This window comes from Rhodococcus sp. P4_C10 (assembly GCF_056402135.1).
The window spans coordinates 1-55057 of record NZ_JBFUHZ010000054.1 but is presented as its reverse complement, the minus strand read 5'-3'; the positions used below and the strand labels follow the sequence as shown (position 1 = coordinate 55057).

Below are 55057 nucleotides of genomic sequence, written 5' to 3'. Positions count from 1 at the left end.
CGCGACCACCAGCCGTGGATGCTGGACGAGATCGGCGAGCTGGGCGGCAAGGTGCTGCGGGCGGTCAAGGACGCACTCGACCCCACCGGCATCCTCAACCCTGGCAAGCTGCTGCCATGACACGATCGGTCACCGTCCTCACCAACCCTGCCGCGGGCAACGGACATGCCCCGGAGGCCGCGGCCACCGCCGTGGCCCGCCTGCGCGAACTCGGCGTCACCGTGACCGAGATCGAGGGCCGCGACGCCGCCGAGGCGCTCACCCTGGCCCGCAAGGCGGTCGCCGCCGGCACCGACGCACTGGTCGCCGCCGGCGGCGACGGACTGATCAGCATCGCGTGGCAGGCGCTGGCCGAAACCGGTGTGCCGCTGGGCATCATCCCGGGCGGCACCGGCAACGACCACGCGCGTCAGCTGCACATCCCCGTCGACGACCCGGTCGCGGCCGCCGACGTGATCGCGCACGGCGAGGTGGCTACCCTCGACCTCGGCCGGGCCGGCGACCGCTGGTTCGGCACGGTGCTCTCGAGCGGCTTCGACTCGCTGGTCACCGACCGGGCGAACCGGATGCGGTGGCCCCGCGGGCCGATGCGCTACAACGCCGCGATGCTCGTCGAGCTGGCGCAGCTGCGGCCGATCCCCTACCGGATCGTGCTCGACGACCAGACGATCGAACTGGACGCGGCGATGGTGACGGTCGGCAACGGCACCTCCTACGGCGGCGGCATGCAGATCACCCCGAACGCCCGTTTCGACGACGGGCTGCTCGACGTGACCGTGGTGGCCGCCGGCAGCCGGCTCAAGCTGATCCGGTTGTTCCCGACCGTCTACAAGGGCACCCATGTCGACCTCGACGAGGTGCAGACGTTCCGTTCCCGCAAGGTCCGGCTGGAGGCGCCGCGCGACGGCATCGGCGGGTCCGTCATCACGCCCTACGCGGACGGCGAGCGGCTGGACCCGCTGCCGCTCGACATCGAGGCGGTGCCGAACGCCGGCCGGGCGATCGTCGGGGCGCCGCTCCACGGCGGACCGGGCGGTCAGTAGCAGTACAGCTCGAAGGCCACCGCCCGTTGCGCCGGGAAACCGTCCTTCGGCGCGGTGGCCATCTCGATCTGGTTCGCGGCCTGCTCCGCCACCGGGGTCGCGCTCAGCGCTTCGAGGTACCGCCGGTGTTCGGTCAGCGAGGCGACCGCCGACGCCACGGTCTCGGTGACGTCGACGGCGTGGGTGGCCCCGACCAGGACGTTCACCGCGACCCAGCGCACCCCCGCCCACGGCGACTCGGTCAGCTCGGGGAAGATCCACGCGTTGGCGGCGTCGGACACCGCGTCCAGCACCGAGATCCCGAGCGCGCGGTGGTCGGCGCTGTTGAGGTGGCCGGGCGCCCACGTCTCACGAAAGTTCATGGTGGCCACGAACTCCGGGCGGTGCCGCCGGACGGCCGCGGCGAGCGAGGCCCGCAGCGCCAGGTCCGCCTGCAGTCGGCCGTCGGGGTGGCCGAGGAACTCGACCTCGCTGACCCCGACGACCGCGGCCGAGCGCCGCTCCTCGTCCTCGCGCAGCCGGCGGCACTCGTCCGGCGCGAGCCCCTCGATGCCGGCCTCGCCGCTGGTCGCGAGGACGTACCGGACCTCCTTGCCCTGCGCGGTCCACCGGGCCACCGCCGCGGCGCACCCGTACTCGATGTCGTCGGGGTGGGCGACGATCACGACGCCGCGCTGCCAGTCCTCGGGAATCGGCTCCATCCGTTCAGGATGCCCGTAGTCGCGGGCACCCGCAGCGGTCACCGAGCCTCTCGCGGGCCCGGCGGGTCAGATCCGGTCGATGTCGTGGGCGTCGCTGCCCGACATCGCCTTGAACAGCAGGTACAGCCCGAACACCACGGCGCCGACGACCAGCACCCAGAACAGCCCCTTCACCAGCGCGCCGACAACCGCCAACGCGATCCAGACCAGGGCGACGATTCCTACGATCTTCCAGAACACCAGGGTTCTCCGTTCACTCGCTCCGGCCGCCGCACCGACGGCCCGATGCGTTCAGCCTCGCAGGCCTCGACGAGAAAAGCACCAGCTCAGACGCAAGATCAGGGAAAGATCAGGGTGATCCCCCAGGCCGGTCGGGGGCGCCTGCGGCGGGTGCCCCCGAATACGACGTGACCTGGGCAACCGGCCGGTGAACTAAGCTCGCCGGGTTACCCCACCCTTTCCTGAGGAGCATTTCGCCGTGTCCACCAGCACCCCTGGCGCCCCGACCTTCACCGCGCGTGACCTCGCACAGGTGGCGGTGTTCGCCGCGCTGATCATCGCGCTGGGCCTGCCCGGCACCATCACCGTCGGCGGTTCCGGCGTCCCGATCACCCTGCAGACGCTCGGCGTCATGCTCGCCGGCGCGCTGCTTGGACCCCGCAAGGGTGTGCTGGCGGTGCTCACCGTGATCGTGCTGGGCCTGGCACTGCCCGTGCTGGCCGGTGGCCGCACCTCGCTGACCTCCCTGGCCGGGCCGACCGCCGGCTTCCTGATCGGCTGGATCCCCACGGTCGCGGTGATCGGCTGGCTCACCGTCAAGATGCTGCCGCGCTACAACGTCGTGGTCGGGACCGCGATCAACCTCCTCGGCGGCATCGTCGTGCTCTACGGGTTCGGCATCGCCGGCCTGATGCTGCGCACCGACCTGACCCTCTGGCAGGCGCTGAGCACCAACGTCACGTTCCTGCCGGGCGACGCGGTCAAGGCCGTCGTGGCGGCGCTGGTCGCGGTGCAGGTGCACCGCGCCTACCCGGCGCTGTTGGCGCCGCGGTCGACGACGTACGCCCCCGTCGCCGACCCCGCCTGACCCACCTCGCATGACCGAGATCCGCTTCGAGTCCGTCTCGCACCGTTACGGCGATCGTGCGGTGCTCGCGGACGTCAGCCTCAACCTCACCGAGCGCCGGATCGGGATCGTCGGCGCCAACGGCAGCGGCAAGTCCACGCTCGCCCGGATGATCAACGGCCTGGTGCTGCCCAGCGGCGGCCGGGTCACCGTGGACGGACTCGACACCGCGCGCGAGGGCCGCAAGGTCCGGCGCAAGGTCGGGTTCGTCTTCACCGACCCCGATCACCAGATCATCATGCCGACGGTCGCCGAGGACATCGCGTTCTCGTTGCGCCGGACGTCGGTGCCGCAGGCCGAGCGGGCCGCGCGGGTGAACGCGGTGCTCGAGAACTTCGGTCTGGCCGGACACGCCGAGCATCCGACGCACCTGCTCTCCGGCGGCCAGAAGCAGATGCTCGCGCTCGCGGCGATCATGGTCACCGAACCGGAGGTGATCGTCGCCGACGAACCGACCACGCTGCTGGACCTGCGCAACACCCGGGTGGTGGCACAGACGTTGGCGGCGCTGCCGCAGCAGGTGGTCGCGGTGACCCATCAACTCGACCTGCTCGCCGACTTCGACCGGGTGCTGGTCGTCGACGCAGGCGGAGTGGTCGCGGACGGCCTGCCGGGCGAGTCGATCGCCTTCTACCGCCGCCTCATCGGATGACCACGCTCGGCCTCTACCACCCGGCCGGGTCGGTGCTGCACCGGTTGCCCGCGGGCGCGAAGCTCGCGGGACTGCTGGTGGCGCTGGTCGCGGTGACGGCCGCGGTCCGCGAGCCCTGGCACCTGGCCCCCGCCGCGGCACTGCTCGTCGCCGCGTACGCGGTGGCCCGGATCCCGGTCCGGGTGGCGCTGAGCCAACTGCGCCCGGTGCTGTGGATGCTGCTGTTCGTCGGCGCCTTCCAGGTGGTCTTCACGGGCTGGCGCCGCGCGCTGGTGGTGTGCGGGGTGCTGCTGCTGTCCGTGGCGGCCGCGGCGCTCGTCACGCTGACGACGCGGGTGATCGACATGCTCGACGCCGTGCAGCGCCTCCTGGCGCCGTTGCGGCGCTTCGGCGTCAACCCGGACCGGGTGGGCCTGGTGCTGGCGATGACCCTGCGCTGCATCCCGCTGCTCGCCGGCCTGGTCTCCGACGTGACCGAGGCCCGCAAGGCCCGCGGACTCGGGTTCTCACTGCGGGCGCTGGCCGTCCCGGTGGTGATCGGGGCGCTGCGGACGGCCGACGCGATGGGCGAGGCCCTGGCGGCGCGCGGGGTCGACGACTAGGCCCGGCGACCAGCCCGACGCGACTGGGCCCGATGTGCGGCCTGTCGGTGCATCCTCCACACGTCCGGCCCGCCGTCGAGCGTGATGTGACCGGTGACCACGAACCCGTGGCGTTCGTAGAGGGGCAGGTTCCGGTCGGTCGAGGTGTCGAGACTGCAGTCGCGCTCGTGCCGGTCCAGTTCCGCCAGGCCGGCTTTCAACAACGCTCCGCCCAGCCCGGCGCCCTGACCTGCACGGGCGACTCCGACGGTCGCCAGGGTCCAGGCGTCGGGTTCGGCCGGGAGCCTCGACAGCTGATTCTCGGCCTCGACCAGTCGCCCGACCCGGTCACCGTGCAGCTCGACGATCTTCGAGACGACGCTCTCGGCCGGTTCCGGCATGTCCGGCGGAACGAACGCGGCCACGCCGCTGCCCAACGCGTCGATGTAGGCCGCGCCGTACGGCAGCGCCATGTGTTCGAGGTAGATGCGCTGTAGCCCCGCGAGCCGTTCGGTGTGGGAATCGGCCGCCACGCACCAGTCGGTCCACGGGTAGCCGGTGAATGCGTCCGCCAGGACGCCCGCTGCGCGGTCGAGTTCTGGCGCCCGCATCGGTCGAACGTGATTCTCCATGCCCGACAACACCACGGACGGACCGAACGACGCCAGTCGATATCCGAGGGCCTCGACATCCGACGCGCTGGGCGCGGCCTCGTCTGCCCTTGGCAGACAAATCGATTCGCATCCACATCCGCCCGATACAACGGGATGCATGATCGAGAAATCGCCCCTGGACTACCGCGACCAACTCACCGACCGACTCTTCCGCCAGCGCACCCTGCTGCTCACCGGGGAGGTGAACGACGAGATGGCCGAGCGGGTGTGCGCCGAACTGGTGCTGCTCGCCACGGCCGACGCCGACCGCGACGTCGTCCTCTACATCAACTCACCCGGCGGGTCCGTGCTGGCCGGTCTGGCCATCTACGACACCATGAAGCTGATCCCCAACGACGTGGTGACCGTGGCCCTCGGCTTCGCCGCGAGCATGGGCCAGGTGCTGCTCGCCTCGGGCACGCACGGCAAACGGATCAGCCTGGCGCACAGCCGAATCATGATGCACCAGCCGTCCGCCGGGATCGGCGGCACCGCGATGGACATTGCCATTCAGGCGGACAACTGGGAGTACATGAAGCGGCAGTCGGAGGAGATCCTCGCGGCGGAGACCGGCCGCCCGGTCGAGGAGATCGCCGCCGACAGCGATCGCGACCGCTGGTTCACCCCGGAGCAGGCCCGCGACTACGGGATCGTCGACGCGGTCGTCGGTTCCTTCGCTCAGATCGCGCCCTTCGCGACCGCCGGACGGATGGGGTTGCAGTGATGTCCCAGTACACGATTCCCAACGTCATCGAGCGGACACCGGCGGGCGAACGGTCCTTCGACGTGTTCAGCCGCCTGCTCAACGAGCGAATCATCTTCCTGGGTACCGAGATCGACGACGGCGTCGCGAACGTCGTGATGGCGCAGCTGCTGCACCTCGAGGCGGAGGCACCGGACCGGGAGATCGGGCTGTACATCAACTCCCCGGGGGGATCGACCACCGCGATGCTGGCGGTCTACGACACCATGCAGTTCCTGCGCCCGCAGGTCGCGACCTACTGCATGGGTCAGGCCGCGTCGGCGGCGGCTGTCCTGCTCGCCGCGGGCGCGCCCGGCAGGCGGTATGTGCTCGCACACTCCCGCGTCCTACTGCATCAGCCCTCGACCCAGGGGCAGGGCTCCATCTCGGACCTCGCGCTCCAGGCCGCGGAGGTGCTGCGGATCCGGTCGCAGACCGAGGAGATCCTCAGCGCACACACCGGCCAGGACGCGGCGCGGCTGCGCAAGGACACCGACCGGGACCGGATCTTCACCGCACAGGAGGCGCTCGACTACGGCCTGGCCGACCAGGTGATCGTCACCCGCGACGCCGGGTGAGAGCGTCTACGCGGCCAGCAGTTCCACCTGCGGGCTCCGCTCCTGCGGCGGGCCGGACAATGCGCCCGTTCCGGCCCGTCGCGTGACGGCCAGTCGCCGCACGCCACGGGCCAGCAGGTGCTCGAGCGGCAGGCCGAGCGCGCCGCACACCGAGTCCAGCATCTCCGACGACGGCTCCTTGCGCCCGCGTTCGACCTCGGACAGGTACTGCTTGGACATTCCGACCGCGCGCGCGACCTCGGCGAGGGTGCGGTCCTGGTCGCGGCGCTCGTCGCGCAGGATCTCGCCGTAGACCGTGCGCAACAGCGGGACAGTGTCCGGTCGGCCCTCGTCGTTACGGTGTCCGCGTTGCTGCGTGGTCCGAGCTACTGGGCGTTCGGTCCCGCTGCCTCCGGCTTGGTGACGGGGGTGGCCGGCGCGGCGGGGGTGGCCGGCGCGGCGGTCGGTGCGACGGCGCCACCGGAGGGCAGCGCGTCGCCCTTCATGGACGCACGGATCTGCTCGAGGCGGCTGTGCCCGGCCATCTGGATGCTGGCCTGCTCGACCTCCATCATCCGACCCTGCACCGAGTTGCCGGCGAGCTCCGCGGAGCCCAGCGCGTTGGCGTAGCGACGTTCGATCTTGTCGCGCACGGCGTCGAGGCTGGGGGTGTTGCCGGGCGCGGACAGGGTGCTGTCCATCGAGCGCAGCGACTCGCTGACCTTCTCCTGCATCTTGGCCTGCTCGAGCTGGCTGAGCAGCTTGGTGCGCTCGGCGACCTTGGCCTGCAGGGCCATCGCGTTCTGCTCGACGGCCTTCTTCGCCTGCGCGGCAGCCTGCAGCGACTGGTCGTGCAGCACCTTGAGGTCCTCGACACCCTGCTCGGCGGTCACGAGCTGGGCGGCGAACGCCTCGGCGGCGTTGGTGTACTGGGTTGCCTTCTCCACGTCGCCGGCGGTGGCGGCCTGGTCGGCGAGCGTGACGGCCTGCCGGGCGTTGGCGTTGAGCTTCTCCACCTCGTCGAGCTGGCGGCTGAGCTTCATCTCCAGCTGACGCTGGTTACCGATCACCGACGCAGCCTGCTGGGACAGGGCCTGGTGCTGGCGCTGGGCGTCCTCGATGGCCTGTTGAATCTGCACCTTCGGGTCGGCCTTCTCCTCGATCTTCGAGTTGAAGAGCGCCATCAGGTACTTCCACCCCTTGACGAACGGATTAGCCATGGATTGATCCCGCCTCCATCTGATGCGCCGCGCGGTGCGCGACCCGATGCGCGACCGTCACGCACCGGTTCTAGGGCTGTGCCCTACCTGCTCGTCGTCCCTGCCGGTTCGAAAGCTGGTGGTCGGTAACGAATCTACAATGCCAGGGCCCGCAGCGGAGCTTCGCCGGGCCGAACCACCGCCCCGGTTCACGATGCGGCGACAGCCGAGCAAACGGCTAGGCCGCCGCGAGGGCCCGTGCCTTCGGCGCGGGGATCACCATGCGGGTGTCCTCCGCGATCCGGGCCGGACCGTCCAGCACCGTGGGGCTCACGCCGACACGCGGGGCGCCGGCATCGGCGCGCTGGTGCACCCGTGCGGCACGGTCGGTGCCGCCGTCCGACAGCGACTCGCTGACGTCGTAGAGCACCTCCGACAGCGGAACCTCGAGGGCCGAGCAGATGGCGGCCAGCAACTCGCTGGACGCCTCCTTACGACCCCGTTCCACCTCGGAGAGGTACCCGAGGCTGACCCTGGCGGAGCTCGAGACTTCACGCAGGGTACGGCTCTGCGACACCCGCGTGCGCCGCAGACTGTCGCCGATTGCTTCACGCAACAGGACCGTCATCTGGCTCCTCCTTCTTCCGACCCGACTGTTGGGTAAACGTCCAACTGTCCCGAATTGGTTCCCGACCCTATCGCGGGGCGGTGACACTCATGCGATCGAGGAGCCCGGACACCGCCGACGCGACCGCAGCGGTGCGGATCGCCCATCGGTCACCGGGCAACGTCAACCGGGTCACGTCGACCCCGTCGGGTCCGGCAATCCCCAGGTAGACCGTACCCACCGGCTGCCCGTCCTGTTCGTCCGGTCCGGCAACGCCGGTCAATCCGACGCCCCAGTCGGCACCGCAACGCGCCCGCGCGCCCTGCGCCAGCCCCTCGGCGGTGCGCTCCGCGACCGGGCCGTCCGCGTCGAGGACGGCGGGGTCGACGCCCGCGAGCGTCGACTTCAGGTCGGTCGCGTAGACCACCAGTCCCCCGCGCAGGACCAGACTGGCCCCCGGCACGCCCGCGACCGCGGCGGCCAGCAAGCCCGCAGTCAACGACTCCGCGGTGGCCAAAGTCTGTCCGCGAGCGGTCAGGGTCGACACCAGTTCCGCCGCGCGGGTGCCGGACAGCAGCGGATCGGCCGGCGGGAAGCTCACCGCGTCGGGTGGTGGGCGTGGACGCCGGCCCGCAGCCGGACGGACTGGATCACGTAGTCGAGGCCGGTGACGACGGTGAGCAGCACCGCCAGCCCCATCAGCACCGCGCTGGCGGTCGCCCAGCCGTCGGGCAGCGGCAGCAGGTACATGCCGATCGCGAACGACTGCACCAGCGTCTTCGCCTTGCCGCCGCGGCTGGCCGGGATGACTCCGTGCCGCAGCACCGCGAAGCGCAGCAGCGTGACACCCAGCTCACGGGCCGCGATCACGCCGGTCACCCACCAGCTCAGTTCGCCCAGCATGGACAGGCCCACCAGCGCGGCGCCGATCAGCGCCTTGTCCGCGATCGGGTCGGCGAGCTTTCCGAAATCGGTGACCAGCCCGTACTTCCGGGCCAGCTGGCCGTCGATCCGATCGGTGATGGCGGCGACCGCGAAGATGACGGTGGCGATGATCCGCCAGGTCGTCGACTGGCCGTCGTCGACGAACAGGGCCGCCAGGAAGACCGGGACCAGCAGGATCCGCAGCACGGTCAGGATGTTGGCGATGTTGACCAACGGCACCGGCTGCTCGTGCGCCTGAACCTCAGATCCGGACGCCACGACGCCGTCGGTGGCGTCGTGGGGCTTCGCGGTCACCCGAACACCCGTCCGGTGTCGGGAAACTCCCCCGCGCCCACGGGGACGTCGAGGCGGGCGAAAGCAGGTCGGAGCGGCACACGGCCCAGAATATCGTTTACCGCGCCGACTAATGTGCAGCACATGACTTCAGGCCCCCTCGTTTCCGATCCGGACAAACCTATCGTCCGCCGCGCCCGCACCTCCGACGTCCCGGAGATCAAGCGCCTGATCGACATCTACGCGGGCCGAATCCTGCTCGAGAAGAACCTCGTCACCCTCTACGAGGCGGTCCAGGAGTTCTGGGTCGTGGAGGTCGACGGCGAGGTGATCGGTTGCGGCGCACTGCATGTGCTCTGGTCCGACCTCGGCGAGATCCGCACCGTCGCGGTCGACCCGAAGGCCAAGGGCCGCGGCGCCGGGCACCTGGTGGTGGCGCAGTTGATCGAGGTGGCGCGCCAGCTCGAACTCGAGCGGGTGTTTGTGCTCACCTTCGAGGTCGACTTCTTCGGCAGGCACGGATTCCTGGAGATCGAGGGCACGCCGGTCACCGCCGAGGTGTTCGCCGAGATGTGCCGGTCCTACGACACCGGTGTCGCCGAGTTCCTGGACCTGAGCTACGTCAAGCCGAACACGCTCGGCAACACCCGCCTGCTGCTCACCCTCTGACCGGACCGACCCCACCCCGAAAGCGAGACTTCGATGCCCCTGTTCGCCGTCGAGTACACCTATAGCGCCGCCACGTCCGACCGCCGCGACGAGGTGCGACCGGACCACCGCGGTTGGCTCGCCGAACTCGTCGCCGCCGGCGCGGTGGTCAGCACCGGCCCGTACGCGGACGGCAGCGGCGCGCTGATCATCGCGGACGCCGCCGACGAGGCCGCCGTCCGGGAACTGTTCACCCAGGACCCGTTCGCGCGGGCCGGACTCGTCGACGCCGCCCGCTTCACCGAGTGGACCCCGGTGATGGGCCTGCTCAGCGACCGCTGAACCCAAGCACTCCAGAAACACAGCACTCCAGAAACACAGCACTCGAGAAGCACGACGGCCGGGCCGGACCCTTCCAGGGACCGGCCCGGCCGTGCATCGGTGCGGAGCCGGGAGCACCGGCGCGGCGGTCAGGCCTTCGCGGCGGCGTTGGTGCTGCGGGTCTTGAGCAGGCTCGCCACGGTCGTGACGATCAGGACGCCGAGGATCACCAGCAGCGACGTCCCGGTGCTGATCTCCGGCACCGCGACGTGCTCGCCGCCGTTGATGAACGGCAGCGTGTTCTCGTGCAGCGCGTGCAGCACCAGCTTCGCACCGATGAACGCCAGGATGATGGACAGGCCGTAGGACAGGTAGACCAGCCGCTCGAGCAGCCCACCGATCAGGAAGTACAGCTGACGCAGGCCCATCAGGGCGAAGGCGTTGGCGGTGAACACGATGTAGGCCTCGCTGGTGAGGCCGTAGATCGCGGGGATCGAGTCCAGCGCGAAGAGCACGTCGGTGAAGCCGATCGCGACCAGCGCCAGCAGCAGCGGGGTGACCACTCGCTTGCCGTCGATCTTGGTGATCAGCTTGTCGCCGTCGTACTCGTCGGTGGTCGGCAGGATCTTCTTGGCCATCCGGATGATCCGGCTCTCGCGTTCCTCCTCGATCTCCGCCTCGTGGCCGGAGTCCTTGACCAGCTTGATCGCGGTGTAGACCAGGAAGAAGCCGAACAGGTAGAAGACCCAGCTGTAGGCGTTGATCGCGGCGGCGCCGACGGCGATGAAGGCACCGCGCATCACCAGTGCCATCACGATGCCGATGAGCAGCACCTTCTGCTGGTACTCCCGCGGGACCGCGAAGGTCGACATGATGATCACGAAGACGAAGAGGTTGTCGACCGACAGGGCCTTCTCGGTCACGTAGCCGGCGAAGTACTCACCGCCGTAGGTCCCGCCCCAGATCCAGATCACCACGACACCGAACAGCAGTGCGATGCTGATGTAGACCGCGGACCAGAATGCGGACTCGCGGAAGGTCGGAGCGTGCGGGGTGCGCACGTGCGCAAAGAAGTCGAAGACGAACAGGCCCAGGATCACCGCACAGGTGATGACCCAGACCAGGGGTGAGATGTGCATCTCTTACCATCCTCCGGTAGTCATGCTCAAGACACCGGAGGTCTCTCCCGCCGACACAGGTCGACCGGCAACCCCGGACCGGCATCGGAGCCGATCGTGTTGACGGGATTGCCACAGGGGTGGGGATACTCCCCTCCAAGGCGTTTCATTCAACCACAAAACGGACACCGGACTTCACACCCGAGGCGGCCGTCACTCGTCCTCGGCGGAGGCCTCCGGGTCGCCGCCGCGGATCGACCACATCAGCCCCTCCAGTTCGTCGGGCTTGATCAGCACGTCACGGGCCTTGGACCCCTCGGACGGGCCGACCACCCCGCGGGTCTCCATCAAGTCCATCAGGCGCCCCGCCTTGGCGAAACCCACCCGCAGCTTGCGCTGCAACATCGAGGTGGACCCGAACTGGCTGGTGACCACCAACTCCACCGCCTGCAGCAGCACGTCCATGTCGCCGCCGATGTCGGGGTCGACGTCCTTCTTGTCCGCCGCCTTCGACGCGGTGACGCCGTCGGTGTACTCGGGATCCGCCTGGGTCTTGGCGAAGTCGACGATCGCGGAGATCTCCTCGTCGGTGATGAACGCGCCCTGCAGCCGGGTCGGCTTGCCGGCGCCCATCGGCAGGAACAGCGCGTCGCCCATGCCGATCAGCTTCTCCGCGCCCGGCTGGTCCAGGATGACCCGCGAGTCGGTCAGCGACGACGTCGCGAAGGCCAGCCGCGACGGCACGTTGGTCTTGATCAGGCCGGTCACCACGTCCACCGAGGGGCGCTGGGTGGCCAGCACCAGGTGGATGCCCGCGGCCCGGGCCTTCTGGGTGATCCGCACGATCGCCTCTTCGACGTCGCGCGGGGCGGTCATCATGAGATCGGCGAGCTCGTCCACGATCGCGAGGATGTACGGGTACGGCCGGTAGACACGCTCGCTGCCCAGCGGCGCCGTGATCTCCCCGGACCGGACCTTCTTGTTGAAGTCGTCGACGTGCCGAACCTTGTTGGCCTGCATGTCCTGGTAGCGCTGCTCCATCTCCTCGACCAACCACGCCAACGCCGCCGCGGCCTTCTTCGGCTGGGTGATGATCGGCGTGATCAGGTGCGGGATGCCCTCGTACGGGGTCAGTTCCACCATCTTCGGGTCGATCAGGATCATCCGGACCTCGTCCGGGGTGGCGCGGGCCAGCAGCGAGACCAGCATCGAGTTCACGAAGCTCGACTTACCGGAACCGGTGGAGCCGGCCACCAGCAGGTGCGGCATCTTCGCCAGGTTGGCGCTGACGAAGTTGCCCTCGATGTCCTTGCCCAGGCCGATCACCAGCGGATGGTGGTCCTTGCGGGTGGACGGCGCGGCGAGCACGTCGGCGAGCCGGACCATCTCGCGGTCCGTGTTGGGCACCTCGATGCCGACCGCGGACTTGCCGGGGATCGGGGCGAGCAGGCGCACGTTGTCGGTGGCGACGGCGTACGCGATGTTGCGGGCCAGCGCGGTGATCTTCTCGACCTTGACACCGGGGCCGAGCTCCACCTCGTAGCGGGTGACCGTCGGGCCGCGGGTGAAACCGGTGACGGCCGCGTCGATCTTGAACTGGTCGAGCACCTCGGTGATGGCCTCGATCATCGCGTCGTTCGCGGCGCTGCCGGTCTTCGGCGGGTCGCCCTCGATCAGCAGGTCGGTCGGCGGCAGCGTGTAGTCGCCCTCGATGACGCGGTCGGCGACCGTCATCTCCGGCTCGTCGTCCTCCGGTTCCGGCGCGGGCCGCGGCTTCGGGGGCGTCGGTGCCACCTTCGGCGCCGGACGCGGGCGCACCGCGGCCGGGGCAGGCGCGATCGGCGCCGCCGCGATGACCTCGGTGAGGGCGTCGTCGGCGGTCTCCTCGACCGGGTAGTTGCCGGCCGGCCGGGCGGCGGCCGCGTCGTCGACGGGGTAGCCGTCGGCGTCGAACAGCTCCGGGTCGTAGTCCTCGGGGTCCTTACGGGAGCGCGGGTGCCGGCGCGTCGGCCGCAGGGTGCGCAGGTCGTCGAGGTCGTCGTGCCCGTAGTCGACGTCCTCCCCGTCGGCGTCGTAGGTCTCCTCGTCGTACGGTTCGTATTCGTCGCCGTGGTGCTGGCCCGTGCCCAGCATGGTGCGCAGCCGTTCCGGGACCTCCCGGACGGTGGTCCCGGTGATCAGCAGGACACCGAAGCCCAGCGCGAGCAGCAGCAACGGGACGGACAACCACATGGTCAGGCCGTCGGTCAGCGGCCCGCCGACGACGTACCCGACGAAGCCGGCGCCCTCCGCGCGACCCGACGCGTCGGTCGGGGTACCTCTGATGACGTGGTAGATCCCGAGCAGGGGCAGCCCGATCAGCAGCGACCCGAGCACCAGTCGCGGCCGCACCTCGGGCTTGGGCTCGGTGCGCATCAACGCCACCGCAACCCCGACGCCGACGAGCGGCAGCACCGCGCCGGCGCCGCCGAACAGTGCCCGGACCCCCGTCTCGATCCAGCCGCCGACCGGTCCCCCGGCCGCGAACCACATGGCGGCGGCGATGACGACGCTGACCGCGATCAGGCCGAGCGCGATGCCGTCGCGGCGGTGGCCGTGCTCGATGTCGGCGGCTTTGCCGACGGTGCGGGTGGTGGCGCCGACACCGCGGGCGACCATGGTCCAGCCGCTGCTCAGGCCGCTCCCGACCACCTGAAGCGGTCCGCGGGCGGACTTCGACGAGGGCTTGCGAGCGGTGGCGTTGCTGCGCGTGGTGCGCGGCGCGGTCGGCTTGCGCGGGGTGGTGACGGTCTTGGTGGTGCGACCGCCGGACCGGGGCTTCGCTCCCCCGCCCCTCGTCGAGCCGGCCCTCGACGACGAAGACCCCGACGATCCTCGCGGCGCTGTGGCGCGCCCTGAGGTCGTCGGGGTCTGCGTGGATCGGGTGCCGGTCTTACCTGCCATGCCTGTCAGGTTAGTCGCTCCGGCCCCATCGGGACCATTCCGCAACACGAGTAACAGGCGTGCCGCGCTCCGACCAGCGGTTCGAACGTCTGTGTCAGACGCCGATCACCGTCGGGATGATCATCGGGCGGCGACGGTACTTGTCCGCCACCCAGCGGCCGACGACGCGACGGACGGCCTGCGCGATCCGATGGGTGTCGGTGATGCCCTCCTGCGCGAGCCGGGCCAGTTCGGACTCCACCAGCACGGCGGCCTCCTTGAGGGCGGCCGGGTCGTCGGAGAAACCGCGGCCCGACACCTCGGGGGTGCTGACGGGCTTGCCGGTGTGGATGTCGACGGCCAGCGAGATCGCGATGAAGCCGCCCTCGCCGAGCACCAGGCGGTCCGAGAGGGTCGAGTCGCCGACGTCGCCGACGGAGTTCCCGTCCACGTAGACCATGCCGACCGGGACCCGGCCCACGATCTCCGCGAGACCGTCGACCATGTCCACCACGACGCCGTCCTCGGCGAGCACGATGCGCTCCTCCGGGACACCCGTGGCCTTGGCCAGCGCCGCGTTGGCCCGCAGGTGCCGCCACTCGCCGTGCACGGGCATGGCGTTGGTGGGGCGCACCGCGTTGTAGAGGTAGAGCAGCTCACCCGCCGAGGCGTGGCCGGACACGTGCACCTTGGCGCTCTGCTGGGTGACGACGGTGGCACCGCGCTTGGCGAGGCCGTTGACCACCGCGAACACCGAGTTCTCGTTGCCGGGGATCAGCGACGACGCGAGGACCACGAGGTCGTTCGCGCGGACGTTGATCTGCCGGTGCTCGCCGCGGGCCATCCGGGACAGCGCGGAGAGCGGTTCGCCCTGCGAGCCGGTGGAGATGAGCACCAACCGGTCGTCGGGCAGGTTCGCCGCGGTGTCGACGTCGACGACGACGCCGTCCGGGACGCGGAGGTAGCCGAGGTCCTGGGCGATCTGCATGTTGCGGACCATGGACCGGCCGACGAACGCGATCCGGCGGTTGTACCGCACCGCGACGTCCACCACCTGCTGGATGCGGTGCACGTGGCTGGCGAACGACGCGACGATGACGCGCTGCTTGGCCTTGCCGATGACGTTGTCCAGGACGCCGCCGATCTCCCGCTCGGGAGTGACGAAGCCGGGCACCTCGGCGTTGGTCGAGTCCACCAGGAACAGGTCGACGCCCTCGTCGCCGAGCCGCGAGAAGCCGGCGAGGTCGGTCAGGCGGCCGTCGAGCGGCAGCTGGTCGAGCTTGATGTCGCCGGTGTGCAGCACGATGCCGGCGTCGGTGCGGATCGCGATGGCGATGGCGTCCGGAATCGAGTGGTTGACGGCGAAGTACTCGCACTCGAACGGGCCGTGCGTGGTGCGCTGACCCTCTGTGACCTCGATCAGGTTCGGCCGCTGCCGGTGCTCGCGGCACTTCGCGGCGACCAGCGCCAGGGTGAACTTCGAGCCGATGACCGGCAGGTCCGGGCGCAGGCGCAGCAGGAACGGGATCGCGCCGATGTGGTCCTCGTGGCCGTGCGTGAGCACCACGGCCTCGACGTCCGCCATCCGGTCCTCGATGTGCGCGAAGTCCGGGAGGATCAGGTCGACACCGGGCTGCTGGTCCTCGGGGAAGAGGACACCGCAGTCGACGATGAGGATCTTGCCCTTGTGCTCGAAGACCGTCATGTTGCGGCCGATCTCGCCGATGCCGCCCAGCGCGACGACCCGCAGGCCGTTGTGCGGCGCCTTCGGCGGCAGTCCGAGCCGCTCGGTGGGATCGACTCCCGCCCGGCCGTCGGGCCGCTGGCCGCCGGAGCTCCGCTGACGCTGCGGCCGGTTGCCGCCGCCGCCTCCGCCGCCGCCGCGCGAGCGGGACGAGTCGGACTTGCGTTGGCGCGAGCCGGACTTCGGGGCGTCGCCCTTCGGCGCCTCGGCCTTGGCGGCCTGAGACTTCGGGGCTTCGGCCTTGGGAGCCTGAGACTTCGGGGCTTCGGCCTTCGGAGCCTCGGCCTTCGGAGCCTCGGCCTTGGGAGCCTGGGTCTTCGGCGCCTCGGCCTTGGGAGCCTCGGGCGCTGCTTGAGACGGCGGGCCGGCCTGACGGCTGGCGCTACGTCGACGAGTAGGACGGGTCATGAAAGAACCTCCGCTGCACGCAGGTCGGCCGTGAGGCCCTCGAGTTGTTCAGGAGTGGGTGGGACCTGCGGCAGGCGCGGGTCCCCGACGTCGATGCCCTGCAGGCGCAGGCCGGCCTTGCTCGCCGACACACCACCCAGACGGCTCGCCGCACGGTAGAGCGGCATCAGTCCAACGTTGATCTCGCGGGCCTTCGCGATGTCACCGGACTCGAAGGCGTCGAGCATCGCACGCAGTCGGCCGGGCGCGAGGTGCCCGATGACACTGACGAATCCGACCGCGCCGACCGAGAGCCACGGCAGGTTCAGCTGGTCGTCGCCGGAGTAGAACAGCAGGTCGGTCTGGGCGATCAGCTCGGCACCCGCGTTGAGGTCGCCCTTGGCGTCCTTGACCGCGAGGATCCGGGGATGCTCGGCCAGCCGGTAGATGGTCTCGGTCTCGATCGGCACGACGGAGCGGCCCGGAATGTCGTAGAGCATCACCGGCAGGTCGGTCGCGTCGGCGACGGCGGTGAAGTGCGCCAGCAGGCCGGACTGCGGCGGCTTGGAGTAGTACGGGGTCACCACGAGCAGACCCTGGGCACCGGCCCGGGCGGCGTCGCGGGCGAGCTCGACGCTGTGCGCCGTGTCGTTGCTGCCGGCGCCGGCGACGATCTTGGCGCGGTCGCCGACCGCGGCGATCACCGCGCGCATCAGCTCGAGCTTCTCGTTCTCGGTGGTGGTGGGCGATTCGCCGGTGGTACCCGCGAGCACGAGGCCGTCGCAGCCGCCGTCGACGAGGTGCGTCGCCAACCGGACACCGGCATCCACGTCGAGCTTGCCGTCCGCGGCAAAGGGGGTCGCCATAGCGGTCAGGATCGTGCCGAACGGACGCTCGACTGGGGCGGAATCACCGTTGATCATGGTCAGAAGGTTACCCGGTGGCCCGGCCTGGATTGCACACCGCGGCGGCGCGACGCGTGCCGCCGGGTCAGGACTGCTGGTCGAACTCGCTGACCGCCACCTCGGTACCGTCCGGAAGTTCGGCAATCGTGAAGTCCCCGAACACGTTTGGAGCCGCAACCGAAAGCTGCCGCAGGCACTCGACGGCCACCTCACGGATCTCCACGTCGGCATGCTCGGTGGCACGCATCGACACGAAGTGCCGCCACGCCCGGTAGTTTCCGGTGACCACGATGCGGGTCTCGGTGGCGTTCGGGAGCACCGAGCGCGCCGCCTGCCGGGCCTGGCGAGCGCGCACCGACCCGTTCGGCACGTGCGCAAGCTTGGCATCGAGCGCGTCGAGCAGGTCCGCGTAGGCGGCCCGGCTGGCATCCGTGGCGGCCTCGAACAACGCCTCGAGTTCGGGGTCACCGACGATCGCGGGCGGCGGCACCACCTTCGCGTCCCGTTCGGGGACCGAGCGCTGGGACAGCTGCGAGTAGGACAGGTGCCGGTGCCGGATCAACTCGTGCGTGCAGGAGCGGGAGATACCGGTGATGTAGAAGCTGACGGTGCCGTGTTCGAGCACGGAGAAGTTCCCCACCTCGAGCAGGTGCCGCAGGTAGCCCTCGTTGGTCGCCGTGCGCGGGTTCGGCTTGGACCAACTCTGGTAGCAGGCCCGACCGGCGAACTCGACCAGCGCCTCGCCGCCGGCCGCGTCGGTGTCCCAGGGCACGTCCGGCGGCGGGACGAACTCCGTCTTCGCAATGAGCTGCACCTTCAGGGACACCGCTTGCCGCACCGCACACCTTCCTCGGTCCATGCCCACCGGGCTCCGTCGACCCACCCGCACCATAGCCCCCACCAGCCTCAACGGGCGAGCAAGTCTACTCATTCGCCATCCACCCTTCACCTTGACGGTGTATCAACTGGGTGTACATAGCGTCAGCCGAAGCCGCAGTCGCGGATCGGTATCCGTTCTCGCGAGATGGAGCGCCCATATGACCCACACCCCTACCCGCTTGCGCGTCATACGCGCGGCAGCCGCGCTCACCGCCGGCGCCGCACTCTTCGTCGGCGGACCCGCCGGCGTCGCCCTGGCCGCCCCGCCCGCGGTCGTTGCGGCGGCCACCGACCACTCACTGCACCTCGAGGGCGCCCCGAACGCCCGCGACGTGGGTGGCTACGAAACCGTCGACGGCAAGACCGTCAGGACCGACATGGTCTTCCGCACGGACGCGCTCAACAAGCTGACCCCGGCCGACCTCGCCAAGCTGGAGGGCCTGAACGTCAAGGTCGTCGACGACCTGCGCACGGTCTACGAGCGGGCCCTGCAGCCGGACAAGCTGCCCGCCGGGGCGACGTCGAACTGGTACGACGTGCTCGGCAAGGCGTCGCCCAGCACGGCGGCGGACCTCAGCTTGGCCTACGTCGCCTTCATCGAGGCCCCCGGCGCCAGCGAGGCGTTCGCCGCGGTGCTGCGCGACATCCGCGAGACCGACGGCGCCGTGCTCTACCACTGCAGCCAGGGCAAGGACCGGACCGGCTGGACCACCGCCGTGCTGCTGACCATCCTCGGTGTGGACCGGGCCACCGTGAATGCGGACTACATGCTGACCAACGAGTACGTCGACGAGAGCGGTTCGTCCATCACCGGCTCGCTCGGCGCCGCCGGCGTGAAGCAGGAGTGGCTGGACACCTCGTTTGCCACCGCCGAGAAGAAGTACGGCAGCTTCGACAACTACGTGCACCAGGGTCTCGGGTTGACCGACAACGACATCGCGGCCCTGAAGGCCAAGCTGCTCGTCTGACATCACCCTCGTCGGTGTGACGTCACAAGATGGTTGACTGACGCCATCTGTGACGTCACACTGACGGCATGAACCTCTCGGGCTACACCCAGACGCTGCGTACCGATTTGATCGCCGCGGCGGCGCTCGGTGACGAGAACACCCGCCGGATCGCCGAGGCCCTCGCCGGCGCCGCCGAGAACTCGGCCCGGCTGATGCTGCTGGCCGCCCTGTCCGACCTCGCGACCGAGGTGTCGGCCGAACTCGGCGACCGCACCGTGCATGTGAAGTTCGACGGCACCGACGCCGCCGTCGAGATCACCCGCCCCGCCACCGCCGACACCGGCGCACCCGACGACGCGGGCCCGGAGGGCGGCAGCGGGGCCGGACCGACCTTCGACGACGTGACCGGGGACATCTCCCGGGTGACCCTGCGACTGGTCGAGCAGATGAAGGCCCGCGCCGAGGACGCCGCCGCCCAGAACGGGATGTCGCTGAACTCCTGGGTCGGGCAGGCCGTACAGGGCGCGCTGCGCGACCAGACCCGCAAGGGCCGGCACAGCGACCGGTGATTCCCGGGGGCCGTCGGTCCCCCGACCGCGAACGGTGGAGTGGTCTAATGACGCCACGCTCGAGCACCATTCGACCCGTTCGCAATCACAGATATGGGGTAGACCCGATGGCCGTGTCCGGAAGCAAGGAATTCGACATCAAGGCCGATCCGGCCACCGTCATGGCCGCGATCGTGGCGGTCGACCGACTCGGCGAGTGGTCCTCCGCCCACAAGTCGGTCACGATCGAGAGCACCTACCCCGACGGTCGTCCGCACCGCGTCCGGATGGTCGTCTCCGTCGTGGGCATCAGCGACGAGCAGGTCGTGGACTACGCCTGGGACGGCGAGAACCACATGTCCTGGACCCTCGTCGAGAGCGGCCAGCAGAACAAGCAGGACGGCTCCTACACTCTGACGCCGATCGACGGCGGCACCCGGGTCAAGTTCGAGCTGACCATCGACCCGAAGATCCCGCTGCCCGGCTTCATCGTCAAGAAGGCGCAGAAGACGGCGATCGACACCGCCTCCAAGGGCCTGACGAAGTTCGCCGAGACCCGCCGTCGCGTCGGCCGTCGCGGCCGGCGGCGCGCGGGACTAGCCTGGTCACATGCGGGTGGAACCCAGCGACAGGTGGGTACGCGGACTGACGGGCGACACCGTCGTCGTCAGCAGCTTTGCGCCGCTGCTCTTCTGGGAAGACTCCTTCCCGGTGCCTTCGTATGCCTACCCCCGCGAAGACGTCCGGACGGACCTGCTGCGACCAGGCTCGGAACCCTCCTCCCCGCACGCGTTCTTCGGGCCGCACGGTCCGGTCAGCGAGTGGTTCGACCTCGAGACCGGGGACGGCCGGACGCTCCGCGCCGTCGCCTGGGTTCGTGACGACCCCGCCCTCGCGGACCACATCGTGTGCTCCTGGGAACCGGGCCTGCTCGACCGCTGGCTCGAGGAGGACGAGGAAGTCTCCGGCCACCCCCGCGATCCTCATGCGCGGGTCGACGCACTGCCGAGTTCAAGGCACGTCACCGTCGCGCTCGATGGCGTCATGCTGGCCGAAACTTCCAGTCCGGTAGTGCTTTTCGAGACCGGACTGCCCACCCGCTACTACCTGCCCCGCGAGGACGTCGACCTCGGCAAGCTCACCGCCAGGTCTCGCCGCACCCACTGCCCCTACAAGGGGGATGCCGAGGAGTACTGGGACGCGCCGGGAGCGGAGGGCGTCGCCTGGTCCTACGCGCGCCCGTACCCGGCGGTCGCCGCGATCGCCGGCCGCATCGCGTTCTACAACGAACTCGTCGACATCACCGTGGACGGCCACGACCGGGCCTGAGCCGGGCGCCGGGCCTTGCCTCTCCCCCGCCCGTGGACGACGTCCTACGCCGTCACGATCGTGAGCATCCCCGCCGCCGTCACCAGCACGACCACGGCCCACCGGAAGCTCCCGACGGACAGCCTCTTCGCGATCCCGATGCCGAGCGCGTTGCCGGCGAGTCCCACGGCCGAACAGCCGAGGAGCATCGGCCAGTTGGTGGTCGGGTCCGTGTCGGAGTAGAGCCACAGCAACGCCAGCGACAGGGTGTTGGTGATGACGAAGAACCCGGCCAGGTCCGCGATGAAACTCATCGGGGGCAGCCTGGCGCGGCTGAGCAGCAGCACCACGGGCGGCCCGTTCAGCGAGGTCGTGGCGCCGAAGTAGCCGCTGACGAACCCGGCGACCGACAGGGCCGGCCGCGACGGCGGCCGGGTGCCGCCGGACGGCTGGATCGCCAGCGCCAGCCCACAGAGCACCGTCAGCACGCCCACCGCCGGTTTGAGGTAGGCGACGGGCAGCAGCGCCACCGTCAGCACACCCAGCCAGGACCCCGGCAGACTGGCGCCCCCCATCCACCCGACGCGCCGCCATTCGATGTGGGCCCGCAACTGGATGACGACCGCGATCCTCGTCACCAGTCCGACGACCAGGTTGACCACCACGACCTCGGTCACCCCGACGCCGGCCAGCAACATGAGCGGGGCGGCGATCAGCGCGGTCCCAAAACCCGTGGCGCCACCGATGATCGACGCGAAACCGACGCACAGCATTGCCAGCGCGAGTACGGACACGGGACCGGCGCCTCCTTCGTCGTGGCAGCTGCGGGATTCGCCGCCGACCCTATCGGTCGCCCGCCGGGCCCATCCCGATCGGAATAGCGATTCGGACGATTCGGTTGTGCAGTCTGAGCAGCGGCAGCCCAACCGCGGCGAACGAAAGGGGAACTCCATGGAGGCATCCAGCGATCGCGGACAGGTCTTCCGGCTCGGCCAGCCCTGGCAGGGCGCGCCGCCCTTCCTGTTCGCCAACTGGCACGTGGACCACTACCCGGCCGGCACCGAGGACATGACCCCGGCGACGGGACTGGACGGTCGCCCCTTGGGCAGCGACTTCGGCCACCCGTCCGGCTGGAACATGTACCACGGCCAGTCCGTGCCCGGATTTCCCGCGCATCCGCACCGGGGCTTCGAGACCATCACCATCCTGTCGGGCGGGTACGTCGATCACGCCGACTCCACCGGTGCCGCCGCCCGTTTCGGGCCCGGCGACGTGCAGTGGCTGACCGCAGGCCGCGGCATCTCCCACTCCGAGATGTTCCCGCTGCTCGAGACGGACGCGGACAACCCGTTCGAGCTCTTCCAGATCTGGCTGAACCTGCCCGCCGCGTCGAAGATGGTGGAGCCCGAGTTCCGGATGCTCTGGAACGAGGACATCCCCGTCGTCCGGGTCGCGGGTCCCGGTGGCGGCGAGGCCCGCGTCAAGGTGATCGCCGGGCGCTACCTCACCGAACAGGGCGACGCCGTCGACCCCCTCGCGCCGCCCGTCGGGTCCTGGGCCGCCGACCCGGCCTCCGACGTCGCCGTCTGGCTGCTGGAACTCGACCCGCACGCGCGTGTCGAGCTGCCCGCCCAGTCGGCCGAGCAGGCCCAGCGGGTGCTGTACGTCTACGGCGACGGGTCTCACGCCACGGTCGCGGGGATCGACGTCGGGGCCGGGTTCGGCTTCGCCCAGGCCGGACCCGGCACGACGCCGGTCGAGACCGGGGCCTCCGGCGCAAAGCTCCTGCTACTGCAGGGCGTGCCCATCGACGAGCCGGTCGCACAGCACGGGCCTTTTGTGATGAACACCCGGGACGAGCTCATCGAGGCCTACGACGAGTACCAGCGCACCCGCTTCGGCGGCTGGCCTTGGGAGCGCGACGACGTGGTGCACCCCCGCACCGAGGGACGCTTCCCCCCCCCCCCCCCCCCCCGCGACCGTCGCACCCAGCTCGTAGCACCGCTCCCGAGCCGCGGCGTCGACCCCGCCGGTGATCTCGACCGTCTGCGCAACCTGGGTCAGTGCCAGCCCGGCGACGATCTTGTCGACCGAGCGGACCGCCCCCGCGGTGTCGTTGTTGCCGTGCACCCACAGTCCGAACGGCCGGCCCGCCACCGCGTCCAGGCACGGGTAGTAGACCGTGTCGAAGAAGTGCTTGAGCGCACCGGACATGTAGCCGAAGTTGGCGCTGGTGCCGAACAGGTAGCCGTCCGCCGCCAGCACGTCGGGCACGGTGGCTCCGAGTGCCGGCACCGAGCGGACCGTCACGCCCTCGATGTCGGGGTCGTGCGCGCCCGCGAGCACCGCCTCGAGCAGTTCCCGGGTGGGCGGCGAGGGGGTGTGGTGCACGACGAGCAGGGTGCGCTCACCGACGACGGGGACTTCGGTCACCCCAGCAGACTACTCACGTCACGGCCGAGACCTGTTGGATCCGAACGACCCTCGACGCGACAGGTCCGGCCACGGCGGCCGCCGCAGCACCGCCAACGTGGCGATCACCGTCGCCGCCAGTCCGATGGACACGGCGAGCAGCCCGACCCGGGTCTCGTCGACGGCCGCCTCCCAGGAGACCTTTCCGTCGTGGACGACGAACGCGCCGACCGGCGTCGCGGTGAATCCGCGGCCACCACCCCGAATCCTCGCGACGGTGACGATCGTCGCCCCGTCGACCGTCTCGTACGGCTCCCCGAAGACGCGTGATGCGGAAGGATCGGTCCGCACCCCGTTCACCAAATCCGGAGTCTCCATTGCGGCACCTCTCGTCGGTATTCGCGCGTCGCATCGCCACCAGGCCATCGACGCCTGCCGACCGATGCCGGGTGCCGCGTCGCTAGCTGTCCCGCTCCAGCGCTTCGAGCGCGACTGCCCGCTTCATGGTGTCCCGGGCCCGGCCGCGGTCGCCCGCGTAATCATAGGCGCGGGCCAGCCGGTACGAGTTCCGCCAGTTGTCGGGGTCGGCCTCCCACTCGGTCTTGACCTGCGCGAACAGCGCATCCGCGGCGTCGCGGTCGACCCGGCCGGAGGGCCGCTTCGGCAGCTCCGAGATGTCCAGTTCGAGACCCTCCTCGCGGATCCGGGTGGCGAGGTGCTGGTGCTGCAGTCCGGACCGGACGGTGGCGAAGACCATCCACACGCCGAGCACCGGAAGGATCAGCACCGCGATGCCCAGCACGACCGGGACCGCCCGCCCGTCCTGGACCAGCGCGAGGCCACGCTGGCCGAGCAGTACGAAGTAGAACGAGAGCGCGACGACGATCGCCGCGATTGTGACGACGACCTTGGTTGAGCCGGCCTTCACAGGTCGAGCAGCGGGTCGAGTCCGACGGTGAGGCCTGGCCGGGAGCCGATCTCCCGCACGCCGAGCAGCACGCCGGGCGCAAACGAGTTCCGGTCGATCGAGTCGTGCCGGATCGTCAGGGTCTCGCCCTGGGTGCCCAGCAGGATCTCCTGGTGCGCGACGAGGCCGGCCAGGCGCACAGAGTGCACGCGCACCCCGTCCACGTCGGCGCCGCGGGCGCCCTCGAGTTCGGTGCTGGTGGCGTCCGGGCTGAGTCCGACGCCGGCCTTCGCCCGTGCCGCCGCGATCAGCGCGGCCGTGCGGTAGGCGGTGCCCGACGGCGCGTCCGCCTTGTGCGGGTGGTGCAGCTCGATGACCTCGACGGAGTCGAAGAAGCGGGCCGCCTGCTCGGCGAACCGCATCGACAGCACGGCGCCGATCGCGAAGTTCGGCGCGATCAGCACGCCCGTCGTCGGGTTCTCGTCGAGCCAGCCGCGCACCTGCGCCAGGCGTGCGTCGTCGAAGCCAGTGGTGCCGACCACGGCGTGAATCCGGTTGGCCACCAGGAACTTCAGGTTGTCCATCACCACGTCGGGGTGGGTGAAGTCGACGACGACCTGGGTGCGAGTGTCGACGAACTTCTCGATCGGGTCTCCCTGGTCCACCGTCGCGACCAACTCGAGGTCCGCTGCCTGTTCGACCGCCTCGCAGATCGCGCGGCCCACCTTGCCCTTTGCACCCAGGACACCGACCCGAAGTACCGTCACTTGACCCTCATTCCGTTCGATCGTTTTGCGTCCCGACCAGCCTACGCAATCGGCCCGGTGTCGCGACGCCCGGCAATCGGCTGGCAGCGCCCACACCGCGGCACGCAGTTCTGCCCATGCTCGACCGCCGAAGCCAAACTCAGATTCCGGTTTCACGAAGCTGCGCGATTGCTGCGGTTACGCTGCGCAACCAGGGTGGGACAAGACAGGGAGCAGAGATGGCTGGATTCGTGAGAGTTGCCTCATCGCTGGCCGTTGCGGCAGGTTCGGTACTGGCGCTGTCGAGCGCACCTGTCGGTGCGACCACACCCCCCGATCCGGGACAACGCACCGGACCGGTGCAGTTCTGGGCGACAGACCTGGGCGGCTGCAAGGCGGAGTTCAACATCGAGAACCGAACGAATGTCACCACATACACACTCGACTGGCGCATCGACGACGAGCTGCCGGACGGGCGTGACATCGGCGTCGGCTTCCCGGTATGGCGCACAGGAGACCCGAACATGGCCTCGAAGGCCGCCTCTCCGACCTGGCCCGACGAGGTCCCACCGAACACCGTCGAGAACCGCACGATGGTCTCCGATCGCGATCCGGTCACCGCCACCTACGTGCAGGACCTGAAGGACCTCAACGGCTGGGATCCGGGGCTGCCGAACCCGGACGCGGACACACACACGGTGGCGTACCGGATGGTCCTCGGCCCGCCCGGCAACAACGGACAGACGCCGACCGAGACGCCCGAATGGATCGGTGACCGTCAGTGGCACACCGTCACGGTCACCGGGTGCAACCCGTCGGCCGGCGGTTCGCTCGACTTCGGGTCACTCGACCTGTTCGGATCCTCCTGACCGGTACCGCAGTGGCTGTCGAAGGCTCGGCTACCCGCTGACACGGGTGTCCGGGCCTTCGATGCTCACCGACCTCGCGGTCACGACGCCCCGGCGGATCCCCGGTCCTCGGCCCCTGCCGCATCGACCCGCCCGCGGTAGGTCTGCCACGCCCAGAAGATCAGCAGGCCCACTGTCACGCCGAGCAGGTCGGCCGCCGCATCCCACACCGAGGCGCTGCGACGGATCGGCAGCAGGCCCTGCAGCACCTCGCTCACCACGGCGTACGCCCCCGCCCACAACGCGACGGCGAGCACCCGGTGGCGGGCGTACCGGGCCGCGAAGGCCAGCACCGCGAACATCAGGAAGTGCGTGAGCTTGTCGGAGTTCGGCGGCCCACTCGGCACGGTGGACCCCGGCGAGAACAGCATCACCAGGGTGACCGCGAAGGCCGCCAGCAGCGGCCACGACCGCCGGCCCGGCACGCTCACCGACACTCAGACGATCCCGCGCACGACCGCCGGCAGGTCCCGCTTGCGCCGGTAGGGGCCCACCACGGAGGCCGCGAACGGCCGGGACAGCAGTTCCGCGGCCACGGCCCGCACCTCCTCGGTGGTCACCGCGTCGATCCGGGCGAGGGTCTCGCTGATGGTGCGGTGGGTGCCGTAGTTCAGTTCGCTGCGGCCGATCCGGTGCATCCGCGACCCGGAGTCCTCCAGGCCCAGCACCATGCCGCCGCGGATCGAGCCCTTGGCCCGCGCGCACTCGGCGTCGGTGATGCCGTTCGCGGCGACGTCCGCCAGCACCCCGCGGATCAGCGTGGTCACCTCGGCCAGGTTGTCGGGCTGGCAGCCCGCGTACACCGAGAACGCACCGGTGTCCGCGAAGGTGTCGACGCTCGAGTACACCGAGTACGCCAGCCCGCGCGATTCCCGAACCTCTTGGAACAGACGGGAACTCAGGCCGCCGCCGACCGCGGTGTTCAGGACCGACAGCGCCCAGCGGTGCCCCTGGTGCCGGCCGTAGCCACGCACGCCGAGGCACAGGTGGGCCTGCTCGCTGTCCCGGTTGAGCACGGTCAGCTCCGGCGCGGTGCGCAGCCGCAGGGTGCCCTCGCGTCGCGGGGCGGGCACGGCGCTGTCGTTCAGGTGCCCGGCGAAGCTGCGCCGCACCAGTTCCACGGTCTCGTCGTGGTCGACGTTGCCCGCGACGGCCACCACCATCCGCTCCGGGGTGTACCGGCGGACGTGGAACGAGTGCACCTGGGCGCGGGTCATCGACTCGATCGACTCGGTGCTGCCGATCACCGGCCGGCCCACCGGGTGGTCGCCGAACAGCGCGGTGAGGAACTCGTCGCCGAGCAGGTCCTCGGGGTCGTCGTCGCGCATCGAGATCTCCTCGAGCACCACCTGGCGTTCGACGTCGACGTCGTCGGACAGGCACCGCCCCCGCAGCACCACGTCGCTGACCAGGTCCACCGCCAGCGCCAGGTCCTCGTCGAGGACGTGCGCGTAGAAGCAGGTGTGTTCGCGGGAGGTGAAGGCGTTGAGTTCGCCGCCGATGCCGTCGACCACCTGGGCGATCTCGAGCGCGCTGCGGGTGGGTGTCGACTTGAACAGCAGGTGTTCGAGGAAGTGCGCGGCGCCGGCCACGGTGGGCTTCTCGTCGCGGGAGCCGACCCCCACCCAGACGCCGACCGATGCGGAGCGCACCCCGGGCATGTACTCGGTGACGACGCGGAGGCCACCGGGGAGAACGGTGCGGCGGACGCCGGAGTCCTCGGTGCGAGCTCCCACTTTCCGGGTCGACGCGGTGGTGCGGTGGTGTTCGATGTCGGCCATGTATGTGGTCAGCGGTTCCTCTGAGCTGTGTGGGCGTAGAGCATCACAGAGTACACAGCGCGGCCGTCACGACCGGCGCCGGTGCAGTGCGCTCCGTCCGGCTGCGGGTGCACCCGGACGCACCGGCGCCCCCGCACGAAGTGTGCGGGGGCGCCGGGTCTGACATGTGTTGACGCGGGGCGCGACTACTCCGAGTCGGTGCCCTCTGCGGCCGGGGCGTCCGCCGCCGCGGCGGCGTCGTCCTCGACCGGGACGAGCGAGATCTTGCCGCGGTTGTCGATGTCCGCGATCTCGACCCGGATCTTGGAGCCGACGTTCACGACGTCCTCGACCTTGGCAATCCGCTTGCCGTTGCCCAGCTTCGAGATGTGCACCAGCCCGTCACGGCCCGGGAGCAGGGAGACGAACGCGCCGAAGGCGGTGGTCTTGACGACCGTGCCGAGGAAACGCTCGCCGACCTTGGGCAGCTGCGGGTTGGCGATGGCGTTGATCATGTCGATCGCGGCCTGCGCAGACGGACCATCGGTGGCGCCGACGAACACGGTGCCGTCGTCCTCGATGGAGATGTTGGCACCGGTCTGCTCGGTGATCGAGTTGATCATCTTGCCCTTGGGGCCGATGACCTCGCCGATCTTGTCGACGGGCACCTTGATGGCCGTGACGCGCGGGGCGAACGGGCTCATCTCGTCCGGGGTGTCGATGGCCTCGGCCATGACCTCCAGGATGGTGGTGCGGGCGTCGTGCGCCTGCGAGAGCGCGCCGGCCAGGACCTTGGACGGGATGCCGTCGAGCTTGGTGTCCAGCTGCAGGGCCGTCACGAAGTCCTTGGTACCCGCGACCTTGAAGTCCATGTCGCCGAAGGCATCCTCGGCGCCGAGGATGTCGGTCAGCGCCACGTACCGGGTCTCGCCGTCGACCTGGTCGGAGACCAGGCCCATCGCGATGCCGGCGACCGGGGCCTTCAGCGGCACACCGGCGTTGAGCAGCGACAGCGTCGAGGCGCAGACGGAGCCCATCGAGGTGGAACCGTTGGAGCTGAGCGCCTCGGAGACCTGACGGATCGCGTACGGGAACTCGTCCTGGCTCGGCAGCACCGGCATCAGGGCGCGCTCGGCGAGGGCGCCGTGGCCGATCTCGCGACGCTTCGGCGAACCGACGCGGCCCGTCTCACCGGTGGAGTACGGCGGGAAGTTGTAGTGGTGCATGTAACGCTTGCTGGTCTCGGGGCCCAGCGAGTCGATCTGCTGCGCCATCTTGACCATGTCCAGGGTGGTGACGCCCATGATCTGGGTCTCGCCACGCTCGAACAGCGCCGAGCCGTGCGCCCGCGGGATCACGGCGACCTCGGCCGAGAGCGACCGGATGTCGGTGATGCCACGGCCGTCGATGCGGAAGTGGTCCTTGAGGATCCGCTGGCGGACCAGCTTCTTGGTCAGCGAGCGGAACGCCGCGCCGATCTCCTTCTCGCGACCCTCGAAGTTCGGGGCGACCAGCTCGAGGACCTCGACCTTGACCTCGTCGGTCTTGTCGTCGCGCTCCTGCTTGCCGGCGATGGACAGCGCGGCGGTCAGCTTTGCGGACGCGGCGGCCTCGACGGCGGCGAAGACGTCGTCCTGGTACGCCGGGAAGACCGGGTACTCGCCGGTCGGCTTGGCGGCCTTGGCGGCCAGCGCCTGCTGTGCGGCGCACAGGCGGGCGATGAACGGCTTGGCGGCCTCGAGGCCCTGCGCGACGATCGCCTCGGTCGGCGCCTGCGCGCCGCCCTCGATCAGGCTGATCACGTGCGCGGGGGCCTCGGCCTCGACCATCATGATCGCGACGTCGGCGTTGTCACCGGAACCGGAGACGACGCGGCCGGCGACGACCATGTCGAAGACGGCGTTCTCGAGCTGCTCGACGGTCGGGAAGGCGACCCACTGGCCGGCCTTGTTCTCGTCCGAGGTGAGCAGCGCGACACGCACGCCGCCGACCGGACCGGAGAACGGCAGGCCCGCGATCTGCGTCGACGCCGAGGCGGCGTTGATCGCGACCACGTCGTAGAGGTCCTTCGGGTCCAGGCTCAGGACCGTGACGACGACCTGGATCTCGTTGCGCAGACCGTCGACGAAGGACGGGCGCAGCGGCCGGTCGATCAGGCGGCAGGTCAGGATCGCGTCGGTGGAGGGGCGACCCTCACGACGGAAGAACGAGCCGGGGATGCGGCCCGCGGCGTACATGCGCTCCTCGACGTCCACCGTGAGGGGGAAGAAGTCGAAGTGCTCCTTGGGGTGCTTGCTGGCCGTGGTGGCCGACAGCAGCATGGTCTCGTCGTCCAGGTAGGCGACGACGGCGCCGGCGGCCTGCTGCGCGAGGCGGCCGGTCTCGAAACGGATGGTGCGGGTGCCGTAGCTCCCGTTGTCGATGACGGCGGTGGATTCGAACACGCCTTCGTCGACCTCTACTGCGGTGTTTTCTGACATCTTTTCTCTTCTCGTCCTCTCGTCTTTGCCGTATCCGCGTGATCGTCGCTGCCATCGACGGCGGCGACGACGCACCTTGGGCGAGGGCGTTCCCTCTGCGCGGAGGCGGTCATCGATCGAAGCCCTCCGGCGGTCGTCACGTTTGACGACCTGCCGAGTGGCCACTACCGAGGACCGACGCCACGACTGGCGGGTGCGTACGGCTGGATCTCGTGGATCCGGGTCCTACTGCAACTCGGTGCTGCGGTGAAACCTGGTTGCTCTGAAACTCTGTGCTGCTGAAACTCTGTCCTGCTGGCAATTCTTGGTGGAACCGGTGGGGCGGCGCAACCGGTGGAACCGGAAACCGCGGGCCCCTCATACGCAGGTAGCCAGCGAGGCTCATTCTATGCGTGGCCTCGCTGGCTACCGGTCAAGCCGCACTGGTCGGCAGGGCGCGTCGGAAAACTAGCGACGCAGACCCAGACGCTCGATCAGCGAGCGGTAACGCGCGATGTCCACCTTCTGGATGTACTTGAGCAGACGACGACGGCGTCCGACCAGCAGCAGGAGGCCGCGGCGGGAGTGGTGGTCGTGCTTGTGCATCTTCAGGTGCTCGGTGAGGTCGACGATGCGCTTGGTGAGCATGGCCACCTGCGCCTCCGGCGAACCGGTGTCGGTCTCGTGCAGGCCGTACTCTGCGAGAACGGTCTTCTTCTCTTCGGTGGTCAAAGCCACTGTGAATCTCCTGATCACTGACGTCCGCGCAACTGGAACGAGGACCGCCACCCCGGAAAGCGGGCGGCGCACCACGCCGGCGCGGCCACCGCGGACCGCAGCGCACACCAGGAAGCATCCTACCAGGGGCTACGGGCCGGACCGTCAGCCGTGCTGCTGCAGGTCCGCCCGGGTGAGGATTTCACGAACCTTCTCGGCGTCCCGGCCCATCTCCTCGACCAGCGCGTCGACGGAGTCGAACTTCTCCATGCCGCGCACCCGGTCGACGAAGTCGACCGCCACGTGCTGGCCGTACAGGTCCGCCTCGGCGTCGAGGACGAAGGCCTCGACGGTGCGGGTGCGACCGGAGAAGGTCGGGTTGGTGCCGACCGACACGGCGGCCAGGTAGCGCTCCCCCGACTCGACGGTGCCGGCCACCGGACCGGGACCCAGCAGGGTGAACCACGCCGCGTACACCCCGTCGGCGGGGATCGCCGAGTGCGTCGGCGGCGCGATGTTCGCGGTCGGGAAGCCGAGCAGGCGGCCGCGGCCGTCGCCGTGCACCACCACGCCCTCGACGCGGTGCGGCCGGCCCAGTGCCTCCGCCGCGGCCGCGACGTCGCCGGCGTCCACGCAGGAGCGGATGTAGGTCGACGAGAAGGTCACCGCGTGCTCGGCCAGCAGGTTGACGCCGTCGACGGCGAAGCCGAACCGGGAACCGATCTGCCGCAGCAGGTCCACGGTGCCCGCGGCCTTCTTCCCGAAGGTGAAGTTCTCGCCGACCACGACCTCCGCCACGTGCAGCCGCTCCACCAGGATCTCGTGGGCGTACCGCTCGGGGCTCAGCTTCATGAACTCGGGGGTGAAGGGGATGACGCAGAACACGTCGACGCCCAGCTCCTCCGCGAGCTCCGCGCGGCGCGCCAAAGTCGTCAGTTGCGCCGGGTGACTACCCGGCCGCACGACCTCCATCGGGTGGGGGTCGAAAGTCATGACCACACTGGGGACTCCGCGCTCGCTGGCGGCCTTCACGGCACGACTGATCAGCTGCGCGTGACCTCGGTGCACGCCATCGAAAACGCCGATAGTGAGAACGCAACGGCCCCAATCGGCAGGTACCTCGTCGAGACCTCGCCATCTCTGCACGAGTGGCAGCCTACGGCCCGCCTCCGACGCCGTCACGCGCGGATTCCCGTACACGGGTGCGAAGTGGGCGACCCGCGGCCGATTGCCTAAGCTCATGATCGTGGGCGAGCGCAGTGGTGGACCGGACCCGACGACCGGAAACGATCGAACCGAGACCCTGACGACGGTCGCACAGGACTACCTGAAGGTGATCTGGACGGCCGCGGAATGGTCGGGTGAGCAGGTCACGACCAAGATGCTGGCCGAGCGGATCGGGGTGTCCGCCTCGACGGTGTCCGAGGCGATCCGCAAGCTGGCGGGCCAGGGTCTGGTGGACCATGCCCGCTACGGCTCGATCTCGCTGACCGACTCCGGCCGGGCCGCCGCCGTCGCGATGGTGCGCCGGCACCGGCTGATCGAGACCTTCCTCGTCAACGAACTCGGCTACGGCTGGGACGAGGTGCACGACGAGGCGGAGGTCCTCGAGCACGCAGTCTCCGAGCTGATGGTCGACCGGATCGACGCGAAACTCGGTCACCCGGAACGAGATCCGCACGGCGACCCCATCCCGAGCCGTGACGGCTCCATCCCCACCCCGCCGGCCCGCCAGCTCAGCGACTTCGCAGACGGCGAGCACGGCACGGTGGCGCGGATCTCCGACTCCGATCCGGCGATGCTGCGTTACTTCGACTCCGTCGGCATCGCGCTGGACGTGACGATCACCGTCGTCGAACGTCGCGACTACGCCGGCACCGTCTCCGTGCGACTCGGCGACGGGGCGACGATCAGCACGGTCGACCTCGGCAACCCTGCCGCCGAGGCGATCTGGCTGGTCGAGCAGTGAGCGCTCGCCCCTCCCTCGGCGCGTCACTCTTCCGCGGTGTGTTCCTGGCCGCGCTCGCGTTCCTGCTGGTGTCGGGGATCACCGAGGGCAGCTGGTGGACCGTCGTCTACGCGGTGGTGCTGGTGTGGTTCCTGCTCGACTGGCGGTCCGACCGCCGCAACCTCGCATCGGTACCCCAGAACCGCGGGTAGGCGCCCGCCGCACACGGCACACACCCGTTGCCGCGATCACACACCTGTTCCACGTACAACGCGGGTGCGACGCGGCGAATGGGTGTGTGCCGGCGCGGCGGAGGCCTCAGAGACCGCGCAGGGTCGCCGGCCGCACCACCATCACCGAACTGGCCCGACGGCCGCGTTCCTGCAGCAGCGCGATGGTGTGGCCGGTGGGGTCGATCGCCGCGTACACGCCGGGGATGCCGACCGGCTCGAGCCAGCGGCCCTGGCTGATCGCCTCGGCCTCCTCAGTGCTGATCTGCCGGTGCGCGAACGCCGTCTGCGCGGCGTGGTCGATGTCCAGGCTGACGGCCGGGTCCTCGGCGAGCTGCTCGAGGGTCCGGGCGTGCTCGAGGGTGAACGGACCGACGCGGGTGCGCCGCAGCGCGGTCAGGTGACCGCCCACGCCGAGCGTCGCGCCGAGGTCGCGGGCGAGGGCCCGGACGTAGGTCCCGGAGGAGCACTCGACCTCCACGTCCAGGTCGATCGAGTCGACGCCGCGGCGGGTCGCGGTCAGCTCGAAACGGTCGACGGTCACCGGACGCGCCTTGAGCTCGAACTCCTCCCCCGCCCGGATCAGCTTGTGCGCGCGCTGGCCGTCGACCTTGATGGCGCTGACGCTCGACGGCACCTGCTCGATGGCGCCGGTCAGGGTCGCCATCACCGCGGCGATCTCCGCGTCGGTCACCCCGGACGCGTCGGCCCGCGAGATCTCCTCGCCCTCCGCGTCGTCGGTGGTCATCGCCTGACCCAGCCGGATCGTCGCGGTGTACGCCTTGGTGGTCAGCGCCAGCAGTCCGAGCAGCTTGGTGGCGCGCTCGACGCCGAGCACGAGCACGCCCGTGGCCATCGGGTCCAGGGTCCCCGCGTGGCCCACCTTGCGGGTGTTGAGGATCTTGCGGCAGCGTGCGACGACGTCGTGGCTGGTGACGCCGGCGTCCTTGTCGATGACCAACAGCCCGGCGCCATCGAGGCCGGAGGACGGTTTGCGGTGAGAAGACACGATTTTCGAGCCTACTGGACGGTGATCGCGGTGATGACCAGGCCGTCGGAGACCAGCCAGCGCCCGTCGAGCGACGCCAGCGGCGGCCCGTCGAGGGTCTGGCCAGGTACCAGCAGCTCGGAGTGGAACGTGCCGTGGGCGCCGCCGTCGCTCGTCGGTTCGGTGGTCGCGAAGGTGATCCGCGCGTCCTCGAAGCCCAGCCACCGCTCGGTCAGCGGGAACCAGGCCTTGTAGGTCGCCTCCTTGGCGCAGAACAGCAGCCGGTCCCAGTGCACCGAGCCGTCGGCCCGGGCGGCGAGGACCGCGCGCTCCTCGGGCAGGCTCACCGCGTCGAGCACGCCGTCGGGCAGCGGCCCGTGCGGTTCCGCGTCGATGCCGACGGAGCGCACCTGCATCGCGAAGCCGAGCACCGCGGCGCGGTAGCCGTCGCAGTGGGTGAGGCTGCCGACCACCCCGCGCGGGAACCGGGGCACGCCCCGTTCGCCGCGCAGGATCGGTGCCGGCTCCACGCCGAGCTTGCCGAGCGCGACGCGGGCGCAGTGCCGCGCGCTGGTGAACTCGCGGCGGCGCTTGTCCACCGCGCGCGCGATCAGCGCCTCCTCCTGCGGGTGCACCGTCAGGCCGGGCGGGTCCTCGAACAACTCGGCCGCGACGACCCCCGTGGGCAGAATCTGCTCGATCACTTCCGGGCCGCCTTCATCGCCTCGAACTCCGCTTCCTGCTGTGGGGTGATGTGGAAGTGCCCACCCCACTTGTTCAGGGTTCCCGGCGGGTACTCCGGGACGGGCAGGATCTGCCGCAGGAGCCGCTCCGGGAGCCCGCGCTTCTGCCACTCGCGGGGATACCCGAGCGAGACCTCCTCGAAGCGGACGCCGTCGTAGTAGGTGGTGCGCGGGATGTGCAGGTGCCCGTAGACACTGCAGATCGCGTTGTAGCGGGTGTGCCAGTCCGCGGTCAGTTCGGTGCCGCACCACAGCGAGAACTCGGGGTAGAACAGCACCCGAGTGGGCTCGCGGACCAGCGGGAAGTGGTTGATCAGCACGGTCGGGATGCTCAGGTCGAGCTCGTCGAGTCGGGCCCTGGTCGACTCCACCCGGGCGTGGCACCACGCCTCGCGGGTGGCGTACGGCTCGCTGGAGAGCAGGAACTCGTCGCTGGCGACCACGTTCTTGTCGCGCGCGAAGGCCAGGGCGTCGGCCTTGTTCGTGGTGCCCTCGGGCCGGAACGAGTAGTCGTAGAGCAGGAACATCGGCACCAGCGTCGCCGGGCCGCCCTCCCCCTCCCACACCGGGTACGGGTCCTCGGGGGTCACCACGTCGAGTTCCCGGCACATGTTGACCAGGTACTCGTAGCGGGCGGCGCCGTGGATCTGCACGGGGTCCTTGGCGGTGGTCCACAGTTCGTGGTTGCCCGGCACCCAGATGACCTTCTCGAACCGGCTGCGCGCCAGCTTCAGTGCCCACGCGATGTCGTCGGTCTTCTCGGAGACGTCGCCGGCCAGGATCAGCCAGTCCTGCGGGGACTCCGGGTACAGGTCCTCGGTGATCGGGCGGTTCCCGCGATGCCCCACGTGGGTGTCGCTCACCGCCCACAACTTGCGCGTCACTCGTTCCGCCTTCCCGCCGGTATGTCGGCGCCGGTCACAGTCCAGTGCCCGGACGCGGTCCGCCACACGACGGCCAGCATCCTCAGCACCATGAACACCGTAAGCCCCGCCCAGATTCCGGTGAGACCCCAGTCGTACTCGAGCGACAGCCAGATCGGCGGCAGGAACCCCACCAGAGCACAGCCCAGCGTCGCGTTCCGCAGGAAAGCCGCGTCGCCCGCGCCCAGCAGCACCCCGTCGAGGGCGAAGACCACACCGGCGACCGGGATCATCGCCGCGAAGATCCACCAGATGGTGCCGATCTGGTCGAGCACCGCCGGGTCGTCGGTGAACAGGCCCGGCACCACCGAGCGGGCCAGCACGAACACCCCGGCCAGGGCCAGGGCGAACACCGTGGACCACCGCGTCAGCCGCCCGGCCAGTTCCCGGGCGGTCGCGGCGTTGCCGGCCCCCAGCGCCGCCCCGACCAGGGTCTGCGCGGCGATCGCCAGCGAGTCGAGCGTGAGCGCCACCAGGTTCCACAGCTGCAGCACCACCTGGTGCGCCGCGACGGCGGCGGCGCCGAACCGGGCCGCGACGGCCGCCGCGGAGAGGAAGCAGGCCTGGAAGGCCAGGCTGCGCAGGATCAGGTCCCGGCCCAGCACCACCTGCGCGCGCATCACCGACGCGTGCGGGCGCACAGGCACCCGCTCGCGCAGCAGCGCCACCACGAAGCAGGCCGCGGTCACGGTCTGGCCGGCCACGTTGGCCACCGCGGACCCGGCCAGTTCCCAGCGCGGCGCGCCGAGCAGGCCGTGCACCAGGACCGGGCACAGAATCGCCGAGAGCCCCAGCCCGGCCAGCACGAACCGCAACGGCCGCAGCGTGTTCTGCACCCCGCGCATCCATCCGTTGCCCGCCATCGCGACCAGGATGAGCGGCGCGCCGAAGACGGCGATCCGCAGCCACGACAGCGCCTCGGCGGCGATGTCGCCGCCGCCGGCGATCGCCGAGGCGACCGGGCCCCCGACGGCATACACGGCGGCCACCACCGCCAGGCCGATGCCGACCGCCAGGTAGGTGGCCTGCACCCCCTCGGCGACCGCGCCGCGCTCGTCGCCCGCGCCGTGCCGACGGGAGGCCCGCGCGGTGGTGCCGTAGGAGAGAAAGGTGAGCTGGGTGCTGAGCATCGCCAGGATCAGCCCGCCGACGGCGAGGCCGGCCAGCGGGAGTGCGCCGAGCCGGCCCACCACCGCGATGTCGAAGAGCAGGTACAGCGGTTCGGCGGCCAGTACCCCCAACGCGGGGACGGCCAGCCCGAGGATGCGCCGCGACGACGGTTCAGCCAACGCGACGGTTCACCCGAACGCGGCAAGCAGCCCGGCGACGACCTCGTCGGCGTCGCCGAACGCGGTGTAGCCCGACGCGAAGCGGTGCCCGCCCCCGCCGAGCCCCCCGGCGACCTCGGACACGTCGACCGCGGACTTCGAGCGCAGCGAGACCGACCACTCGCCGGGCCGGATCTCCTTGAGGACCGACGCCACCTCCGCCTGCGCGGTGGTGCGGACGATGTCGATGACGCTCTCGATCTCCTCGGCGCCCATGCCCGCCGTGTCGGCGTTCCGCACCAACGCGTAGACCAGGCCACGGCCGCCGACGGCGTCGGGCACCAGCCGGGCCGTGCCGAGCACCGCCGAGAGCATCGGCAGCCAGCCGAACGGGTGGGTGTCGAGCAGCCGACGCGCGATGGCGGTGGAGTCGATGCCGGTGTCGATCAGCCGCTCGGCCAGCTGGTGGGTGCCCGGCTGCACCCAGCGGAACGAACCGGTGTCGGTGACCAGTCCGGCGTACAGGCAGTGCGCCAGGTCCGCGTCGATCTCCACACCCCAGGCGTCGAACAGACGCGCCAGGATCGCCGTCGTCGACTCCGCGGAGTCGTCCACGAGGTTGAACTGGGCGTAACGGGTGTTGGACCGGTGGTGGTCGAGGACCAGGCTGGTGCGGGCACCGTCGAGACGGTTGCCGAGCACGCCGAGCCGACCGCGGCTGCCGCAGTCGACGGTGACCACCAGATCCACCTCGGCCGCGACCTGGTCCGGCCGGACCAGCAGGTCGACCCCGGGCAGGTCACGCATCGACTCCGGCAGCTCGTCGGGCTGCGCGAAGGAGACCTGGACGGGTGTTCCCCGGCGGCTGAACACCTGGGCCAGTGCGAGTCCGCTGCCGATGGTGTCCGCGTCCGGGTGGACGTGGCACAGCACGGTCACAGACGTCGCCTCGGACAGCAGCGCGAGCGCGCCTTCGAGGTCCGTCTCGGCGCCGGCGGCCGCGGCCGGCGGCACGGTCTCGGTCATGCCCGAAGTCCTGTCGTCACCGAGTGCCCTACTCGGCTTCGTCGACCGCGTCGTCACCCTCGTCGACCACGCGAGGCTCCTTGTACGGATCGGCGTCGCCGGCCGGGGTCGCGTTCTCGCGGGCCCGGGCGACCTCGTCGTCCGCCGCCCGCGCACGGGCCAGCAGCTCCTCCATGTGGCGCGCCGCCTCGGGCACCGTGTCCGGGACGAAAGCGAGGGTCGGTGTGAACCGCACGCCGGTGCCGGCGCCCACCTTGGACCGCAGCGAACCGGCGGCCTTGGCCAGGCCGGCCGCCGCACCTTCCATGTCGGGCTCGGTGTTGAGATCGACGCCGCGCACCGTGTAGTACACGGTCGCGTCGTGCAGGTCCGCGGTCACCTTCACGTCGGTGATGGTGACGTAGTCCAGCCGGGGATCCTTGATCTCTCCCCCGATCGCCGTCGCGACGATCGTCGAGATTCGCTTGGCCAGCTTCCGCGCCCTCGCCGGATCTGCCATGACGGGATGTCCCTTCTTCGCGACGGCGGTGCCGTCAAGTTGTGCCGACGGCGTCGCCGTCCGATGTGCGTGGCGGCAGGGCCGCCGAAGTATGTGTGTGTGTTCTCGTTCAGTCTTCTGGACCGAAGATCCTGCGCCGCACGGCCAGCAACTGCAATTCCGGCCGCGACGCCACGTGACGCTCGCAGGTGTCGAGCACCCCGTTGAGGTGGTCGACGTCCGGGCTGACCACGGCCACCCCGATCAGCGAGCGGCGGTAGACGTCCTGATCACCGGTCTCCGAGACGGACACCCCGTACTTGGCCAGTGCCGTGATGACGGGTCTCACGATCGACCGCTTCTCCTTCAGGGAGCGCACGTCGCCGAGCAGGATGTCCAGTTCCAGCGCGCCCACCGAAGACCCGCGGGGACGCACAACCTCACGACGCTGCGACGGTCAGTCGCGCGGCTTCTCGCGCAGCTCGTACGCCTCGATCACGTCACCGACCTTGATGTCGCTGTACGTCACCGTCAGACCGCACTCGTAACCCTCGCGGACCTCGGTCGCGTCTTCCTTCTCCCGCTTGAGCGAGGAGATGGTGACCGTCTCCGCGACAACCACGTTGTCACGGATCAGGCGCGCCTTGGCGTTGCGCTTCATGATGCCCGACGTGACCAGGCAGCCCGCGATGTTACCGATCTTGGAGGACCGGAACATGGCACGGATTTCCGCCCGGCCGAGCTCGACCTCTTCGTAGATCGGCTTGAGCATGCCCTTGAGTGCCTTCTCGATCTCGTCGATGGCCTGGTAGATCACCGAGTAGTACCGGATGTCGACGCCCTCGCGGTTCGCCAGCTCCGTTGCCTTGCCCTCGGCCCGGACGTTGAAGCCGATGATGATCGCGTTCGAGGCCGAGGCCAGGTTCACGTTCGTCTCGGTCACGCCACCGACACCGCGGTCGATGACGCGCAACTGCACCTCGTCGTCGATCTGGATGCCGAGCAGGGCCTCCTCGAGCGCCTCCACGGTGCCCGAGTTGTCGCCCTTGAGGATCAGGTTGAGCTGACTCGTCTCCTTGAGCGCTGCATCGAGATCGTCGAGGCTGATCCGCTTGCGGCTGCGTGCGGCCAGCGCGTTGCGCTTACGCGCATTGCGACGGTCCGCGATCTGCCGGGCGATGCGGTCCTCGTCGACCACGAGCAGGTTGTCGCCTGCACCGGGGACCGACGTGAAGCCGACCACCTGGACGGGACGCGAGGGCAGCGCCTCGAGCACGTCGTCGCCGTGCTCGTCGACCATCCGACGGACGCGTCCGTAGGCGTCGCCGGCCACGATCGAGTCGCCGACCCGCAGCGTTCCGCGCTGGATGAGCACGGTGGCAACGGGGCCACGGCCGCGGTCGAGGTGCGCCTCGATGGCGACACCCTGGGCGTCCATGTCCGGGTTGGCCCGCAGGTCCAGCGAGGCGTCCGCGGTGAGCAGCACGGCCTCGAGCAGCGCATCGATGTTGGTGCCCTGCTTCGCCGAGATGTCGACGAACATGGTCTCTCCGCCGTACTCCTCGGCGACCAGTCCGTACTCGGTCAGCTGCTGCCGGATCTTGTCCGGGTTCGCGCCTTCCTTGTCGATCTTGTTCACCGCGACCACGATCGGCACGTCGGCCGCCTGGGCGTGGTTGATCGCCTCGACCGTCTGCGGCATGACGCCGTCGTCGGCCGCGACCACCAGGATCGCGATGTCGGTGGCCTTCGCACCACGGGCACGCATGGCCGTGAAGGCCTCGTGACCCGGGGTGTCGATGAACGTGACCAGACGATCCTCGCCGTTGAGGTGCGTGAGCACCTGGTAGGCACCGATGTGCTGGGTGATGCCACCGGCCTCGCCCTCGCCGACGTTCTCCTTACGGATCGTGTCGAGCAGGCGGGTCTTGCCGTGGTCGACGTGACCCATGACGGTGACCACCGGCGGACGGGACTCGAGGTCTTCCTCGGTGCCCGCGTCCTCGCCGTAGGTGAGGTCGAAGCTGTCGAGCAGCTCGCGGTCCTCGTCCTCCGGGCTGACGACCTGCACGACGTAGTTCATCTCGCCGCCGAGCAGCTCGAGGGTCTCGTCGTTCACCGACTGCGTGGCCGTGACCATCTCGCCGAGGTTGAACAGCGCCTGCACGAGTGCTGCGGGGTTCGCATCGATCTTGTCCGCGAAGTCCGACAGCGATGCGCCGCGAGCGAGACGGATGGTCTCGCCGTTGCCGCGGGGCAGCCGGACGCCGCCGACTGCGGGCGCCTGCATGCTTTCGTACTCGGCGCGCTTCGCCCGCTTCGACTTACGGCCACGGCGCACTGCTCCGCCGGGACGACCGAAGGCACCTGCTGCTGCGCCGCGCTGACCGGGACGGCCACCGCCGCCACCGGGGCGACCGCGGAAACCGCCGGCGGGAGCTCCACCTGCACCGGGTGCACCTGCACCGGCACCGGGGGCACCGCCACCGCGGTAGCCACCGCCACCGCCGGCGCCACCGGGACGACCGCCCGGTCCGCCCGGACGTCCGCCGCCGGGACGACCTGCGCCCGGGGCCGGACGTGCCGAACGTGCGGGCATCGCGCCCGGGTTCGGGCGAGGAGGCATCGAGCCGGGGCTGGGACGGGGACCGCCCTGACCCGGGGCCGGACGCGGTCCGCCCGGACCTGCGGCGGGACGCGGGGCGCCCGGAGCCGGACGGGGACCGCCCTGGCCGGGAGCCGGACGCGGTCCGCCGGGACGCGGGGCACCGGGTGCCGGACGCGGGGCGGGACGCTCGGCCGGGGCCGAGGAGTACGGGTTGTTCGCGACGCGCGGCGCCTTGGGACCGGGCTTCGGACCCGGAGCCGACGGCGCGGGAGCCGGAGCGGCACTCGCGGCCGGTGCCACGGGGGCGGCCGGAGCGGCGGGAGCCGGCTTCGGTGCCGGTGCGGCGGGCACGGGTGCGCCGGGACGCGGTCCGGGTGCGGCCGCCGCGGGGGCGGGCGCTGCCGGTGCCGGCGCTGCCGGTGTGGGCTGTGCTGCGACCGGCGCGGGAGCAGCCGGTGCCGGTGCCGGTGCCGCCGGAGCGGGCGCCGGTGCCGGAGCCGCCGGCTTCGGGCCGGGACGCGGTCCGCCGGGCTTCGGTGACGCTGCCTGGGGCTTTGCGGGTGCTGCCGCCGAATCGGCCGACGGGAAGGACTCCCGCAGCCGCCGTGCGACGGGCGCCTCCACTGTGGAGGACGCCGACTTCACGAACTCGCCCTGCTCCTTGAGCCGTGCGAGTAGTTCCTTACTGGTGACACCGAGTTCCTTTGCCAACTCGTGTACACGGGCCTTGCCTGCCACTGCTCTCCTCACTGATGAGGTCGAGCGCGGCTGGGCGCCCGCACGACCTCGGGTTAACTCCGATGGACGATCATCGTTGGTGCTTCACGGTGTGCTCATGAGTGTGTTTGCCTAACTCGTCTCAAGAGGTACTGCTCTGTTGTGGATGCGGCTCGATCACGAGATCTGCTCGATCTCCCGATCCAGTGCCGCCGTGTCCAGGGTTCCGGACACTCGCAGCGCTCTGCCGAATGCTCGGCGCTTCTCCGCCAGGCTCAGACAGTTCGGTTCGGGGTGCAACCACGCACCTCGTCCCGGGAGCCTGCGCCGAGGATCGGGCACCGCGGCCCAGCCCTCCGGCTGAACCTCGCGCGCGACGACCCGCAGCAGATCCGCGGCCAGCGCGCGTTTACGGCATCCGACGCACGTGCGCACCGGTTGACCGGTGCATTCGCGCGTCTCCGCCGAAAACTCATGCTGAGCCATCGACCACTCTACCGCTGTTGACAACAGTTACGTACATGCCGCCCCTAAACGCGCGTCGACGCAGGTCCGGACGGCGAGTCAGTCACCGGCGCGGCGTCGGATCGGATGTCGATCCGCCAGCCCGTCAAGCGTGCAGCCAGGCGGGCGTTTTGCCCCTCCTTGCCGATGGCCAGCGACAACTGGAAGTCGGGGACCACCACGCGCGCGGCGCGCGCGTCGGCGTCCACCACTGTGACGGACACAACCTTCGACGGCGACAACGCGTTGCCCACGAACCGGGCCGGGTTGTCGTCGAAGTCGATGATGTCGATCTTCTCGCCGGCCAGTTCGCTCATCACGTTGCGCACCCGCTGGCCCATCGGGCCGATGCACGCGCCCTTGGCGTTGAGACCCTGGACCCGGGACGCGACGGCGATCTTGGTGCGGTGACCGGCCTCGCGCGCGACCGCGACGATCTCGACCGAGCCGTCCGCGATCTCGGGCACCTCGAGCGCGAAGAGCTTGCGCACGAGGTTCGGGTGGGTGCGCGAGAGGGTGATCTGCGGGCCGCGCTGGCCGCGGGTGACACCCACGACGTAGCACTTGATCCGCTCGCCGTGCTCGTAGGTCTCCCCCGGCACCTGCTCGGCCGCGGGCAGCACGCCCTCGGCTCCGTTGGCCTCGCTGCCGATCCGCACCACGACCATGCCGCGGGCGTTGGCACGGGTGTCGCGCTGGATGATGCCGCCGACGATCTCGCCCTCGTGGGTGGAGAACTCGCCGAAGCTCTTCTCGTGCTCGGCGTCCCGCAGTCGCTGCAGGATCACCTGCCGGGCCGTGGTCGCGGCGATCCGGCCGAAGCCCTCGGGGGTGTCGTCCCACTCCTCGCCGACGATGTTGCCGTCGGAGTCGACCTCGCGGGCCATCACCCGGACGATGCCGCTCTTGGTGTCCACGTCGATGCGGGCGTGGGACTGGTGCCCCTCGGTGTGCCGGTAGGCGGTGAGCAGCGCGGTCTGGATGGTCTCGATGATCGTGCCGACCGAGATCCCCTTGTCTTCCTCAATGGCGCGCAGCGCGGCAATGTCGATATTCACTTGTCTACCCTTCTACCTGAAATTCGTCGTCTGTCTCGTCTGTCTCGTCCGCGCCCGCTGTCAGGTCCACCGCGTCGTCGACGTCGGTGGGCAGGACCCGACCCTCGGCCACCCCGCCCGCGAGCTCGAGCTCGGCCGGGTTGGGCTTCGAAAACTCCACCTGCACTACCGCTTTCACCACATCGGCGAGGGCGATCTCCCGCACCGTCGGTCCACCCTTGCCGGGCAGCACCAGCGCGACGACGCCGTCGCCGAGGGCACCGACCCGGCCGGTCAGCTGCTCGTCGGCGAACTGGACCGCCACCTTGCGGCCGCGCGCGCGACGCCAGTGCCGGGGTTCGGTGAGCGGGCGGTCGACACCGGGTGAGGTGACCTCGAGCGTGTACGGGGTCTCGCCGAACTCGGTTGCGGCGTCGAACGCGTCGGAGATCACCCGGCTCATCTCGGCGACCGCGTCCAACTCGAGGCCGGCATCGCCGTCCACCATCACGCGGACCACGCTGTGCTTGCCGGCCTGGGTGACCGTGACGTCCTCCAGGTCGTATCCCTGTCGGTCTACAAGACCGGAGAGGAGTTCGACCACCCTCTCCTTTGACGGAACCGGCATCAGTGGAACTCCTCGTTCAGTTGTGTTCGGATCACAAGTCTTCGGCGCGAAGACTAAGGATATCGTGCATTTGACCCTCCGGTGACCAGCCTGGGTTCGGATGCCCGACAGCACACCTGACAGGATGGGTCCGTGCCTGCAGCCCTCATCAGCCCCGCGCTCTCACGACGCGGCGCCTTCCGGGTGGCCGGCGCCGCGGCCCTCGGCCTCGCCGCCCTCGGCGCCACCGCCGGATGCGCCGGTTCCGGTTCGAACGACGAGGCCCGGGAACCGGACCCCCTGCTCGTCCCGCTGGCCGCGGCCAGACGGGACGCGGCCGCGGCCACCGCCGCCGCGGCCCTGGCACCCGACCGGGCCGGGGCCCTGACCGTCGTCGCGAACGAACGCACCGCCCACGCCGACGCGCTGTCCGCCGAGATCCTCCGGGCCGCCGGCAGCGAGGCCACCTCGACCACCACCGCGGCGCCGAGCCCCACCGCCGCCTCGGCGCCCCCAGCAGTGGACGACGTCCGCGCCGACCTGGCCGACTCGCAGCGCGGCGCGGCCGCTCTGGCGCGGCGCGTGGACGGCTACCGGGCCGGACTCCTCGGCTCCATCAGCGCGGCCGTGGCCGTGCAGCAGGCGGTGTTGCTGCCATGACCTCCCCCACCACCTCGCTCGGGCCCGAGCAGCAGGCCCTGGTCGACGCCCTGCGCGCCGAGCACGCCGCCGTGTACGCCTACGGGATCGTCGCGGCCTTCTCCAACCCCGCACGGATCGGACAGATCTCGGCGGACGCCGCATCGCACCGGGCCCGGCGCGATGCCACCGTCGACGCGCTCGTCGCGGCGAGCGTGACCCCGCCGGGCGCCGAGTCCGGGTACACCATCCCGTTCCCGGTCACCGACCCGACCACCGCGGTCCAGCTCGCCGCCCGCGTGGAGGGTGACGCCGCGGTCGCGTGGCGGTCGGTGATCGAACGCGCACAGTCCGAGCACACCCGGGGCGTCGCGGTCGACGCCCTCACCGAAACCGCTCTGCGCCTTGCGAACTGGCAGGCGGTTCTCGGCGTGACACCGCCGACCACGGCGTTCCCCGGCCAGCCCGGCTAGGGCATTGTGTGGCGTCGCCGTGCGCCAGTCACCGCTCTCCCACGGTCACCGCGAGTATGCGGTCGTCGCCGATCCCGGGGGAACCGCGCCCGTCTCGGTTGGAGGTGGTCACCCACAGGCGGCCGTCGGGCGCGAACGCCACGGTGCGCATCCGGCCGTACTCGCCGACGAAGAAGTCGCGCGGTTCGGCGGCGGTGCCGGTGGTGACGTCGATGCGCCAGAGCCGTTGCCCGCGCAACGCCGCCATCCACAGACGGCCCTGCGCGTAGGCCAGCCCCGACGGCGACGCCTCGGAGACACCCCAGGTCAGCTGGGGATCTGTGTACGGTTCGCGACCGCCGACTCCTTCTGTTGCGGGCCATCCGTAGTTGCCGCCGGGTTGGATGCGATTGAGTTCGTCGGATCGGCTCGAGCCGAACTCGCTGGCCCACAGCGTCCCGTGGTCGTCGAAGGCGAGGCCCTGCACATTGCGGTGGCCCAGGCTCCAGACCGGCGAGGTCGGGGTCGGGTTGCCCGGCGCGGGTCGGCCGTCGGTGGTGATACGAAGTATCTTGCCGCCCAACGAATCCGGTTCCTGCGCGAGGTCCCGATCCCCGGCTTCGCCGGTGGACACGTAGAGGTATCCGTCCGGCCCGAAGGCGAGACGTCCGCCGTCGTGAATGGACCCGGCGGGGATGTCGTCGAGGATGACATCGAGCTTGCCGAGCGCCCCGTCGTGGAGTGTGGTGCGTACGACCCTGTTGTCGGTGCTCGTGGTGAAGTAGAAGAACACGAACCGGTCCGTGTCGAAGGTCGGCGAAACGGCGACGCCGAGCAGACCCGCCTCGCCCCGCGGCGCTGCCGGGTCGATCGTTCCGACCACCGTCGTCCGGCCGTCACGAACAGTGAGAACTCGGCGCGTGTCTCGTTCGGTGACGATCGCCGTTGCGTCGGGGAGGAACGCGAGTCCCCACGGGGTCTCGAGTCCCTCGGCGATCGTGTCCACGACGGTCGGGGCCTGCGAGTCCTGGGCCGGCGCCTCGGCGTTCGTCGCCTGGGCCGAAGTGGCGTCCCCGGTTGTGCCGGGGTTGTCGGAGACGCAACCGGTCAGACCGAGGAGAAGGACCAGCACGACGAGCACTCTCACGCCGGTCACCTGCCTTCCGTCACTTCCATGCCCACGCTGGGAGACGCGCGAACGGTAGACCTGACGCCACGGACCCATCATATGAGTCACGGTCGACCCGTGAGCGGCCCTTCGTACTGCCGCTACACCGACTGCTCCTTGCGGCTCGGCATCGCCAGCGCCGCCACGATCGCGACGACGACGGAGGCCGCGCCTACCAGCAACGCGGGCTGCAGGCCGTCCGCGTAGCCCGCCGGGGTGAGGCTGCCGCCCTTCCCGAGGAACACCGCGGTCAGCACCGCGACACCGAGCGCGACGCCGACCTCGCGGATCGTCGAGTTCACGGAACTGGCTGTGGCGTGGTCGACCTCGGCCATGTCGACGAGAACCGCGGTGGCACTGGGAGCGAAGGTCAGGCCCATCCCGATGCCCGCCATCGCGAGCGCCGGCACCATCGCCCCGTAGCTGGTGCCGGGTTCGAGGATCATCGCCATCCACACCAGCGACGCCGCCTGCAGGGTCAGACCGGAGACCAGCAGCGGACGCAGCCCGACCCGCGGCGCCAGGATGCCGGCGATCGGCGCCACCACCATCGGTGCGGCGGTCCACGGCAGGGTGCGCAGGCCGGCCTGGAACGGCGTGTAGCCCATCACGATCTGCAGGTACTGGGCGAGCAGGAACACCGCACCGAACATCCCGAGCGTGAAGGCGAGGCCGATCACGTTGGCGACCGAGAAGCTGCGGGAGCGGAACAGTCGCATCGGCATCACCGGGTTCGGGGTGCGCAGCTCGTGGATCACGAAGGCGGACAGGGCGAGTGCCGACGCGGCGAGCGAACCGAGGACCATCGCCGAGGTCCAGCCGTCGTCGTTGCCGTGCACGATCGCCCACACCCCGAGGAACACGCCGGCCCCGGCCAGTGCCACACCGAGCAGGTCCATCGGCGCACGCCGACCGCGGGACTCCCCCAGCGCGTAGAGCGCCAGCGGCACCGCGACCAGGGCCACCGGCACGTTGAGCCAGAAGATCGCCTGCCAGGAGACGCCGTCGACAACGGCGCCGCCGATCACCGGGCCGAGCGCGACCCCGAGTCCGGAGACACCACCCCAGACGCCGATGGCGAGCGCGCGCTTCGAGGCCGGAACGGCGCCGGCCAGCAGGGTGAGCGAGAGCGGCATGATCGCCGCCGCACCGACGCCCTGGACGGCCCGCGCCGCGATCAACATCGCGGGGGTCGTCGACAGCGCGGACGCGATCGAGGCCGCGGTGAACAGCGCGATGCCGTAGAGGAAGACGCGGCGCCGGCCCCAGCGGTCGCCGAGGCCGGCCGCGGCGAGCATCAGGGTGGCGAACGCGAGGGTGTAGGCGTTCATGAACCACTGCAGCTGACCCACCGTGGCCTGCAGGTTCTGCTGGATCACCGGAAGCGCACTGGTCATGACGAGGTTGTCGAGGGTGGCCATGAACATCGGCAGCGAGGCCGCGATCAGGGCCAACCAGATCGGGACGGTCCGGCGCGCGGACGACGGTTGCGGCTCGACGAGGACGTCGAGTTGATCGGAGACTGTGGTCATCACTGCTCCTCGGAGTGAGGGCTCCGGATCCGGAGTCGTTGTAAGCATCGGGAGTCGTTGTAAGCATCGAATGATTACTTGATTCGTCCGACGCTAGTTATCAAGTGATAACCTGTCAATATGTCTGCACCCACGAATTCCCCGCGGCCTACCCGGATGAGCGCACCGGAACGTCGGGAGCTCGTCCTGGCCGCGGCGTCGCGGGCGTTCGCGCGCGGCGGGTACGCGGGCACCAGCACCGACGCGGTGGCCAAGGAGGCCGGGGTCTCCCAGCCCTACGTGGTGCGCATGTTCGGCACCAAGGCCGAACTGTTCCGCGAGGTGCTCGCACGGGCGCTGACCAGGATCGTCGAGACCTTCGACGCGGAACTCGACCGGCTGACGATCGACCCGGACAGCGAGGAGTTCTGGGCCCAGCTCGGCGCCGCCTACGCCGGGCTGATCGCCGACCAGGACCTGCTGCTGGTGATGATGCACGGCTTCTCGGCGGGCGGCACCCCGGCGATCGGCGCCCAGGCGCGGTCCACGATGTCCGCGATCTACACCCAGATCCGTACCCGCACCGGCTGCACACCGGAGAAGGCGCGTGAGTTCATCGCCCAGGGCATGCTGATCAACACGATGCTCGCCATGCGGGCGCCGGAGCACTTCGACGAGGACCCCGCACTCGCGGAACTGTCGGCCTGCGTGTTCGGCGGCACCCTCGACGCCGACGCCACCGATTCCGCGGCGACCGAGACTCGGGGCTGACCCGCATTCCGCGGAACAGCCAGCACCCGAGACCCGGTATCGCGCCCCCTCCTTGGCCAGAGTCGAGGAGGTGTGACTGTCAGTGCTTCACAGGGCACCGACCGTTGAAGTCCACTTCGAACTCCTTGATTCCGTTCAACCAACCCGAGCGCAGTCGCTTCGGATCACCCAGCCTGGTGATGTCGGGCAGGTGGTCGGCGATCGCGTTGAAGATCAGGTCGATCTCGAGGCGTGCCAGGTTCGCGCCGATGCAGAAGTGCGCTCCGGTACCGCCGAAGCCCAGGTGCGGGTTGGGGTCTCGCGTGATGTCGAACGTCATCGGGTCGTCGAAGACGTCCTCGTCGAAGTTGGCCGAGGCGTAGAACATCGCGACCCTGTCCCCCTTCTTGATCTGCCGGCCACCGAGCGTGGTGTCGGTCAGCGCGGTCCGCTGGAAGGCGGTGACGGGGGTGGCCCAGCGGACGATCTCGTCGGCTGCCGTACGCGGGCGCTCCTTCTTGTACAGCTCCCACTGCCCCGGATTCTCGAGGAACGCAATCATCCCGTGCGTAATCGCGTTCCGGGTGGTCTCGTTGCCTGCGACCGCGAGCAGGATGACGAAGAATCCGAACTCCTCGGGACTGAGCTCGTCGCCGTCGATGTCGGCCTGCAGCAACTGGGTGAGGATGTCGTCGGCCGGGCACTTCTTGCGTTCCTCCGCCATCCGGTAGGCGTATCCGAGCAGCTCCATCGACGCGGTCTGGGGGTCGCCTTCGAACTCAGGGTCGTCGTAGCCGGTCATCTGATTGGACCAGTCGAAGACCTTGCCCCGATCCTCCTGGGGGATACCGATGAGCTCCGCGATCGCCTGCAGTGGCAGCTCGCTGGCAACACGGGTGACGAAGTCGCCTGCTCCGGCCACCGCGGCGTCGGTGACGATCCGTTCCGCTCGCGCGGACAGCGCGCCCTCGAGAATGCCCACCGCGCGGGGCGTGAAGCCACGCGCGATGATCTTGCGCAGCTTGGTGTGTTCCGGCGCGTCCTTGAACAGCAGGATGTGCCGCTGCAACTCGACGGCCTCACGGGGGATGTCGTCGTTGAACCGGACGATCGCGGTGTTTTCCCACGTGGAGTACACGTCACCGTCGCGTGAGACCTCTTTGACGTCCTCGTGCCGGGTGACAACCCAGTACCCGTCGTCCTGGAACCCGCCGGTGCTCGGTGGTTGCGGGCACCACCAGACCGGCGCCGACCGACGCAGCTCGGCGAACTCCGCGTGCGGGACACGCGTCGAGTAGATGTCCGGGTCGGTGGGGTCGAATCCGTCGGGCAGGTTCGGGATGGGCACTGTGATCTCCTCTTGTCAGACCGTCGACAGTCAGCCTTGCAGGAGAGCAGCTTTGGCGGCTTGGCCTAGTTGTCCAAGGTCCCCCGGTTGTTTTGTTCGGTCGACACATCCGCGTCGGTGCGACCGCCGAATGTGTCGAAGTAGTCGAGTGCCAGTTCCAGGTGCAGCGTGCGGTGGTTGATTCGCCGGCCGAGACGCTCCTCGATCTGTTGCACGCGGTACCGGACGGTGTTCTTGTGCACGGCCAGCTGGCGAGCGGCGGCCTCGAAATTTCCTTGGTGCGAAAGGACCGACCCGAGCGTTTCTCGAAGCCTGACGGACGGCTCGTCCTCGCCCAGCATCCCGTGAAGCTCCCGTTCGACGAGGGTGTTCATCGCGTCCGGGCGGGCGGCGAGCAGCGAGACGAGCTCGACGTCGTGGTAGCTCGTCACGGACCGGCTCCGCTGTGCGCGCGTGGCGATCTGTTGCGCCGCCTGGGCCTCACGGTGGGTTCGACGGAACCCGTCGATGCCCTGCCCCGGCCGGCCCACCGCCACGCGGATGCCGGGGGGCACGAGAGCGGAGTCGATCGTGGGTTCCTCGCTGCTGCCGGTCACCATCCAGACCCACAGTCCCCGCGCACCTGACGGGACGCAGAGGATCTCGGCTGAGGATGCAGATCGAGCCAGCCGCAGGGCGAGAGGCTCGAAGATCCGTGAGTCGATCGAGAGTGCGTGTTCGGTTGTCCACAACACCATTGCGGTGTGGACGCGGTGGACCGGGTAGCCGAGCCGGACGGATGCGTCGTCGAGGCTGTTCTCGGTGCCGTCCAGGATTTCACGCACCGTGTTGACCCTCATCGAGAACGCTCCGCTGAGCAGTCTTTCGCGTTCCTGCGTGTAGGTCGCGGCGAGTTCCTCGAGCATGGAGTTCATGACCTCGCTCGTCTGCTCCCACATCATGACGACGAGTTGCACCTTGAAATCCGCTGGCACATCGGCGTTGTTGACGAATTCCGTGACGAACCGCCAGACCGCCCGGTGACCGGCGTGATAGAGCTGGGAGAGAATCCGCAGTTCCAGTCCGCGGCGCGCGATGGTGCGTGCCAGGGAACGAGCTTCGTCAGCGACCGGGACAGACCAGGCGGGGTCGGCGTCCGCCCGCCGCACAACCAGGATGAGCCGGAACTGGCTGCGAACAGCGAGTTGAAGGTCGCGCTGAATCTCGGCGTCCGTGGACAACTCCGGGACGTCCGACCCCATGGACCGCCAGACCCTGTCGATGAACGATTCGAGGTCGGCACGGGAGAGGGTTTCCGCGACGTAGTTGCGCATCCACTGTCCGGCCTGCGCGGTACTCGGCGTGTCCATGCCCCTCCTCGAACGACGGAGTCGTGCGGGGACAACTCCTGGCGGACCGCTCAGCGTATTCAGTCCCCGACCACCGCGATGGCGAACCCGTCCCAGCCCCTTACGCCCGACGGTGGCCAGCAGTCACCGCCCGCTGATTGGGAAGACCCGCTGCGGGTGTGACGGCGCACACCCTAGGGTCTCCTCACACGCAACAACAGCCACAGACGGGACGCATCTTGGACCTCGCGCAGCGGATCGACAACCTCGAGCAGATCGAGGCGATCAAGAAACTCAAGTACGGGTACTGGCGCGCCTGCGACGCCAAGGACCCGGTCGCCTTCCGGGCCAGCTTCGTGCGAACCGGCGCCGACATCGACTACGGCCGTCTCGGCTCGTTCCAGGACGCCGACCCGATGACGGAGATCTTCACCAAGGTCGCGCTGGCCAAGGTCGACGGCGAGCACGTCATCTACGACATGCACCACGGCATGCACCCGGAGATCACCGTGACCGGCGAGCACACCGCCACCGGACGCTGGACCCTGCGGTTCCGGCAGGTGAACCTGCTCGACCGCACCGAGACGCTGACCACCGGCGAGTACGACGACGAGTACCTGCTCGAGGACGGCGAGTGGAAGATGTCCAAGTGCCACTTCACGGCGACCTGGTCGATCCAGCAGCCGCTCGCCGCGGACGCGGTCGTCACCGGCAACTTCCCCGCGGCGACGCCGCAGTCGCCCGAGAACACGGTGGTGGACCGATGAGCGAACGCAAGATCGCCCTCGTCACCGGCGCCAGCCGCAGCGTCGGCAAGGGCGTCGCCCTGGCACTCGGGTCGGACGGCTGGACCGTCTACGTCACCTCCCGCGGCGAGGTGGGCACCGGCGGGCCACTCGACGCCACCGTCGGCGAGATCGACGCGCGCGGCGGCAAGGGAGTCGCGGTGCAGTGCGACCACACCGACGACGCCCAGATCCAGCAGCTGTTCGCCCGGATTGCCGAGGAGCAGGACGGCCGGCTGGACCTGCTGGTCAACAACGCCTGGGCGGGCCCGTCCGACGGGTACGCCGGATTCTCGCAGCCGTTCTGGAAGCGCCCGATCAGCGACTGGGATTCGCTGATCGGGATCGGCCTGCGCGCGCACTACGTCGCCAGCGTCGAGGCCGCGAAGCTGATGGTGCCGCGCGGCAGCGGGCTGATCGGCAACATCTCGTCCTTCGGCACCCGCGGGTACCTGCACTCGGTGCTGTACGGGATGTCCAAGGCGGGGCTGGACAAGATGGCGGCGGACATGGCCGTCGAGCTCAAGGGCACCGGGGTCAGCGCGTTGTCCTTCTGGCCGGGCCTGGTCCGCAACGAGGCGATGGTCGCGAGCGGCATGAAGAGCTTCGAGGGGTTCTCCCTCGCGGACGCCGAGACCCCCGAGTTCATCGGGCGGGTGATCGTCGCGCTGGCCAACGACCCGAACGTCGGCGAGCGCAGCGGACACACCCAGATCGTGGCGGAGACCGCGCTGGAGTACGGCATCACCGACGTCGACGGCAACCAGCCGGCCTCGCACCGGGCGGCGTTCGGCGGCGGCGCGCTGTACTGACCGCGCACCACCCGCCTCACGGCTCGCACCTCGACTCTCCCGGCCCCGCTCTTGCCCGACGGCGGGGCCGGGAGGCACGATTGACCCGTGCCCTCGGAGGTGCCCATGGACAGACCCGCTGAGTCTCGGCTGGTCTACGCCGGTCCCGACGGCAGTCGGCACCTGCTGGACCTGTCGCCCGACCTGCCCCGCCTCACCGTCGGACGCGCCCCGACGTCGAGCCTGCGGCKCGGCGAGGACGACGAGGTCTCCCGGCTGCACGCGGTGATCGAATGCGTCGGCGCGCACTGGACGATCGTCGACGACGGACTCTCCCGCAACGGCACCTTCGTCAACGGTGACCGCATCGTCGGCCGGCGACGGCTCACCACCGGCGACAGCATCCGGATCGGTGGCACGGTGATGACCTACCAGGAGTTCGGTGGCGAACCGGTCGAGGCGACGATGGTGGCCGCCAACACACCGACCGCCCGGTCGCTGACGGAGACGCAACGTGCGATCCTGACCGCGCTGTGCCGGCCCTACAAGCACGGCGCGATGTTCGCGAACCCGGCGTCGAACCAGCAGATCGCAGCGGAGCTCTTCCTCAGTGTCGACACCGTCAAGACGCACCTCCGCACCCTGTTCGGCAAGTTCGGGGTCGAGGACCTGCCGCAGAACCAGAAGCGGGTGCGGCTCGCCGAGCGGGCGATGCACAGCGGCATCATCAACGCCCGCGACCTCTGATCAACCGGTCGCCGTGACCATGCCCGTGTCGGCCGCGCCCGACCCGACGGCCGCCGCACCGACCCGCGCCACCAGCGCCGCGATCGCGCCCGCGACCTCCGCCGGGCGCTCGAGGATCACCGAGTGCCCGGCGCCCTCGATCCGCACCAGGTCGGCGGCCGGCAACCGGCTCGCCATCGCGGTCGAGTGCGAGAACGGCGTCAGCAGGTCCGCGCTGCCGCACACCACGACGGACGGGATGCCCGCCAACGTCGTCAGCGTCCCGGTCTCGTCGAATCCCGCGAACGACGCCAGGAATCCGCACATCGTCGCCACCGAGGTGTCGTTCACCATCGCCGCTGCCACCGCGACTATGCGTGGGTCCACGCTGCGGTTTCCGACGGCCGCGATGCGGACGAGCGCGCCGCACAGGTTGTGACCCAGCCGCCGCGAGCCCTGGGCGATCCGCGGCGTCCACCGGACCGCCGCCTGCAGCACGGACAGTGCGGGGCCGCGCAGCAGCCGTCCGGGTCCGGTGTCGGCCAGCCCTCCCGCCGCCGTCGAGATCAGGGCGAGGCCCGCCAGTCGGTCGCCGACCAGCAGCGGGTTCTGCCGCGCGTAGGTCAGTGCGGTCATCCCCCCCATCGAGTGTCCGACGAGGACCACCGGCCCGTGCGGCGCGACCGCGGTGAGAACCGCGCCGAGGTCGCGGCCGAGTTGCTCGATCGTGTAAGCGGCCGCGGGGGCGTGACCGGACTCGCCGTGCCCCCGGTGGTCGTAGAAGACCATCCGCACCTCGTCGCCCCAGGAACCGGCCAACTGCTCCCGCAGGAACGACCACGACTCCGAGTGCAGGCAGTGCCCGTGCGCGAAGACGGCGGTGACCGGGGCGTCGGGACTGCCGTACTCGCGGACGGCGAGGGGAACGCCGTCGTCGGCAGTGACAGTGACCCGGCGTCCGCCGGCGGGGACCGTGACCCGGCGTCCGCCGGCAGGGACCGTGACCCGACGCCCGCCAGTGAGGACTGTCTTCGACCTGGTGCCCTCGTTCGACATGGTGTCCTCCTCACGTACTTGCTGTATCGGTTCGGCGCCGCGGATCCTTACACCCGGATTGCTACTTCAGAGGCGGCAGTCCCGGGATACTCGGGCCGCTGCCGAGGTTCACCCCGCCGGGGCCCGCGCCGATGCCGCCGACACCGATCGGTCCGACGTTGGCGCCACCGATCGCGACATTTCCGTTCGAGCCGGGGGCGCCGTTCGAGCCGGGGGCGCCGATCGGGAGTGCACCGTTCGTCGGTGCCCCGTTCTGCGGGCCGCCGAAGCCGAAGTCCGGGGTCTGGGCGGCGGCGATGCCCGCGCCCGCGGAGAGCATGAGGAAGGCCGCGGCCGCTGCCATGGTGGTGCGCCGGGCGATTGTGTTGTCGAACATTTCTGGTCCCTTCGGGATGTGGAGGGGGCCGGCACCGGTCTGGTGACGTGGTGCCGGCCCCTTGGGTGGTCGGGTCGTGCCTGGGGTCAGCAGAAGATGAAGGGGAAGCTGCAGCTCTCCTCGGTGGTGGTGGTCGTGGTGGTGTTCGTGGTCGGGTTGTTCGTCCCACCGGCCCCGCCGGCTCCACCGGCACCGCCACCGCCACCGTTCGCGTCACCGGTGGTCGCGTTGCCGCTGTTCCCGCCGATCGCGCCGCCACCGTTTCCGGAGGACACGCCACCCTGGTTGCCGTTGCCGATGTTGACGCCGCCGATGGCCACGTTGCCGTTGCC

60 protein-coding genes and 4 pseudogenes (1 of these 64 cut by a window edge) are annotated in these 55057 nt (G+C 70.0%); 23 read left to right on the top strand and 41 right to left on the bottom strand.

Features of this window, described 5'->3' with window-relative positions:
• Nucleotides 1-120 carry the final stretch of an FAD-binding oxidoreductase gene (locus AC1DWC_RS24080; RefSeq protein WP_477912117.1) on the top strand. Its footprint begins 1461 nt before the window's first position, so the window shows 120 of its 1581 coding nt (coding positions 1462-1581); the start codon falls outside the window, past its left edge; the stop codon is at nt 118-120.
• Nucleotides 117-1043 (top strand): diacylglycerol kinase, encoded by a 927-nt coding sequence (locus AC1DWC_RS24075; RefSeq protein ID WP_477912097.1) that lies wholly within the window; start codon nt 117-119, stop codon nt 1041-1043. The genes AC1DWC_RS24080 and AC1DWC_RS24075 overlap by 4 nt, the downstream gene beginning before the upstream one ends.
• Here the strand turns inward: AC1DWC_RS24075 and AC1DWC_RS24070 are convergent.
• Both AC1DWC_RS24070 and AC1DWC_RS24065 read right to left on the bottom strand, forming a co-directional pair.
• Nucleotides 1037-1744, bottom strand: a complete 708-nt coding sequence (locus AC1DWC_RS24070; RefSeq protein ID WP_477912095.1) for a PIG-L deacetylase family protein — start codon at nt 1742-1744, stop codon at nt 1037-1039. The genes AC1DWC_RS24075 and AC1DWC_RS24070 overlap by 7 nt on opposite strands.
• A gap of 66 nt (nt 1745-1810) precedes the next feature.
• The gene (locus tag AC1DWC_RS24065) at nt 1811-1984 is read right to left on the bottom strand and encodes a hypothetical protein (protein WP_169888214.1); all 174 of its coding nucleotides are present in this window, start codon (nt 1982-1984) and stop codon (nt 1811-1813) included.
• Between the two features lie 238 nt (nt 1985-2222).
• Here AC1DWC_RS24065 and AC1DWC_RS24060 point away from each other — a divergent pair, with 238 nt between their 5' ends.
• From AC1DWC_RS24060 to AC1DWC_RS24050, 3 genes are read left to right on the top strand one after another with little or no spacing between them, the layout of a single operon-like run.
• A complete protein-coding gene (locus tag AC1DWC_RS24060) occupies nt 2223-2831 on the top strand; it encodes a biotin transporter BioY (RefSeq protein WP_477840551.1) in 609 nt (202 codons plus the stop codon).
• 10 nt (nt 2832-2841) lie between these two features.
• Complete coding sequence (locus tag AC1DWC_RS24055; protein ID WP_477912093.1) at nt 2842-3522, top strand: energy-coupling factor ABC transporter ATP-binding protein; 681 nt, start codon at nt 2842-2844, stop codon at nt 3520-3522.
• The gene (locus AC1DWC_RS24050; protein WP_477912091.1) at nt 3519-4124 is read left to right on the top strand and encodes an energy-coupling factor transporter transmembrane component T family protein; all 606 of its coding nucleotides are present in this window, start codon (nt 3519-3521) and stop codon (nt 4122-4124) included. The genes AC1DWC_RS24055 and AC1DWC_RS24050 overlap by 4 nt, the downstream gene beginning before the upstream one ends.
• On the opposite strand, the gene AC1DWC_RS24045 is transcribed toward AC1DWC_RS24050, so the two are convergent.
• Nucleotides 4121-4714 carry a GNAT family N-acetyltransferase gene (locus AC1DWC_RS24045; protein ID WP_477912089.1) on the bottom strand — a complete coding sequence of 198 codons (594 nt, stop codon included), beginning with the start codon at nt 4712-4714 and terminating at the stop codon, nt 4121-4123. The two genes, AC1DWC_RS24050 and AC1DWC_RS24045, sit on opposite strands and share 4 nt — an antisense overlap.
• Nucleotides 4715-4874: 160 nt before the next feature.
• On the opposite strand from AC1DWC_RS24045, the gene AC1DWC_RS24040 reads away from it, so the two are divergent.
• Together AC1DWC_RS24040 and AC1DWC_RS24035 are read left to right on the top strand one after the other, a co-directional pair.
• Nucleotides 4875-5480, top strand: a complete 606-nt coding sequence (locus AC1DWC_RS24040; RefSeq protein ID WP_072844127.1) for a ClpP family protease — start codon at nt 4875-4877, stop codon at nt 5478-5480.
• Nucleotides 5480-6076, top strand: a complete 597-nt coding sequence (locus AC1DWC_RS24035) for an ATP-dependent Clp protease proteolytic subunit (protein WP_072844128.1) — start codon at nt 5480-5482, stop codon at nt 6074-6076. Before AC1DWC_RS24040 ends, AC1DWC_RS24035 begins: the two co-directional genes overlap by 1 nt.
• A gap of 6 nt (nt 6077-6082) precedes the next feature.
• Here the strand turns inward: AC1DWC_RS24035 and AC1DWC_RS24030 are convergent.
• The 5 genes and pseudogenes from AC1DWC_RS24030 to pgsA form a co-directional block, all read right to left on the bottom strand.
• Nucleotides 6083-6385, bottom strand: a pseudogene (locus AC1DWC_RS24030) (helix-turn-helix domain-containing protein); the annotation flags it as partial.
• 56 nt (nt 6386-6441) lie between these two features.
• Nucleotides 6442-7275 carry a PspA/IM30 family protein gene (locus AC1DWC_RS24025; protein WP_477912087.1) on the bottom strand — a complete coding sequence of 278 codons (834 nt, stop codon included), beginning with the start codon at nt 7273-7275 and terminating at the stop codon, nt 6442-6444.
• A gap of 217 nt (nt 7276-7492) precedes the next feature.
• Complete coding sequence (locus AC1DWC_RS24020) at nt 7493-7882, bottom strand: helix-turn-helix domain-containing protein (RefSeq protein WP_477840540.1); 390 nt, start codon at nt 7880-7882, stop codon at nt 7493-7495.
• Between the two features lie 67 nt (nt 7883-7949).
• The gene (locus AC1DWC_RS24015; RefSeq protein ID WP_072844136.1) at nt 7950-8462 is read right to left on the bottom strand and encodes a CinA family protein; all 513 of its coding nucleotides are present in this window, start codon (nt 8460-8462) and stop codon (nt 7950-7952) included.
• Nucleotides 8459-9064, bottom strand: coding sequence for a CDP-diacylglycerol--glycerol-3-phosphate 3-phosphatidyltransferase (gene pgsA, locus AC1DWC_RS24010; RefSeq protein ID WP_477912115.1), 606 nt, complete (start codon nt 9062-9064; stop codon nt 8459-8461). Before pgsA ends, AC1DWC_RS24015 begins: the two co-directional genes overlap by 4 nt.
• Before the next feature lie 159 nt (nt 9065-9223).
• On the opposite strand from pgsA, the gene AC1DWC_RS24005 reads away from it, so the two are divergent.
• Together AC1DWC_RS24005 and AC1DWC_RS24000 are read left to right on the top strand one after the other, a co-directional pair.
• A complete protein-coding gene (locus AC1DWC_RS24005; RefSeq protein ID WP_072844138.1) occupies nt 9224-9748 on the top strand; it encodes an amino-acid N-acetyltransferase in 525 nt (174 codons plus the stop codon).
• Between the two features lie 33 nt (nt 9749-9781).
• Nucleotides 9782-10069 carry a YciI family protein gene (locus AC1DWC_RS24000; RefSeq protein WP_477912085.1) on the top strand — a complete coding sequence of 96 codons (288 nt, stop codon included), beginning with the start codon at nt 9782-9784 and terminating at the stop codon, nt 10067-10069.
• Between the two features lie 128 nt (nt 10070-10197).
• On the opposite strand, the gene AC1DWC_RS23995 is transcribed toward AC1DWC_RS24000, so the two are convergent.
• The 5 genes from AC1DWC_RS23995 to thyX form a co-directional block, all read right to left on the bottom strand.
• Entirely contained in the window at nt 10198-11187 is a 990-nt protein-coding gene (locus AC1DWC_RS23995; RefSeq protein WP_477912083.1) for a TerC family protein, read from the bottom strand.
• Between the two features lie 192 nt (nt 11188-11379).
• Entirely contained in the window at nt 11380-14109 is a 2730-nt protein-coding gene (locus AC1DWC_RS23990; protein ID WP_477912081.1) for a DNA translocase FtsK, read from the bottom strand.
• A gap of 94 nt (nt 14110-14203) precedes the next feature.
• Complete coding sequence (locus AC1DWC_RS23985; RefSeq protein ID WP_477912079.1) at nt 14204-16240, bottom strand: ribonuclease J; 2037 nt, start codon at nt 16238-16240, stop codon at nt 14204-14206.
• Nucleotides 16237-17142 carry a 4-hydroxy-tetrahydrodipicolinate synthase gene (dapA, locus tag AC1DWC_RS23980; protein ID WP_477912077.1) on the bottom strand — a complete coding sequence of 302 codons (906 nt, stop codon included), beginning with the start codon at nt 17140-17142 and terminating at the stop codon, nt 16237-16239. Before dapA ends, AC1DWC_RS23985 begins: the two co-directional genes overlap by 4 nt.
• A gap of 67 nt (nt 17143-17209) precedes the next feature.
• Nucleotides 17210-17962 (bottom strand): FAD-dependent thymidylate synthase, encoded by a 753-nt coding sequence (gene thyX, locus AC1DWC_RS23975; RefSeq protein ID WP_477912075.1) that lies wholly within the window; start codon nt 17960-17962, stop codon nt 17210-17212.
• A 199-nt stretch (nt 17963-18161) separates the two neighbouring features.
• Between thyX and AC1DWC_RS23970 the strand changes: the two genes are divergently transcribed.
• The 4 genes and pseudogenes from AC1DWC_RS23970 (at nt 18162) to AC1DWC_RS23955 (ending at nt 20830) form a co-directional block, all read left to right on the top strand.
• On the top strand, nt 18162-18971 hold the full coding sequence (locus tag AC1DWC_RS23970) for a tyrosine-protein phosphatase (protein ID WP_477912073.1): 810 nt from the start codon (nt 18162-18164) through the stop codon (nt 18969-18971).
• Nucleotides 18972-19039: 68 nt separating this feature from the next.
• A complete protein-coding gene (locus AC1DWC_RS23965) occupies nt 19040-19522 on the top strand; it encodes a hypothetical protein (RefSeq protein WP_477912071.1) in 483 nt (160 codons plus the stop codon).
• A 107-nt stretch (nt 19523-19629) separates the two neighbouring features.
• Nucleotides 19630-20058 (top strand): annotated as a pseudogene (locus AC1DWC_RS23960) (SRPBCC family protein); the annotation flags it as partial.
• A 349-nt stretch (nt 20059-20407) separates the two neighbouring features.
• On the top strand, nt 20408-20830 hold the full coding sequence (locus AC1DWC_RS23955) for a DUF427 domain-containing protein (RefSeq protein WP_477912069.1): 423 nt from the start codon (nt 20408-20410) through the stop codon (nt 20828-20830).
• A gap of 44 nt (nt 20831-20874) precedes the next feature.
• Here AC1DWC_RS23955 and AC1DWC_RS23950 read toward each other — a convergent pair whose 3' ends face one another.
• Complete coding sequence (locus AC1DWC_RS23950; RefSeq protein ID WP_477912067.1) at nt 20875-21603, bottom strand: sulfite exporter TauE/SafE family protein; 729 nt, start codon at nt 21601-21603, stop codon at nt 20875-20877.
• Between AC1DWC_RS23950 and AC1DWC_RS23945 the strand changes: the two are divergent.
• Nucleotides 21506-22699, top strand: a pseudogene (locus tag AC1DWC_RS23945) (pirin family protein); the annotation flags it as partial. The gene AC1DWC_RS23950 and the pseudogene AC1DWC_RS23945 overlap by 98 nt on opposite strands.
• A gap of 84 nt (nt 22700-22783) precedes the next feature.
• Here the strand turns inward: AC1DWC_RS23945 and AC1DWC_RS23940 are convergent.
• The 4 genes and pseudogenes from AC1DWC_RS23940 to dapB form a co-directional block, all read right to left on the bottom strand.
• A pseudogene (locus tag AC1DWC_RS23940) lies at nt 22784-23242 on the bottom strand (flavodoxin family protein); the annotation flags it as partial.
• Between the two features lie 18 nt (nt 23243-23260).
• Nucleotides 23261-23599, bottom strand: a complete 339-nt coding sequence (locus AC1DWC_RS23935; protein WP_072844161.1) for a hypothetical protein — start codon at nt 23597-23599, stop codon at nt 23261-23263.
• An 82-nt stretch (nt 23600-23681) separates the two neighbouring features.
• Complete coding sequence (locus tag AC1DWC_RS23930; RefSeq protein WP_477840508.1) at nt 23682-24149, bottom strand: hypothetical protein; 468 nt, start codon at nt 24147-24149, stop codon at nt 23682-23684.
• Complete coding sequence (gene dapB / locus AC1DWC_RS23925; RefSeq protein WP_477912065.1) at nt 24146-24895, bottom strand: 4-hydroxy-tetrahydrodipicolinate reductase; 750 nt, start codon at nt 24893-24895, stop codon at nt 24146-24148. The genes AC1DWC_RS23930 and dapB overlap by 4 nt, the downstream gene beginning before the upstream one ends.
• Nucleotides 24896-25113: 218 nt before the next feature.
• On the opposite strand from dapB, the gene AC1DWC_RS23920 reads away from it, so the two are divergent.
• The gene (locus AC1DWC_RS23920; RefSeq protein WP_477912063.1) at nt 25114-25743 is read left to right on the top strand and encodes a hypothetical protein; all 630 of its coding nucleotides are present in this window, start codon (nt 25114-25116) and stop codon (nt 25741-25743) included.
• Between the two features lie 80 nt (nt 25744-25823).
• Here AC1DWC_RS23920 and AC1DWC_RS23915 read toward each other — a convergent pair whose 3' ends face one another.
• The 5 genes from AC1DWC_RS23915 to AC1DWC_RS23895 all read right to left on the bottom strand — a co-directional run bounded on the left by AC1DWC_RS23915 (nt 25824) and on the right by AC1DWC_RS23895 (nt 31864).
• Nucleotides 25824-26213: a VanZ family protein gene (locus tag AC1DWC_RS23915; protein WP_477912061.1), complete on the bottom strand. Its 390-nt coding sequence runs from the start codon at nt 26211-26213 to the stop codon at nt 25824-25826.
• Nucleotides 26214-26219: 6 nt separating this feature from the next.
• Nucleotides 26220-27563, bottom strand: a complete 1344-nt coding sequence (locus tag AC1DWC_RS23910; protein WP_477912059.1) for a M16 family metallopeptidase — start codon at nt 27561-27563, stop codon at nt 26220-26222.
• Between the two features lie 185 nt (nt 27564-27748).
• Nucleotides 27749-30022 carry a polyribonucleotide nucleotidyltransferase gene (locus AC1DWC_RS23905; protein ID WP_072844167.1) on the bottom strand — a complete coding sequence of 758 codons (2274 nt, stop codon included), beginning with the start codon at nt 30020-30022 and terminating at the stop codon, nt 27749-27751.
• A 447-nt stretch (nt 30023-30469) separates the two neighbouring features.
• Nucleotides 30470-30739, bottom strand: coding sequence for a 30S ribosomal protein S15 (gene rpsO / locus AC1DWC_RS23900; protein WP_072844169.1), 270 nt, complete (start codon nt 30737-30739; stop codon nt 30470-30472).
• Between the two features lie 144 nt (nt 30740-30883).
• Nucleotides 30884-31864, bottom strand: a complete 981-nt coding sequence (locus tag AC1DWC_RS23895) for a bifunctional riboflavin kinase/FAD synthetase (RefSeq protein WP_477912057.1) — start codon at nt 31862-31864, stop codon at nt 30884-30886.
• A gap of 94 nt (nt 31865-31958) precedes the next feature.
• Between AC1DWC_RS23895 and AC1DWC_RS23890 the strand changes: the two genes are divergently transcribed.
• Both AC1DWC_RS23890 and AC1DWC_RS23885 read left to right on the top strand, forming a co-directional pair.
• Nucleotides 31959-32687 carry a metal-dependent transcriptional regulator gene (locus AC1DWC_RS23890; RefSeq protein WP_477912055.1) on the top strand — a complete coding sequence of 243 codons (729 nt, stop codon included), beginning with the start codon at nt 31959-31961 and terminating at the stop codon, nt 32685-32687.
• A complete protein-coding gene (locus AC1DWC_RS23885) occupies nt 32684-32878 on the top strand; it encodes a hypothetical protein (RefSeq protein ID WP_477912053.1) in 195 nt (64 codons plus the stop codon). The genes AC1DWC_RS23890 and AC1DWC_RS23885 overlap by 4 nt, the downstream gene beginning before the upstream one ends.
• 106 nt (nt 32879-32984) lie before the next feature.
• Here the strand turns inward: AC1DWC_RS23885 and truB are convergent, their stop codons facing one another.
• The 11 genes from truB to rimP form a co-directional block, all read right to left on the bottom strand.
• Nucleotides 32985-33905, bottom strand: coding sequence for a tRNA pseudouridine(55) synthase TruB (gene truB, locus AC1DWC_RS23880; protein ID WP_477912052.1), 921 nt, complete (start codon nt 33903-33905; stop codon nt 32985-32987).
• Nucleotides 33906-33916: 11 nt separating this feature from the next.
• A complete protein-coding gene (gene npt, locus AC1DWC_RS23875) occupies nt 33917-34588 on the bottom strand; it encodes a 4'-phosphopantetheinyl transferase Npt (RefSeq protein ID WP_072844176.1) in 672 nt (223 codons plus the stop codon).
• Nucleotides 34585-35511, bottom strand: a complete 927-nt coding sequence (locus AC1DWC_RS23870; protein WP_072844178.1) for a metallophosphoesterase family protein — start codon at nt 35509-35511, stop codon at nt 34585-34587. Before AC1DWC_RS23870 ends, npt begins: the two co-directional genes overlap by 4 nt.
• Entirely contained in the window at nt 35508-36839 is a 1332-nt protein-coding gene (locus tag AC1DWC_RS23865; RefSeq protein WP_477912050.1) for an MATE family efflux transporter, read from the bottom strand. Before AC1DWC_RS23865 ends, AC1DWC_RS23870 begins: the two co-directional genes overlap by 4 nt.
• Nucleotides 36840-36848: 9 nt before the next feature.
• On the bottom strand, nt 36849-37844 hold the full coding sequence (locus AC1DWC_RS23860; protein ID WP_477912048.1) for a DHH family phosphoesterase: 996 nt from the start codon (nt 37842-37844) through the stop codon (nt 36849-36851).
• Nucleotides 37845-37872: 28 nt separating this feature from the next.
• The gene (gene rbfA, locus AC1DWC_RS23855) at nt 37873-38343 is read right to left on the bottom strand and encodes a 30S ribosome-binding factor RbfA (protein WP_072844184.1); all 471 of its coding nucleotides are present in this window, start codon (nt 38341-38343) and stop codon (nt 37873-37875) included.
• Nucleotides 38344-38452: 109 nt separating this feature from the next.
• Nucleotides 38453-38737 carry a DUF503 domain-containing protein gene (locus AC1DWC_RS23850; protein WP_477912046.1) on the bottom strand — a complete coding sequence of 95 codons (285 nt, stop codon included), beginning with the start codon at nt 38735-38737 and terminating at the stop codon, nt 38453-38455.
• Nucleotides 38738-38779: 42 nt separating this feature from the next.
• Nucleotides 38780-41668 (bottom strand): translation initiation factor IF-2, encoded by a 2889-nt coding sequence (gene infB, locus AC1DWC_RS23845; RefSeq protein WP_072844188.1) that lies wholly within the window; start codon nt 41666-41668, stop codon nt 38780-38782.
• A 156-nt stretch (nt 41669-41824) separates the two neighbouring features.
• Entirely contained in the window at nt 41825-42133 is a 309-nt protein-coding gene (locus AC1DWC_RS23840; RefSeq protein ID WP_072844189.1) for a YlxR family protein, read from the bottom strand.
• A 44-nt stretch (nt 42134-42177) separates the two neighbouring features.
• Complete coding sequence (gene nusA, locus AC1DWC_RS23835) at nt 42178-43209, bottom strand: transcription termination factor NusA (RefSeq protein ID WP_072844191.1); 1032 nt, start codon at nt 43207-43209, stop codon at nt 42178-42180.
• A gap of 4 nt (nt 43210-43213) precedes the next feature.
• Nucleotides 43214-43816, bottom strand: a complete 603-nt coding sequence (gene rimP / locus AC1DWC_RS23830) for a ribosome maturation factor RimP (protein WP_477912043.1) — start codon at nt 43814-43816, stop codon at nt 43214-43216.
• Nucleotides 43817-43948: 132 nt separating this feature from the next.
• On the opposite strand from rimP, the gene AC1DWC_RS23825 reads away from it, so the two are divergent.
• Together AC1DWC_RS23825 and AC1DWC_RS23820 are read left to right on the top strand one after the other, a co-directional pair.
• Nucleotides 43949-44455 (top strand): hypothetical protein, encoded by a 507-nt coding sequence (locus AC1DWC_RS23825; RefSeq protein ID WP_477912041.1) that lies wholly within the window; start codon nt 43949-43951, stop codon nt 44453-44455.
• Nucleotides 44452-44907, top strand: coding sequence for a ferritin-like domain-containing protein (locus AC1DWC_RS23820; RefSeq protein WP_477912039.1), 456 nt, complete (start codon nt 44452-44454; stop codon nt 44905-44907). The genes AC1DWC_RS23825 and AC1DWC_RS23820 overlap by 4 nt, the downstream gene beginning before the upstream one ends.
• Nucleotides 44908-44935: 28 nt before the next feature.
• Here AC1DWC_RS23820 and AC1DWC_RS23815 read toward each other — a convergent pair whose 3' ends face one another.
• Both AC1DWC_RS23815 and AC1DWC_RS23810 read right to left on the bottom strand, forming a co-directional pair.
• Nucleotides 44936-46042, bottom strand: coding sequence for a PQQ-dependent sugar dehydrogenase (locus tag AC1DWC_RS23815; protein WP_477912037.1), 1107 nt, complete (start codon nt 46040-46042; stop codon nt 44936-44938).
• 113 nt (nt 46043-46155) lie between these two features.
• Nucleotides 46156-47586 (bottom strand): DHA2 family efflux MFS transporter permease subunit, encoded by a 1431-nt coding sequence (locus tag AC1DWC_RS23810; protein ID WP_477912035.1) that lies wholly within the window; start codon nt 47584-47586, stop codon nt 46156-46158.
• 120 nt (nt 47587-47706) lie between these two features.
• Here AC1DWC_RS23810 and AC1DWC_RS23805 point away from each other — a divergent pair, with 120 nt between their 5' ends.
• A complete protein-coding gene (locus tag AC1DWC_RS23805; protein ID WP_477912033.1) occupies nt 47707-48336 on the top strand; it encodes a TetR/AcrR family transcriptional regulator in 630 nt (209 codons plus the stop codon).
• 79 nt (nt 48337-48415) lie between these two features.
• On the opposite strand, the gene AC1DWC_RS23800 is transcribed toward AC1DWC_RS23805, so the two are convergent.
• Entirely contained in the window at nt 48416-49663 is a 1248-nt protein-coding gene (locus tag AC1DWC_RS23800; protein ID WP_477912031.1) for a cytochrome P450, read from the bottom strand.
• A gap of 65 nt (nt 49664-49728) precedes the next feature.
• Nucleotides 49729-51012 (bottom strand): PucR family transcriptional regulator, encoded by a 1284-nt coding sequence (locus tag AC1DWC_RS23795; RefSeq protein WP_477912029.1) that lies wholly within the window; start codon nt 51010-51012, stop codon nt 49729-49731.
• Between the two features lie 218 nt (nt 51013-51230).
• On the opposite strand from AC1DWC_RS23795, the gene AC1DWC_RS23790 reads away from it, so the two are divergent.
• The 3 genes from AC1DWC_RS23790 (at nt 51231) to AC1DWC_RS23780 (ending at nt 53314) form a co-directional block, all read left to right on the top strand.
• Nucleotides 51231-51758: a nuclear transport factor 2 family protein gene (locus AC1DWC_RS23790; RefSeq protein ID WP_477912027.1), complete on the top strand. Its 528-nt coding sequence runs from the start codon at nt 51231-51233 to the stop codon at nt 51756-51758.
• The gene (locus AC1DWC_RS23785; RefSeq protein ID WP_477912025.1) at nt 51755-52588 is read left to right on the top strand and encodes an SDR family NAD(P)-dependent oxidoreductase; all 834 of its coding nucleotides are present in this window, start codon (nt 51755-51757) and stop codon (nt 52586-52588) included. The genes AC1DWC_RS23790 and AC1DWC_RS23785 overlap by 4 nt, the downstream gene beginning before the upstream one ends.
• 105 nt (nt 52589-52693) lie before the next feature.
• Nucleotides 52694-53314, top strand: a complete 621-nt coding sequence (locus AC1DWC_RS23780) for an FHA domain-containing protein (protein ID WP_477912023.1) — start codon at nt 52694-52696, stop codon at nt 53312-53314.
• On the opposite strand, the gene AC1DWC_RS23775 is transcribed toward AC1DWC_RS23780, so the two are convergent.
• The 3 genes from AC1DWC_RS23775 to AC1DWC_RS23765 form a co-directional block, all read right to left on the bottom strand.
• Nucleotides 53315-54349 (bottom strand): alpha/beta fold hydrolase, encoded by a 1035-nt coding sequence (locus tag AC1DWC_RS23775; RefSeq protein WP_477912021.1) that lies wholly within the window; start codon nt 54347-54349, stop codon nt 53315-53317.
• A gap of 61 nt (nt 54350-54410) precedes the next feature.
• Nucleotides 54411-54725 carry a hypothetical protein gene (locus tag AC1DWC_RS23770; protein WP_477844493.1) on the bottom strand — a complete coding sequence of 105 codons (315 nt, stop codon included), beginning with the start codon at nt 54723-54725 and terminating at the stop codon, nt 54411-54413.
• 86 nt (nt 54726-54811) lie between these two features.
• Nucleotides 54812-55057: hypothetical protein (locus AC1DWC_RS23765; RefSeq protein ID WP_477912019.1), on the bottom strand; the 246-nt coding region annotated here is incomplete at its 5' end.

Bases quoted from the DNA above. Each gene is read 5' to 3' on its own strand.
- AC1DWC_RS23810 (WP_477912035.1), bottom strand. From the start codon at position 47,586: ATGACCACAGTCTCCGATCAACTCGACGTCCTCGTCGAGCCGCAACCG.
- AC1DWC_RS24000 (WP_477912085.1), top strand. From the start codon at position 9,782: ATGCCCCTGTTCGCCGTCGAGTACACCTATAGCGCCGCCACGTCCGAC.
- AC1DWC_RS24075 (WP_477912097.1), top strand. From the start codon at position 117: ATGACACGATCGGTCACCGTCCTCACCAACCCTGCCGCGGGCAACGGA.
- AC1DWC_RS23965 (WP_477912071.1), top strand. From the start codon at position 19,040: ATGAACCTCTCGGGCTACACCCAGACGCTGCGTACCGATTTGATCGCC.
- AC1DWC_RS24055 (WP_477912093.1), top strand. From the start codon at position 2,842: ATGACCGAGATCCGCTTCGAGTCCGTCTCGCACCGTTACGGCGATCGT.
- AC1DWC_RS23785 (WP_477912025.1), top strand. From the start codon at position 51,755: ATGAGCGAACGCAAGATCGCCCTCGTCACCGGCGCCAGCCGCAGCGTC.
- AC1DWC_RS23990 (WP_477912081.1), bottom strand. From the start codon at position 14,109: ATGGCAGGTAAGACCGGCACCCGATCCACGCAGACCCCGACGACCTCA.
- rimP (WP_477912043.1), bottom strand. From the start codon at position 43,816: ATGCCGGTTCCGTCAAAGGAGAGGGTGGTCGAACTCCTCTCCGGTCTT.
- AC1DWC_RS24005 (WP_072844138.1), top strand. From the start codon at position 9,224: ATGACTTCAGGCCCCCTCGTTTCCGATCCGGACAAACCTATCGTCCGC.
- AC1DWC_RS23770 (WP_477844493.1), bottom strand. From the start codon at position 54,725: ATGTTCGACAACACAATCGCCCGGCGCACCACCATGGCAGCGGCCGCG.
- AC1DWC_RS23970 (WP_477912073.1), top strand. From the start codon at position 18,162: ATGACCCACACCCCTACCCGCTTGCGCGTCATACGCGCGGCAGCCGCG.
- AC1DWC_RS23890 (WP_477912055.1), top strand. From the start codon at position 31,959: ATGATCGTGGGCGAGCGCAGTGGTGGACCGGACCCGACGACCGGAAAC.
- AC1DWC_RS23920 (WP_477912063.1), top strand. From the start codon at position 25,114: ATGGCTGGATTCGTGAGAGTTGCCTCATCGCTGGCCGTTGCGGCAGGT.
- AC1DWC_RS23775 (WP_477912021.1), bottom strand. From the start codon at position 54,349: ATGTCGAACGAGGGCACCAGGTCGAAGACAGTCCTCACTGGCGGGCGT.
- AC1DWC_RS23795 (WP_477912029.1), bottom strand. From the start codon at position 51,012: ATGGACACGCCGAGTACCGCGCAGGCCGGACAGTGGATGCGCAACTAC.
- AC1DWC_RS24070 (WP_477912095.1), bottom strand. From the start codon at position 1,744: ATGGAGCCGATTCCCGAGGACTGGCAGCGCGGCGTCGTGATCGTCGCC.
- AC1DWC_RS24050 (WP_477912091.1), top strand. From the start codon at position 3,519: ATGACCACGCTCGGCCTCTACCACCCGGCCGGGTCGGTGCTGCACCGG.
- AC1DWC_RS24025 (WP_477912087.1), bottom strand. From the start codon at position 7,275: ATGGCTAATCCGTTCGTCAAGGGGTGGAAGTACCTGATGGCGCTCTTC.
- AC1DWC_RS24040 (WP_072844127.1), top strand. From the start codon at position 4,875: ATGATCGAGAAATCGCCCCTGGACTACCGCGACCAACTCACCGACCGA.
- dapA (WP_477912077.1), bottom strand. From the start codon at position 17,142: ATGATCAACGGTGATTCCGCCCCAGTCGAGCGTCCGTTCGGCACGATC.
- AC1DWC_RS23805 (WP_477912033.1), top strand. From the start codon at position 47,707: ATGTCTGCACCCACGAATTCCCCGCGGCCTACCCGGATGAGCGCACCG.
- rbfA (WP_072844184.1), bottom strand. From the start codon at position 38,343: ATGGCAGATCCGGCGAGGGCGCGGAAGCTGGCCAAGCGAATCTCGACG.
- AC1DWC_RS23840 (WP_072844189.1), bottom strand. From the start codon at position 42,133: ATGGCTCAGCATGAGTTTTCGGCGGAGACGCGCGAATGCACCGGTCAA.
- AC1DWC_RS23995 (WP_477912083.1), bottom strand. From the start codon at position 11,187: ATGCACATCTCACCCCTGGTCTGGGTCATCACCTGTGCGGTGATCCTG.
- AC1DWC_RS24035 (WP_072844128.1), top strand. From the start codon at position 5,480: ATGTCCCAGTACACGATTCCCAACGTCATCGAGCGGACACCGGCGGGC.
- AC1DWC_RS23860 (WP_477912048.1), bottom strand. From the start codon at position 37,844: ATGACCGAGACCGTGCCGCCGGCCGCGGCCGCCGGCGCCGAGACGGAC.
- AC1DWC_RS24045 (WP_477912089.1), bottom strand. From the start codon at position 4,714: ATGCGGGCGCCAGAACTCGACCGCGCAGCGGGCGTCCTGGCGGACGCA.
- AC1DWC_RS23910 (WP_477912059.1), bottom strand. From the start codon at position 27,563: ATGGCCGACATCGAACACCACCGCACCACCGCGTCGACCCGGAAAGTG.
- AC1DWC_RS24020 (WP_477840540.1), bottom strand. From the start codon at position 7,882: ATGACGGTCCTGTTGCGTGAAGCAATCGGCGACAGTCTGCGGCGCACG.
- AC1DWC_RS23935 (WP_072844161.1), bottom strand. From the start codon at position 23,599: ATGGAGACTCCGGATTTGGTGAACGGGGTGCGGACCGATCCTTCCGCA.
- AC1DWC_RS23820 (WP_477912039.1), top strand. From the start codon at position 44,452: ATGACCTCCCCCACCACCTCGCTCGGGCCCGAGCAGCAGGCCCTGGTC.
- AC1DWC_RS23985 (WP_477912079.1), bottom strand. From the start codon at position 16,240: ATGACCCGTCCTACTCGTCGACGTAGCGCCAGCCGTCAGGCCGGCCCG.
- AC1DWC_RS23905 (WP_072844167.1), bottom strand. From the start codon at position 30,022: ATGTCAGAAAACACCGCAGTAGAGGTCGACGAAGGCGTGTTCGAATCC.